48 protein-coding genes and 1 pseudogene are annotated in these 47,563 nt (G+C 33.0%); 35 read left to right on the top strand and 14 right to left on the bottom strand.

What is annotated here, in order from left to right; translation table 11 throughout:
* The 26 genes from Q0800_RS13245 to Q0800_RS13120 all read left to right on the top strand — a co-directional run.
* Positions 1 to 1,119: nucleotide sugar dehydrogenase (locus Q0800_RS13245; protein ID WP_299130614.1), on the top strand; the 1,119-nt coding region annotated here is incomplete at its 5' end.
* 27 nt (positions 1,120 to 1,146) lie between these two features.
* Positions 1,147 to 2,124, top strand: a complete 978-nt coding sequence (locus Q0800_RS13240) for an SDR family oxidoreductase (RefSeq protein ID WP_299130612.1) — start codon at positions 1,147 to 1,149, stop codon at positions 2,122 to 2,124.
* A 284-nt stretch (positions 2,125 to 2,408) separates the two neighbouring features.
* Entirely contained in the window at positions 2,409 to 3,281 is an 873-nt protein-coding gene (locus Q0800_RS13235; protein WP_299130610.1) for an ABC transporter permease, read from the top strand.
* Positions 3,281 to 4,609, top strand: a complete 1,329-nt coding sequence (locus Q0800_RS13230; RefSeq protein WP_299130608.1) for an ABC transporter ATP-binding protein — start codon at positions 3,281 to 3,283, stop codon at positions 4,607 to 4,609. The genes Q0800_RS13235 and Q0800_RS13230 overlap by 1 nt, the downstream gene beginning before the upstream one ends.
* A complete protein-coding gene (locus tag Q0800_RS13225; RefSeq protein ID WP_299130606.1) occupies positions 4,602 to 5,306 on the top strand; it encodes a class I SAM-dependent methyltransferase in 705 nt (234 codons plus the stop codon). Before Q0800_RS13230 ends, Q0800_RS13225 begins: the two co-directional genes overlap by 8 nt.
* 2 nt (positions 5,307 to 5,308) lie before the next feature.
* Positions 5,309 to 6,280: a glycosyltransferase family 2 protein gene (locus Q0800_RS13220; RefSeq protein WP_299130603.1), complete on the top strand. Its 972-nt coding sequence runs from the start codon at positions 5,309 to 5,311 to the stop codon at positions 6,278 to 6,280.
* Complete coding sequence (locus Q0800_RS13215) at positions 6,273 to 7,502, top strand: glycosyltransferase (protein WP_299130601.1); 1,230 nt, start codon at positions 6,273 to 6,275, stop codon at positions 7,500 to 7,502. The genes Q0800_RS13220 and Q0800_RS13215 overlap by 8 nt, the downstream gene beginning before the upstream one ends.
* A complete protein-coding gene (locus tag Q0800_RS13210; RefSeq protein ID WP_299130598.1) occupies positions 7,503 to 8,525 on the top strand; it encodes a glycosyltransferase family 2 protein in 1,023 nt (340 codons plus the stop codon).
* A gap of 13 nt (positions 8,526 to 8,538) precedes the next feature.
* Complete coding sequence (locus Q0800_RS13205; RefSeq protein ID WP_299130595.1) at positions 8,539 to 9,330, top strand: hypothetical protein; 792 nt, start codon at positions 8,539 to 8,541, stop codon at positions 9,328 to 9,330.
* A 43-nt stretch (positions 9,331 to 9,373) separates the two neighbouring features.
* A complete protein-coding gene (locus tag Q0800_RS13200) occupies positions 9,374 to 10,780 on the top strand; it encodes a radical SAM protein (protein WP_299130592.1) in 1,407 nt (468 codons plus the stop codon).
* Positions 10,781 to 10,792: 12 nt separating this feature from the next.
* On the top strand, positions 10,793 to 11,545 hold the full coding sequence (locus Q0800_RS13195; protein ID WP_299130589.1) for a polysaccharide pyruvyl transferase family protein: 753 nt from the start codon (positions 10,793 to 10,795) through the stop codon (positions 11,543 to 11,545).
* 8 nt (positions 11,546 to 11,553) lie between these two features.
* Positions 11,554 to 12,822, top strand: a complete 1,269-nt coding sequence (locus Q0800_RS13190; protein WP_299130586.1) for a glycosyltransferase — start codon at positions 11,554 to 11,556, stop codon at positions 12,820 to 12,822.
* A gap of 13 nt (positions 12,823 to 12,835) precedes the next feature.
* A complete protein-coding gene (locus Q0800_RS13185; protein WP_299130585.1) occupies positions 12,836 to 13,675 on the top strand; it encodes a glycosyltransferase family 2 protein in 840 nt (279 codons plus the stop codon).
* Positions 13,672 to 14,850 carry a glycosyltransferase gene (locus Q0800_RS13180; RefSeq protein WP_299130582.1) on the top strand — a complete coding sequence of 393 codons (1,179 nt, stop codon included), beginning with the start codon at positions 13,672 to 13,674 and terminating at the stop codon, positions 14,848 to 14,850. The genes Q0800_RS13185 and Q0800_RS13180 overlap by 4 nt, the downstream gene beginning before the upstream one ends.
* Positions 14,851 to 14,882: 32 nt before the next feature.
* Positions 14,883 to 16,016: a glycosyltransferase family 4 protein gene (locus tag Q0800_RS13175; RefSeq protein ID WP_299130579.1), complete on the top strand. Its 1,134-nt coding sequence runs from the start codon at positions 14,883 to 14,885 to the stop codon at positions 16,014 to 16,016.
* A gap of 8 nt (positions 16,017 to 16,024) precedes the next feature.
* Positions 16,025 to 17,008 carry a glycosyltransferase family 2 protein gene (locus tag Q0800_RS13170; protein ID WP_299130576.1) on the top strand — a complete coding sequence of 328 codons (984 nt, stop codon included), beginning with the start codon at positions 16,025 to 16,027 and terminating at the stop codon, positions 17,006 to 17,008.
* Complete coding sequence (locus Q0800_RS13165; protein ID WP_299130573.1) at positions 17,008 to 17,679, top strand: acylneuraminate cytidylyltransferase family protein; 672 nt, start codon at positions 17,008 to 17,010, stop codon at positions 17,677 to 17,679. The genes Q0800_RS13170 and Q0800_RS13165 overlap by 1 nt, the downstream gene beginning before the upstream one ends.
* Entirely contained in the window at positions 17,669 to 18,715 is a 1,047-nt protein-coding gene (locus Q0800_RS13160; protein WP_299130570.1) for an N-acetylneuraminate synthase family protein, read from the top strand. The genes Q0800_RS13165 and Q0800_RS13160 overlap by 11 nt, the downstream gene beginning before the upstream one ends.
* Before the next feature lie 16 nt (positions 18,716 to 18,731).
* Entirely contained in the window at positions 18,732 to 19,853 is a 1,122-nt protein-coding gene (neuC, locus tag Q0800_RS13155; RefSeq protein ID WP_299130567.1) for a UDP-N-acetylglucosamine 2-epimerase, read from the top strand.
* Positions 19,843 to 21,231, top strand: a complete 1,389-nt coding sequence (locus Q0800_RS13150; RefSeq protein WP_299130564.1) for a hypothetical protein — start codon at positions 19,843 to 19,845, stop codon at positions 21,229 to 21,231. The genes neuC and Q0800_RS13150 overlap by 11 nt, the downstream gene beginning before the upstream one ends.
* The gene (locus Q0800_RS13145) at positions 21,231 to 22,382 is read left to right on the top strand and encodes a glycosyltransferase family 4 protein (protein WP_299130561.1); all 1,152 of its coding nucleotides are present in this window, start codon (positions 21,231 to 21,233) and stop codon (positions 22,380 to 22,382) included. The genes Q0800_RS13150 and Q0800_RS13145 overlap by 1 nt, the downstream gene beginning before the upstream one ends.
* A 7-nt stretch (positions 22,383 to 22,389) precedes the next feature.
* Entirely contained in the window at positions 22,390 to 23,532 is a 1,143-nt protein-coding gene (locus tag Q0800_RS13140; RefSeq protein WP_299130558.1) for a glycosyltransferase family 4 protein, read from the top strand.
* Positions 23,529 to 24,608, top strand: a complete 1,080-nt coding sequence (locus tag Q0800_RS13135) for a glycosyltransferase family 4 protein (RefSeq protein ID WP_299130555.1) — start codon at positions 23,529 to 23,531, stop codon at positions 24,606 to 24,608. The genes Q0800_RS13140 and Q0800_RS13135 overlap by 4 nt, the downstream gene beginning before the upstream one ends.
* A 10-nt stretch (positions 24,609 to 24,618) precedes the next feature.
* Positions 24,619 to 25,968: an O-antigen ligase family protein gene (locus tag Q0800_RS13130; protein ID WP_299130552.1), complete on the top strand. Its 1,350-nt coding sequence runs from the start codon at positions 24,619 to 24,621 to the stop codon at positions 25,966 to 25,968.
* The gene (locus Q0800_RS13125) at positions 25,928 to 26,932 is read left to right on the top strand and encodes a glycosyltransferase family 4 protein (RefSeq protein WP_299130549.1); all 1,005 of its coding nucleotides are present in this window, start codon (positions 25,928 to 25,930) and stop codon (positions 26,930 to 26,932) included. The genes Q0800_RS13130 and Q0800_RS13125 overlap by 41 nt, the downstream gene beginning before the upstream one ends.
* Before the next feature lie 56 nt (positions 26,933 to 26,988).
* Positions 26,989 to 28,383, top strand: coding sequence for a sugar transferase (locus tag Q0800_RS13120; RefSeq protein WP_299130546.1), 1,395 nt, complete (start codon positions 26,989 to 26,991; stop codon positions 28,381 to 28,383).
* 2 nt (positions 28,384 to 28,385) lie between these two features.
* Here the strand turns inward: Q0800_RS13120 and Q0800_RS13115 are convergent, their stop codons facing one another.
* Together Q0800_RS13115 and Q0800_RS13110 are read right to left on the bottom strand one after the other, a co-directional pair.
* The gene (locus Q0800_RS13115) at positions 28,386 to 29,561 is read right to left on the bottom strand and encodes a DUF4105 domain-containing protein (RefSeq protein ID WP_299130543.1); all 1,176 of its coding nucleotides are present in this window, start codon (positions 29,559 to 29,561) and stop codon (positions 28,386 to 28,388) included.
* A gap of 17 nt (positions 29,562 to 29,578) precedes the next feature.
* Positions 29,579 to 30,613 carry a PorV/PorQ family protein gene (locus Q0800_RS13110; RefSeq protein WP_299130619.1) on the bottom strand — a complete coding sequence of 345 codons (1,035 nt, stop codon included), beginning with the start codon at positions 30,611 to 30,613 and terminating at the stop codon, positions 29,579 to 29,581.
* A gap of 187 nt (positions 30,614 to 30,800) precedes the next feature.
* Between Q0800_RS13110 and Q0800_RS13105 the strand changes: the two genes are divergently transcribed.
* The 3 genes from Q0800_RS13105 to Q0800_RS13095 are packed head-to-tail and all read left to right on the top strand — an operon-like array spanning position 30,801 to position 32,689.
* On the top strand, positions 30,801 to 31,565 hold the full coding sequence (locus tag Q0800_RS13105; RefSeq protein WP_299130541.1) for a CDP-alcohol phosphatidyltransferase family protein: 765 nt from the start codon (positions 30,801 to 30,803) through the stop codon (positions 31,563 to 31,565).
* A 3-nt stretch (positions 31,566 to 31,568) separates the two neighbouring features.
* Positions 31,569 to 32,387: a tellurium resistance protein TerC gene (locus Q0800_RS13100; protein WP_299130539.1), complete on the top strand. Its 819-nt coding sequence runs from the start codon at positions 31,569 to 31,571 to the stop codon at positions 32,385 to 32,387.
* 5 nt (positions 32,388 to 32,392) lie between these two features.
* A complete protein-coding gene (locus Q0800_RS13095) occupies positions 32,393 to 32,689 on the top strand; it encodes a hypothetical protein (RefSeq protein ID WP_299130537.1) in 297 nt (98 codons plus the stop codon).
* 7 nt (positions 32,690 to 32,696) lie between these two features.
* Here Q0800_RS13095 and lptB read toward each other — a convergent pair whose 3' ends face one another.
* Positions 32,697 to 33,437 (bottom strand): LPS export ABC transporter ATP-binding protein, encoded by a 741-nt coding sequence (lptB, locus tag Q0800_RS13090; RefSeq protein WP_299130536.1) that lies wholly within the window; start codon positions 33,435 to 33,437, stop codon positions 32,697 to 32,699.
* A gap of 41 nt (positions 33,438 to 33,478) precedes the next feature.
* Entirely contained in the window at positions 33,479 to 33,844 is a 366-nt protein-coding gene (locus Q0800_RS13085) for a helix-turn-helix transcriptional regulator (protein ID WP_299130535.1), read from the bottom strand.
* A 129-nt stretch (positions 33,845 to 33,973) separates the two neighbouring features.
* Between Q0800_RS13085 and Q0800_RS13080 the strand changes: the two genes are divergently transcribed.
* On the top strand, positions 33,974 to 35,647 hold the full coding sequence (locus Q0800_RS13080; protein WP_299130534.1) for a hypothetical protein: 1,674 nt from the start codon (positions 33,974 to 33,976) through the stop codon (positions 35,645 to 35,647).
* Entirely contained in the window at positions 35,601 to 36,329 is a 729-nt protein-coding gene (locus Q0800_RS13075; RefSeq protein ID WP_299130533.1) for a hypothetical protein, read from the top strand. The genes Q0800_RS13080 and Q0800_RS13075 overlap by 47 nt, the downstream gene beginning before the upstream one ends.
* Positions 36,330 to 36,546: 217 nt before the next feature.
* Here the strand turns inward: Q0800_RS13075 and Q0800_RS13070 are convergent, their stop codons facing one another.
* From Q0800_RS13070 to Q0800_RS13060, 3 genes are read right to left on the bottom strand one after another with little or no spacing between them, the layout of a single operon-like run.
* Positions 36,547 to 36,903, bottom strand: coding sequence for a carboxymuconolactone decarboxylase family protein (locus Q0800_RS13070; RefSeq protein ID WP_299130532.1), 357 nt, complete (start codon positions 36,901 to 36,903; stop codon positions 36,547 to 36,549).
* Position 36,904: 1 nt separating this feature from the next.
* Positions 36,905 to 37,735 carry a twin-arginine translocase subunit TatC gene (gene tatC, locus Q0800_RS13065; RefSeq protein ID WP_299130531.1) on the bottom strand — a complete coding sequence of 277 codons (831 nt, stop codon included), beginning with the start codon at positions 37,733 to 37,735 and terminating at the stop codon, positions 36,905 to 36,907.
* Positions 37,735 to 38,700: a KpsF/GutQ family sugar-phosphate isomerase gene (locus tag Q0800_RS13060; protein WP_299130530.1), complete on the bottom strand. Its 966-nt coding sequence runs from the start codon at positions 38,698 to 38,700 to the stop codon at positions 37,735 to 37,737. The genes tatC and Q0800_RS13060 overlap by 1 nt, the downstream gene beginning before the upstream one ends.
* Positions 38,701 to 38,787: 87 nt before the next feature.
* Between Q0800_RS13060 and recQ the strand changes: the two genes are divergently transcribed.
* Together recQ and Q0800_RS13050 are read left to right on the top strand one after the other, a co-directional pair.
* The gene (gene recQ, locus Q0800_RS13055) at positions 38,788 to 40,989 is read left to right on the top strand and encodes a DNA helicase RecQ (protein WP_299130529.1); all 2,202 of its coding nucleotides are present in this window, start codon (positions 38,788 to 38,790) and stop codon (positions 40,987 to 40,989) included.
* Positions 40,990 to 41,038: 49 nt separating this feature from the next.
* Complete coding sequence (locus Q0800_RS13050) at positions 41,039 to 41,458, top strand: hypothetical protein (protein ID WP_299130528.1); 420 nt, start codon at positions 41,039 to 41,041, stop codon at positions 41,456 to 41,458.
* Between the two features lie 81 nt (positions 41,459 to 41,539).
* Here Q0800_RS13050 and Q0800_RS13045 read toward each other — a convergent pair whose 3' ends face one another.
* The gene (locus tag Q0800_RS13045) at positions 41,540 to 41,962 is read right to left on the bottom strand and encodes a hypothetical protein (RefSeq protein WP_299130527.1); all 423 of its coding nucleotides are present in this window, start codon (positions 41,960 to 41,962) and stop codon (positions 41,540 to 41,542) included.
* Between the two features lie 107 nt (positions 41,963 to 42,069).
* Between Q0800_RS13045 and Q0800_RS13040 the strand changes: the two genes are divergently transcribed.
* Positions 42,070 to 43,002 (top strand): peptidylprolyl isomerase, encoded by a 933-nt coding sequence (locus Q0800_RS13040; protein WP_299130526.1) that lies wholly within the window; start codon positions 42,070 to 42,072, stop codon positions 43,000 to 43,002.
* Positions 43,003 to 43,312: 310 nt separating this feature from the next.
* Complete coding sequence (locus tag Q0800_RS13035) at positions 43,313 to 43,732, top strand: hypothetical protein (RefSeq protein WP_299130525.1); 420 nt, start codon at positions 43,313 to 43,315, stop codon at positions 43,730 to 43,732.
* A 75-nt stretch (positions 43,733 to 43,807) separates the two neighbouring features.
* Here the strand turns inward: Q0800_RS13035 and Q0800_RS13030 are convergent, their stop codons facing one another.
* The 6 genes and pseudogenes from Q0800_RS13030 to Q0800_RS13005 all read right to left on the bottom strand — a co-directional run.
* Positions 43,808 to 44,338 (bottom strand): sigma-70 family RNA polymerase sigma factor, encoded by a 531-nt coding sequence (locus Q0800_RS13030; RefSeq protein ID WP_299130524.1) that lies wholly within the window; start codon positions 44,336 to 44,338, stop codon positions 43,808 to 43,810.
* Between the two features lie 106 nt (positions 44,339 to 44,444).
* On the bottom strand, positions 44,445 to 45,239 hold the full coding sequence (locus Q0800_RS13025; RefSeq protein WP_299130523.1) for an anti-sigma factor: 795 nt from the start codon (positions 45,237 to 45,239) through the stop codon (positions 44,445 to 44,447).
* Between the two features lies 1 nt (position 45,240).
* Positions 45,241 to 45,768, bottom strand: coding sequence for a sigma-70 family RNA polymerase sigma factor (locus tag Q0800_RS13020; protein ID WP_299130617.1), 528 nt, complete (start codon positions 45,766 to 45,768; stop codon positions 45,241 to 45,243).
* Positions 45,769 to 45,861: 93 nt separating this feature from the next.
* Positions 45,862 to 46,440, bottom strand: a complete 579-nt coding sequence (locus Q0800_RS13015) for a superoxide dismutase family protein (protein WP_299130522.1) — start codon at positions 46,438 to 46,440, stop codon at positions 45,862 to 45,864.
* A gap of 61 nt (positions 46,441 to 46,501) precedes the next feature.
* A complete protein-coding gene (locus Q0800_RS13010) occupies positions 46,502 to 46,990 on the bottom strand; it encodes a YdeI/OmpD-associated family protein (protein WP_299130521.1) in 489 nt (162 codons plus the stop codon).
* 17 nt (positions 46,991 to 47,007) lie between these two features.
* Positions 47,008 to 47,563: pseudogene (locus tag Q0800_RS13005) on the bottom strand (hypothetical protein); the annotation flags it as partial.

Genomic DNA, 47,563 nt, shown 5'->3' with positions numbered 1-47,563 from the left:
TCAGTTTTAACGTCTGATTTAAATGCCGATACAGGACTGTATATTACAGATAATGTAGATGCATTAGCTGTAACAAACGTATATATAGTAACTGTACCAACACCAACTGACGAGCTTAAACGCCCTGTTTTTACGCCGCTTATTAAGGCAAGTGAAACCGTAGGGAAAGTTCTAAAAAATGACGATATTGTTATTTATGAGTCTACGGTATATCCAGGAGCTACAGAAGATATTTGTATCCCAGTTTTAGAGAAGGTATCAGGATTAACGTTTAATAAAGACTTTTACGCTGGGTATTCGCCAGAACGAATTAATCCGGGAGATAAAAAACATACAGTTACTAAAATATTAAAAGTAACTTCTGGTTCAACACCAGAGATTGCTGAAAGAATAGATCAGCTTTACAAAAAGGTAATTACAGCTGGTACGCATTTGGCGCCTTCAATCAAGGTGGCTGAGGCAGCTAAGGTTATTGAAAATTCGCAACGCGATATTAATATTGCGTTTGTTAATGAGCTGTCCAAAATCTTTAGGCTACTTGGTATAGATACCAAAGCGGTTTTAGAAGCGGCTGGTACCAAGTGGAACTTCTTAAAATTTTCACCTGGGTTAGTTGGCGGTCATTGTATTGGTGTAGATCCATATTACTTAGCTCAAAAAGCTATAGAGTCTGGTTATAATCCAGAAATTATATTGGCTGGTCGTAAGATGAATGACAGTATGGGAAGCTACGTCGCAACCGAGACAGTAAAGATGATGATTAATAAAGGCGCAACAATTAAAGGATCTAATGCCTTAGTCTTAGGGATTACCTTTAAAGAAAACTGCCCAGATATTAGAAACTCTAGAGTTATAGATATTATTGAAGAACTTAAGTCTTACCATGTTAATGTAGATGTTTACGATCCATGGGCTTCTAAAGATGAAGTAAAGCATGAATACGACTTAGATTTAAAATCGGATAAAGCAGAATTAAAATCGGATTATGATGCCATTATTTTAGCAGTATCTCATAACGAGTTTTTAGAGGTGTCAATAGAAAAATTTAAATCCGATAATTGTGTAATTTTTGATGTTAAATCCTTATTACCATTAGATGCTGTAGACGCTCGTTTATAAGTGTTAATAACCCAAATCAAACATATTATGTATAATAATAAATACCATACAGAGGATTTATCGCAATTAGCGTTTTTAATAACAGGAGGAGCTGGTTTTATAGGTTCTAATATTGTTGAATATTTACTAAAATATGGCGCTAAAAAAGTTAGAGTTTTAGATGACTTTTCTAATGGTTATCGCGAAAATCTTACTGAATTTATGGATCATCCTTCTTTTGAATTAATGGAAGGAGATATACGAGATTTAGACACTTGTAAAAGAGCAATGGAAGGCATAGACTATGTCTCTCACCAAGCGGCTTTAGGCTCAGTACCACGTTCAATAAATGACCCAGCAACTTCAAATGAAGTTAATATTTCTGGATTTTTAAATATGCTAATTGCTGTTAAGGATAGTCCATCGGTAAAACGAATGACGTATGCAGCATCAAGTTCTACTTATGGTGATAGTAAATCCTTACCAAAAGTTGAAGATACAATAGGTAAGCCTTTGTCTCCATACGCAGTAACTAAATACGTCAACGAATTGTATGCTGACGTTTTTGGTAAAACCTACGGAACTGATGTTATTGGGTTACGTTATTTTAATGTATTTGGGCCAAAACAAAGTCCAAATGGTGCTTATGCGGCCGTGATTCCACTTTTTATGCAAGCCTTAAAAGATAATAAGCCTTCAAAGATAAATGGTGATGGTGAGCAAACTAGAGATTTTACTTTTGTCGATAATGCAGTACAGGCTAATGTAAAAGGCTTTTTTGCGTCAAAAGATGCTGCTAATGAAGTTTTTAACGTGGCTTGTGGAGAACGTATCTCTGTAAATTACCTTTGGGATTCCTTAAGAATTGCCGCAGACTCAGATCTAAAAGCCGTTTACGGACCACCTAGGCAAGGAGATGTTAGAGATTCTTTAGCAGACATTTCAAAAGCAGAAAGGCTATTGGGTTATAAACCACAGTATACCGTTAGAGAAGGGCTTAAACTAACTTGGGATTATTTTAATTAAATAAATGTCTCACATCCTTAATAAATAAGAGAGGCTTTCTGAAAAGTATTATTAGTTGTCATTTAGAGTGCAGACAAGAAATTTAAAATTTTGATTTTCGAAGCATTTCGACTACGCTCAATGTGACAGATTTTAGTTTTACTGACTTTTTATACAGCCTCTTTTCTTTTTTAACCCTGATAATTGCGTATTAAAAATTGTTAAAATCAATTGAATAAAAAGCATAGATTTTAACATTATTACCTATATTTCATTTGTTATATTAGCCTAATAAATTAAAAAGGTTGAAAACAGCTGAAGATAAGTGGCTTTATGTTATTTCTGCAAAAAAGAAATTAATAGATTTTAATTTTTCTGAGATTTGGAGGTATCGAGATCTTTTGTTCTTGTTTGTAAAAAGAGATATCATCACGCTTTACAAGCAAACCATATTAGGCCCTTTGTGGTATATTATACAGCCCTTATTTACATCATTAATTTTTACACTTATATTTAATAATTTGGCTAATATTCCTGTGACGGATGGGGTGCCTAATTTTTTATTTAATCTTGCAGGTATAACCTCGTGGAACTATTTTAAAGAATGTTTAGTTGGTACTAGCGATACCTTTAAAAAGAATGAGAATATTTTTGGTAAGGTATATTTTCCGCGTGTTATTATGCCTATGTCTGTGGTAGTGTCTAATCTTTTAAAGTTTGGGATACAGGTATTAATATTTGTTGCCTTTTACTTGTATTTTGTTTGGTTTGCAAATCCTAGTTATAATATAAATCCCCAAGCTAATCTGTTATTATTGCCGTCTCTAGTTATTATGATGGCCTTATTAGGATTAGGTTTCGGTATGATTATTTCTTCAATGACCACCAAATATAGAGACCTTACATTTTTAATTCAGTTTGGTGTACAACTTTTAATGTACGGTTCGGCTGTAATGTATCCAATGTCATTTTTTAAAAAAGAACTACCAAATTATTATTGGCTTATAGAATACAATCCAATTGCCATAATCATAGAATCATTTAGAACAATGGTTTTTGGTGTAGGTCAATTAGACTTAACTAAGATAGGATATGCCCTAATTTTTAGCTTATTCATTTTTTTAATAGGTTTGGTTGTGTTTAATAAAACTGAGAAAAACTTTATAGATACCATCTAATGAGTGCTGAGATTATTTTACAATTAAATAAGGTTGGTAAGCAGTATCGCTTAGGACTAGTGGGTACAGGTACATTAAGTCATGATCTCAATAGATGGTGGAGTAAAATAAGAGGTAAAGGTGATCCCTATTTAAAGGTTGGAGAAGAAAATGATAGAAAAGGCAAAGCCGCTTCTCAATACGTTTGGGCTTTGCAGGATATATCGTTTAATGTTAAAAAAGGTGAAGTTCTCGGTATTATAGGCAAAAATGGAGCAGGTAAATCCACATTATTAAAAATACTTTCTAGAGTAACATCACCAAGTATTGGTGAGATCAAAACCAAAGGACGTATAGCATCTTTATTAGAAGTAGGTACAGGATTTCATCCTGAGATGACAGGACGAGAAAACATTTATCTCAACGGCGCAATTCTAGGAATGACCAAAGCCGAAATTGGTAGTAAAATCGAGGAAATCATAGATTTTTCGGGTTGTTTACGATATATAGACACACCAGTTAAGCGCTACAGTTCGGGTATGAAAGTACGCTTGGCCTTTGCCGTTGCTGCACATTTAGAACCAGATATCCTCATTGTCGATGAAGTTTTAGCCGTGGGAGATGCCGAATTTCAAAAGAAAGCTATTGGTAAAATGAAAGATATTTCTAATAGCGATGGTAGAACCGTTTTATTTGTTAGTCATGACATGAATGCTATTGAAAAATTAACGGACAGAACCATTGTACTAATAAACGGTAAAGTCGCATACAATGGCGAAACTTCTGATGCTATTAGTTTTTATTTACAAAACTTCGAAAAAAGAGAACCTTTAGTCACTTGGAATAATATAGAAACTGCACCCGGAAACCAATATGCTAGGTTAAAATCCGTAGCACTAAAGGATCAAAGTGGTAAATTGCGAAATAGGTTTAATATTACTGAGAATATTTATTTAACGATAGAATATTTTGATAGTAATGATACCAATAATAATACTGCGATTTTTCATATTCTAAACGATAGGAAGCAAACCTTATTTGCATCTAATGAATTTGTTGCAGACGATTGGATTGAAAAACATAAAAAAACAAATGCTATATTTTCTTCAACTTGTAAAATTCCGGGAAATTTACTAGCCGAAGGATCCTTTAGTATATTAATTGCCGTTGGTAATTACAACCCTGAGCTCATTCATCTTATAGAGCAAGATTTAATAACATTTGAAATTTATGATTCAACCAAAGGTGAAGGTGTAAGAGGACCTTATATAGGAAAATGGCCAGGTCTAATGCGACCAATGCTAGATTGGAATATAAAAATTATGGATAAAAAATTTACAGATGAATAGAGTAGAATTGATTCAATCAATAATCAATAAAAAAAAAATTACTAGATACTTAGAGATTGGTACTTATAAGGGGCAATCCTTTTTTCCAATTAAATGTAAGCGAAAAGTCGCTGTAGATCCACAATTTAATATTCCATTGAAACGAAAACTAAAATGGATTTACAAGGATTTTAATAACCTATTTAATACCTATGCAGAGCTTACTAGCGATGATTTTTTTGAAAAAAAAGCATCGCTAGTACAACGCTTTAAACCGCAATTGGTTTTTGTAGATGGCTTGCATACATTTAAAGCAAGTTTGTTAGATGTTCTTAATTCATTAAAGTATTTGTCTAATGATGGTGTTATAATAATGCACGATTGTTTACCACCCAACAAAGCGGCATCAATATTTGCTAATTCCTTTAAGGAAGCTATAGCTATGAAATTAGAAGGCTGGACGGGAGAATGGACAGGAGATGTCTGGAAAACTATAGTCTATCTCAAAGAAAAATATGGCAATGCCCTCAAAGTATGTGTTTTTGATTCGGATTATGGTTTAGGTTATATCCGTGTTGTTGGTAACGTGGATGATTTTAGTATTGATGAAGCTATATTTAATAAAGTTGATGCCATGTCTTACGACACGCTTATGGCAGATACGAGTCTAATAAACCTAAAACCAGTAGATCAGATTTATAATACAATAGAATCTTAGAGATGCAATCGCCTGAGCCAAACAAATCTTATAAAGATAACGTGTTTACTGTAATCGTTTCATATAACGGCTTACAATGGCTTAAGGACTGTTTAGATTCTGTGTATAGCGCAACAACTGTTGTCGTTGTAGATAATTGCTCATCTGACGATACGGTTAATTTTATAGCAAAAAATTATAAGGATGTTATTTTATTACCACAGCAGGAAAACTTAGGTTTTGGAAAAGGTAATAACCTAGGCATTAGTTATGCGCTAAACCATGGGGCAGCTCATGTTCTGTTATTAAATCAGGATGCTAAAATGGCGAAAGGGTCTATACCACAACTCTTAGATTTTTTATCTAATCATACGGATTATGGTATTGTTAGCCCTGTGCACTGTGATTGGTCTGGTGCGTATTTAGAAGCGTCATTTTCAAATTATATGAGCTATGATAGCAATAAATCATTCTATTCAGACGCTGTATTGGGTAAAACGCTTCGCGCAGTCTACAATGTACCATTTATTGCTGCGGCATGTTGGTTTATACCTAGAAAAACCTTTGAAGTCGTTGGTGGTTTTGATCCTATATTTTTTCACCTAGGAGAAGATGTTAATTATGCTCAGCGTGTACGATATCACGGTTATAAAATCGGTGTTTTACCAAAAGCTTATGTGTGCCATGACACTAAATACCGTGTCTACGAGCCTGTAGAGCGATATTCTAAAGATTATTTCTATAAATTTAATTATCGTAATAAAATTAAATACGCAGATGTAAATCTGTCTAATTGGGAAGTAAAACTAAAATATAATAAACGTCAAGTTTTAAAGACTGTACTTGTAGCACTAATTACACTGAAATTTAAAGCTGTTTTTGGTGCCTTAAAGGAATATAGGACTTATGATGAATTGTATACCTCATCTCAATTGAGTAGACTAAAAAATCAAGAAAAAGGGAGTCATTATTTAACATCAGAAATGGATGTATAATACTATTGTCCATGTGTTAGACGTATTTCCGTCTCGATCCGAAACGTTTATCATTAATCATATCATTGAATGTGAGCGCAAAGGTTTAAAGTCAATTATTTTGGTAAATACCTTACATACTATAGATAAAGCTTCTCAAAAAAATCTTATAAATTCTTATGGTTTATATGACGTTGCACATTGCTTTAATCCTAAAATGCCAAAGCATAAAGTTTTAAGAGTATTAAAAGCGTTAGGTTTATTACTGAATAATCTTAGTAATTATAAAGTTTTTTTAAACACTTTAAATCAACAAAAATATGGGCTCAAAGCCAAAACTTTAAAGCTTTGGTTTCAGGCTTCCGTATTTCTAAAATATCAAAAACATGAAATCTTTCATGGGCATTTTGGTGTTAGTGGAAAGGTATTAGCAGATATGAAAGACATAGGAGCTATAAAGGGAGATATTATAACCTCATTCTATGGTTATGATACGTTTTCAGTTGAAGAGAATAGGAAAGAATTACAAACCTATTTTAAAGATGTTTTTAAACGCTCAAAGCTCATAGTGACGAGCTCAAACTATTTATATGCTAATTTATTAAAATTGAATGCGCCAGAGCATAAACTATTAGTTAACGCCGTTGGTGTAGACGTTAGCAAATTTCCATATCGTAAACGAGAATATAATTCAGAATTACATATTGTAACCGTTGGCAGATTAATAGAGTTAAAAGGGCAAGCTTATGGTATAGACGCCGTAATTTTATTACTACAAAAAGGGTACAATATCAAATATACGATTATAGGGCATGGTGATGATTTTGAAGATATTAAAACTAAAATTCACCACTCGGGTTACCAAAACCATATTCATTTAAAAGGGAGTGGTACGCAAGCAGAAATTGCCGAGGTTTTATTACAGAGTCATGTCTTTTTAATGACATCTATAACAGATACATTAGGCAGAGCAGAGGGGCAAGGGTTGGTAATAGCAGAAGCGCAAGCTACAGGCTTGCCTGTAGTAGCATTTAATTCTGGAGGGATCGGAGATTCCATAACACATAACAAAACAGGATATTTAGTAGAGGAAAAGAATGTTAAAGACATGGCCAATTCTATTGAAAAATTTATAGATAATTTAGAGTTGATTAATGACATGGGTTATGCGGCTAAGTGTTTTGTAGAAGACAGATTTAATAGCCAAAAACAAAGTGATAAAATGATAAAACAGTATAAATAGATGGAACAAGGCTTGGTATCCATTATTATCCCAACTTTTAATAGAGCGCATGTGATCTATGAAACCTTAAATAGTATCATTAGTCAATCCTATACCAATTGGGAGTGTATTGTTGTAGATGATGGTAGTTTAGACGGTACAGTATCATTGCTTAGCGATTTTATAGCAAAGGATAGCAGGATTCAGTTTTATAAAAGGCCAGCCGATTTGCCAAAAGGAGCAAATACTTGTCGTAACTACGGTTATAAGATTGCTAAGGGTGAGTTTGTAAATTGGTTTGATAGTGATGATGTGATGTGTCCCAATTTTTTGGAGCAACACGTTACACAATTAAATGAAGATAGTACCCTAGATTTTAGTAGTTGTCTCTATTTTCAATTTACTGATGAAACGCCTTCTATGGATAGCAATTACAAACCGGTTAAACCTTTAATATTTCAATCTAAGAATTATATTGAAGATTATATATTACACGGTCTCTACTTTATAACCAATTCTATACTTTGGAGAAAAAACTTTTTAGATAATAAAGACCTGTTTGATGCGCAGATGCATAGAGCGCAAGAGTGGGATTTTCATTTAAGAATGCTCTGCTATAACCCGCAGTATAAATATATTAAAACAGGCTTATTTTATAGACGAAAAGATGGGAGCAGTATTACTAATAATTATAAAGCGTCTTTAAAGGCAAACCATTCTATCTTTCGATTTTTTGATAAAGCGTATTACATAATACAGCAAAATCAACCACCTAACACACCAAAATTAATGCAGTATATTCTATACAGGCAAGCCGTTAATTATTATAATTTAAGTACATTGGTAAAAGGTTTTAGTGGACGATTAATTATAATGCGCCAGTATGCAGACCAATTACTTGGTTATGCTACAAATTCTAAAGTAGGTCTTAAAACCACTCTAAAATTATGTTTGGGTGTTATTGGTTTATTATTTTTTAATAAAGGGTATAAATTATTTTATTACCCACAATACGATCACAGATCTTACACCAAGCCTGTTTAATTAAAATATTAAAATGACCTACCTCAAAAGACTAAAAAAAAAGATAAACGCAATACTTGGTAGAGATATTCTCTTTCCACAAAATAAAGTGTTAGAACATTTATTTAGTTCGTATTCTACAGGTTATATTTTGGGTTCTGCTCCCTCTATTAATCAATTAGATTTAACCAAATTAGATAAAAAGAGTTTGGTAATTTCAATGGGAAATTTTCATGAGCATAAGGACATTAAAATTATTAATCCTCAAATACATGTGTTTGCAGCATCGCACTCGCCTATAACGGAAGAGGTGTTTAGGAATTGGTTTAAACGTGCAGAACTAAAATTGCCTAAACAAACAATAATTATGGTAGAGATTAAGGATTTTGAGTTAGCAAAGCAGATTTTTAAAGCAAGAGACGTTTATCCTTATGCCTATGGTGGTGAGTTACCCATTGATTTTACAAAACGAATTATATCACCAACCACAATACCTATGATTGCTATTCAATTAGGCTATTACATTGGCTTAGAGGAATTAAATTTATTAGGTATAGATCATAATTGGCAAAACACAGAAGGCTATTTACATTTTTATAGCCATGATGAGCCATCATTAGAATATTACCTTAAAGAATCAGGAGTTATTAGAGATACATTGGCCTTTAAAGGTAGACAATCTAAAGAACGGTTATATAGTTTTTATAAAACCTATAAGCTTTTTGAATCCTTTAAAAATTTAAATAATAATCGTAATTTCAAAATTTTTAATGCAGATCCAAATTCTTATTTCGATGCTTTTGATAAGAAAGAAATAGATTTATAACATAGACTATTTTTCGTTAGTTTCATAATACCTTTGCCCTTATATGAAAGCCTTAATTTACGCAAACTTAAAGAAGATTAGATCGGTATATCGTTTAGGTAGGGAGCTCTATGGACTAAAAAAAACTATAGGTATAAATCCTAATGCTAAGCCAAGCGTACTAAATCTAAATATAATAGATAGCTGTAATTCTAAATGCACTATGTGTAATATTTGGAAGCAAAAAGAAACTCTAGAGATTACGCCAAATCAACTCGTAGAAATTTTATCAGATCCATTGTTTTCTGAGTTAAAATATGTCGGTGTTACTGGTGGTGAGCCAACGCTAAGAGAGGATTTACCCCAGGTTTATGAGAGTATTATAAAAGCAGTACCAACACTTAGAGGGTTAAGTATTATAACTAATGCCATTGAAGAAAATGATGTTATACAAAGAATAAAAGTAATAAAGGAAATTTGCGATCAATATCATATTCCGTTTTCGGCCATGATCTCAATCGATGGAGTGGGTAAAGTGCATAACCAGGTTAGAGGTGTAAAAGGTAATTTTGAAACTGCTATAAATGTGTTTAAATACTTAAAAGATGAATTAAAAATACCAACGGCATTTGGTTGTACCATTTCTAAAATAAATGCTTGGGATGCAGATGAGTTATTGTATTATGCTAAAAAACATAATATGTACGGTAGGTTTAGGGTGGCAGAATCTATAAATAGACTTTATAATCAAGACAGAGGTAAAGTCATAAGAAATTTTAGTGAAGACGAAAGTTATAACCTTTTATTATTTTTTGAAAAATTAAAGCTAACCTATGAGCCTAACGCTACTTTTAAACGTACGTATTCTAGCATACAGAATGTACTTAATGGCGGTCAACGCTTAATAGGTTGTCCTTACCATAATGATGGAGTGGTTTTAGGATCTAAAGGTCAGGTTAGCTATTGTGCGCCAAAGTCTAAAATAATAGGGAATGCTGCAGAGGTTTCTGCACAAGAGATTTACACGTCTAACTTTAAAGAAAAAGAGCGTATTCTTAAAGAGAATTGTAAGGATTGCATACACGATTACCATGCGCCAATTACTTACCAAGAGCGTAAAAAAGAACTTTTGGAAGTGTTTAATTCTAAAATACTGAATATACATAGTGCTGGCAAGGCGTTAAGCTTATCTAGAGTCCTAAAGAAAGGCAAAGTAAATACCAAAAAGTATACAGTATTTATAGTAGGTTGGTATGGTACTGAAACTGTAGGAGATAAAGCGATACTGGGCGGAATAATTGATTATTACAAAGCGAAATATACTAATGGGCTCGATATTGTTATCGGTAGTCTGTATCCTTTTATTTCAGAAAGGACCATTAAAGAACTTGATATCGATGCAAAAATAGTTTCTACAAAAACGCTAGACTTTTTGCGCTATGCTAAAAGTGTAGATGAAATCGTTATGTGAGGAGGGCCTTTAATGGATATAGAAGAACTTTATGTGCCCTATATCGGTTTTAAGGTAGCGAAGTCTCACGGTGTTAAAACCACAGTTTTTGGTTGTGGTATTGGCCCTTTAAAACAAGATAAGTATCAAAACTGCGTAAAAGACATCTTTACCTTGGCAGATGAGGTAAAGTTAAGAGATAATAACAGTATTGCATCTTACAATCAGTATGGTTTAAAAGTTAAAGCAGAGCTTTTTGGTGACCCTGCAAAAGGTTTAGTGTTGCAACGAAGCCAAACGATTAATCCAAAAAAAGACAATGTTATATCTTGTTTCTTAAGAGAATGGACTTTCCATTACTTTAATGGCACACAAGATGAATTTAAAATTCAAAAGAAGAAATTAGAAGCTGGTATAGCACAATTAATTAAAACAGAAGCCCAACGACGTAATGCTAACAGAATAGAACTACATCACATGCATAATTTTGTAGTTGGTAATGACGATAGAGACTTTTCGAGATACTTTATGGAGACCTTTTTTAAGGATGATCCAAGAGTTATAATGGATAAAAAACTATCTACTGTAGATACGGTTATTGCCGCAATGAAAAAATCTAAGCTCAATATCTGTATGCGCTTTCATTCCGTATTATTTGCGCATACGCTAGAAACAGATTTCTTAGCCATAGATTACACCATGAAAGGCAAGATACATGCATTTTTAAAAGATAATAACGCCTTTCATAAAAAAATAACAGTAGAACATTTAATGTCTTCTAAATAACGATAAAAATGAAGGTGTTACTAGTAAATACGTACGATAAAGGTGGAGCTGCAAAAGCCTGTTTACGCTTGCATAATGGTCTATTAGATTTGGGAATAGATTCTAAAGTAGTATTGCGAGATAACTCTACAACGATACCAAATACATATCAGTTTAGTGAAGTTAAAACCAATACCTTTAAAAGTTTAAAACAAAAATTTAGTAATGGTTTACGTAAAGTAGGAATATTGCCAACTAAAGCTAAAACAGAACGTCAAAAATTTTTAGAAGAACGTTACACTAAAGGTCTTGAGTTTTTTAGTTTCCCAGATTCTCATTTAGATATTACCAAATCTCAACTTTATAAAGAAGCAGATATTATTAACCTTCATTGGGTCGCTAATTTTATGGACTACGCATCCTTCTTTAAAAAAAACACAAAACCTGTAGTTTGGACCTTACACGATATGAATCCCTTTACAGGCGGAGAGCATTATAAAGAAACGATCCAAGGTATGGATGCCTTAGGGTTTCCAATACAGCGTACCTTGTCTAAGACATATCATGGTATCACCGAAGATGTACTAAGGACAAAGCAATTAGCACTTCAAAATAGTAATAATCTCCATATTGTAACGCTTTGTAATTGGATGACCAATGAGGTTAAAGCCAATTCAATATTTAAACAATATCCACTATATACTATACCTAATGGAATAGATAGTAATATATTTAAACTAAGAGATAAAATAGAGTTGCGTAACTATTTTAATATTCCAAAGGATAAAACAGTGTTACTTTTTATAGCAGATTCAATTAGCAATCGCAGAAAAGGCTATGCGTTTTTACAACATGCACTCCATAGTTTAGCTCGTACAGATGTTGTACTTTGTGCTGTAGGTAAAACTAACGGTCAACCCTTAACTAACCAATCCACAGTGGAGCTTGGAGAGATTAAGGATGAAGTAACTATGAGTAAAGCTTATGCAATGGCAGATGTTTTTGTTATTCCTTCACTGATGGATAATTTGCCAAATACTGTCATAGAATCCTTGCTTTGCGGCACACCTGTAATTGGTTTTCCTGTTGGAGGTATTACCGATATGATTACAGATGGTAAAAACGGATTTTTAACCAAATCCATTAGCAGCACTGCTTTAAAAGCATCTATAATGGATTTTTTAGCGCAAAAAGAGCAATTTAATAGAAAGGAAATAAGCCAAAACGCTAAAAATAAATATGATATTACGTTACAATCTAAAGCCTACGCTGCTTTATTTCATTCTATATTGAATTAAATCTTTATAATACATGCGTCTTTCAATAATAACAATCAACTATAACGATGCCAAGGGTTTGCAAACTACTTTAGAGAGTGTAAAAAACCAAGTTTGGCAAGATTTTGAGCATGTTGTTATTGATGGTAATTCCTCAGACGGAAGTAAAACAATTATTGAGTCTTATAATTATAAAGATTTAGTTTGGGTCAGTGAGCCAGATACTGGTATTTATAATGCCATGAATAAAGGGATTGCCATGGCACAAGGCAAGTATTTGTTGTTTTTAAATAGTGGTGATTACTTACACAATGACCAAGTTTTAAAAAATGTAAACACTTATTTTGATTCCGATATTTCGTTTTTATGCGGTACTATGTATTATGAAAATAATAATAAACGCACCAAAAGAGAACATCCCGAAGTACTATCATTCAGCTATTTAGTTTCAAAAACAATTTCCCACCCTTCAACCTTTATTATAAAGTCAATGTTTACCAAGTATGGTACCTATAATGAGTCGCTAAAAATAGCTTCAGATTGGGAATTTTTTCTAAAATGTTTGGGCTTAAATGGTGAATCCTATAAAAAATTAGACGAAGCTATTACCGTTTTTAATATGGACGGAATATCGTCTAATGAAGACAATTTTAAGTTGGTGGAAGATGAAAAACGGAAAATTTTAAAATCCTATTTACCAACGGTTTACAGTAATTATAATGACACCTATATTTTTAATCATTTTAAGCAAACCTCTAAGCGATTTAAATACTTAAAAGTGATAGACAATAGTCCGTTTTTCAGAAAATTAGCGACGCTGATGTTAATGATAAATCATCGGTTTTTAAAGATCGTAAAACGGTTAGGCTTATGAGCCAAGAGTATTTTGGGAACATATTAATCATAGGGCCTTTTGGAGATTTTGGCGGACGAGAACTTGAGACTAGTTTTATAGCACAAGCCGTTGAGGATAACGCTAAGGTTTGTATTTTATCAACGAGTTATTGCACAGAAGATTCTCAATTATTTGATTTTATAAATTCGGTCAGTGTAGAAAGTGTCGATAACCTACTTTACAAACGTAGCTTTCTTTTTAGAGTATTTTCTTTATTGATTGCATTTAAAAATGGAAATAAGAAAAAATCAATTGAATATTTGCATAATAAGCTCAATAAGAAGTTTGGACTTAAAAGAGCATCAAAAAAAATTCTAGAAAACTATATAGATAAGAATGACATTATCGTCTTGTGTGCTCAGATTTCGAGCAATTTTATGAAAGAAATTGTTATATATTCCAAATTAAAACATAAGCAGATTGTATTTAGAACTACAAATCTTAATACCTATAGTACTGAGCACCGTGTAAAGTGGCTGGAGTCGGTGGATCTATTTTTACACCATTCTGAAACTAATGCAAACCGATTGAATTTTTTAGAAAATCACAATTACCAGCTCATTGACCAGTGTGCATTTAGTGAGGAGGAATACCTTAAAATACCATACAAGAATAGAATAAATACCTTTTTAGCGATATCCAGAATAGAAAGCGAGAAAAATATAGACGTCTTGATCGATGTTTTTAAATTAGAAGAAAACAGACATTTACATTTAAATATAGTAGGAAAAGGTAGTGCACTAGAGCAATTAAAAAGAAGAGCCGCTTCTTATGAAAATATCAATTTTATAGGTTTTGTACCTAATCATCAACTGGTAGATTGTTTTAAAGCTAACGATAGTTTTATAGTGTCATATTACGAAGGTGAAGCAGGGCCACTCACAGGTATGGAAGCTATGGCTTGCGGCATGGTCATAGTTTCTGCAAAAACGGGTGCTATGCCAGAGCGACTTCCAAATAGCGATTTCTTTTTTGATAATAAAATCGAAGACTTAAATAAAACCATTCAAAAGCTTAAGCTTTTAAGCACTGAAGCCATTAAAACGGTTTCAAAAAACAATAGAAATAGGTATCTAAAAAACTATCAGATCAATCACTTAAAAAACCAATATAAAAGTGCTATTTTTAGCTTTTATAAAGATAGAATTGTCTAAGCCCCAAATTAGAAAATTTCCATTCTAGTTTAATGAACGTAGAAGTCATTTTAATATCACATTTGTCGCTTCCATTTCCTAAAATTGCGAGCTGGACTAATATGTATCAATATTTACTAAAAGGAAAAGCACATCCATTTGACCATATTATCTGTCCAGAGGTTAATCATGGATTTAAAAGTGTTTCATATCAGTTTTTAAGGAAAGTCTCAGTTGTAGATAAAGTAAAAGGCAAGCTACCTTCAAAAAGTAAATATGCCAATTATCAAGGAGCCTTAGATCAAATAATAAAGCCCAATAAAAAGTACGTTATTCAAATTGTAGACAATAGTGGAATTATTGTCCCAATACATAATTTTTTAAGCGAGAAACACGATCGAAAAAATTTCTTCATTCAATATTATTTCCAAGGGTTTGCACCAATTATAAGTAAAAAGAAAAGTAAACCATTTTTATATGCCATAGACGAACTGTTTTTTCTTTCGCATCTGGCATATAAGGAATATCTTAACTTTTATGATGATTGTCCTTTTAAGGTTCGCATTATGTACAACGCAATTGATGTTCATAAATTCAATACTATTTCTATTGAAGAAAAGCACAACTTTAGAAGGGAAATCGGTTTAGAAAAAGATCATTTTGTATTTATGTGGTGCTCACAAGACCGACCAAAAAAGGGCTTACATATTGTATTAGATGCCTTTGCTAAAGTTTATAAAGAAAATAAATCAGCCCGACTGATTATTGTTGGTATTAACAGAGAAATTAATCAAGAAGGTGTGTTGGTTGTAGGTCGTGTAGAGAATCATTTATTACCAAAGTATTATCAACAATCAGACGTTTATCTATTTCCATCCTTATGGAAAGAAGGGTTCGGAATTGTTTTGGCAGAGGCCTTACATTGTGGATGCTACGTAATAGCCTCTAACCAAGGCAGTATAAAGGAAGTACTTGGTAACGGGGATTACGGTAGAGTTGTAGAATATCCAAATATAGTAGCGTATTGGGTAGATGAAATGCAATTAGCCATATCTCAACTTAAAACTAAGGAAAATCCATATTACAGCAAGTTACCAAGAGACTTGTACAGTTTAGACGTTTGGAGCTCTAAGATTAATAACGCCATTGACGACGCAAAGCATTGGCTAATGCGAGATGAGCTATGAGAGTAGGTATGAATCCACAAAAACAATCAAAAAAAATTGAGCTAGAGTTTCAGCATCGATTGATAATTGTTGTTTTTATTCCGTCATTAGAAGGGTATTACAAAGATGTTTTAGAAGTGTTTAAACTATGTTTAAATTCTGCAATAATAACTACAAATACTAATTGTGCCATAACTGTAGTTAACAATGCGTCTTGTGAAGCCGTATCAGAATTTTTAGACCAAAAACTGAGTGCTAACGACATTGATACGGTAATTCACCATAAAAAAAACATAGGTAAAATTGATGCTTTAATTGGCGCTGCCAGAGGAAGTAGAGAGCCTATAATTACGCTTTCTGATGTAGATATCCTCTTTAAGCAAGGTTGGCAAGAGGAAACTGAAAAGCTATTTGTAAATATAAAAGGTGTGGCATCCGTGTCTCCTATACCTTGTCGTAATTTTAAAAATTACGAAACAGCCTCAACCTTAAGCAGAATTCTTAAAAAACAGGTGAAATTTAAATACCAATCTATCCCAGAAAATTTTGAGGATCATAACAGATATTTAGATAGTTTTCATTGGCAATTAGATACGGATAAAAATAAAAAATGGCCAGTGATAGCGTTTAACGGAATCAAAGCCATTGTAGGAAGCGGGCATCAAATTTTAAGCATGAGGCGTGAGTTGTTTTTTTCAACCGTACCAAAGGAATCCTCATTGATACTAGTAGGTAATAATTCAGAATTTTTATATTGTGATGAGCCGATTAACCGTTCTGGCGGAATGCGTTTGGCTACCTATAATAATTTTGCATATCACATGGGCAATACGGTAGAGGATTGGATGCGAAAAGTTCAGGGAGCAAATAGTGAAATGTCAGCATTAGATACTTCGGTAAAAGCAAGATTAGATCTGCCAAATTTTTCAGCAAAAAAACCAAGTAAATCTTGGTTTAGATTAAAGAAACGGATCGTCCATAGACTATTTAATCTATTATATCCTAAAAAATAATGGGTAAGACAATAGCCATAATACCAGCTAGAGGAGGATCAAAACGTTTGCCAGGTAAGAATATAAAGTCGCTAAATGGCAAGCCATTGATTTCGTATTCTATAGAATATGCCCTAGCAAATTCTGCTATAATTGATGAGGTATATGTTTCTACAGATGATCTTGTAATAAAAGAAACAGCGGAACAATTAGGTGCAAAGGTTATAAACAGACCAGCTGAGCTAAGTGGTGATTTAGAACATACAGTTACAGGGATGAAACACGTTTTATCGGTTTTAGAGAACACTATCGAAACTGTAATTCTTCTACAACCAACCAATCCGTTACGACCAAAACTATTATTAGATGAAGCTTTTAAAGCATATTTAGATAACAAGGTAGATAGCCTTTTTACAGTTACTCGGGATCATAAAAAATTAGGAAAGATTGAAGGGAACACGTTTCAGCCTTTTAATTACGCCATTGGTCAACGCAGTCAGGATTTAGAACCCTTGTATTTTGAAAACGGACTACTTTATATTACAAAAGCATCGTTGATAAAAAAAGAAATAATATTTAATGAAGCCTCATTGACATTTATAGTAAATCATAAATTTGCTTCGGTAGATATTGACACAATTGAAGATTTTGAGTACGCAGAATATATTTTAAAAACACACCATGAAGGCTAACCCATATATAGAAATTTCAGGTAGAAAGATCGGGCAAGATTTTCCACCTTTGGTCATTGCAGAAATAGGTATAAATCATGAAGGTTCCTTGGCCGTAGCAAAGGAAATGGTAGATGCGGCACATAGAGCAGGAGCCGAAATGGTAAAACACCAAACCCATATTGTTGAAGACGAAATGAGTAAAGCTGCAAAAAGCGTCATTCCTGGCAATGCAGATGTGTCTATTTACGATATTATGGAACGCTGTGCCCTTAATGAAGCAGATGAGCTAGAATTAAAGAATTATGTGGAAAGTAAAGGCATGATTTTTATTTCTACACCATTTTCTAGAGCTGCTGCAGAACGATTAAAATCCTTTGATGTGCCTGCGTATAAAATAGGCTCTGGCGAATGTAATAATTATCCGTTATTAGATCATATAGCACAATTTGGCAAACCTGTGATTATGAGTACAGGTATGAATACTATTGAAAGCGTTCGTAAGGCGGTAAACGTTTTTAAATCCCATAATACACCATTAGCTTTATTGCACACCACCAATCTTTACCCAACACCATCACATTTGGTACGTTTTGGAGCCATGATGGAGTTGCACGAGGCATTTCCAGATCATGTCTTTGGTTTAAGCGATCACACCCTAAATAACAATGCATGCCTTGGTGCTGTAGCTTTGGGAGCTTCCATTTTAGAACGTCATTTTACGGATCACATGGGTCGTAAAGGGCCAGATATTGTGTGTAGTATGGATAAGAAGGCGTGCAAGGATTTAGTAAACAGTAGCCAAGAGGTATGGTCTATGCGTGGTGGTACAAAAGCACCAGCAAAAGAAGAAAAAGTAACTATAGACTTTGCCTTTGCAACGGTTTGCAGTATTAAAAATATAAAAGCAGGAGACGAATTAACCATGGATAATATTTGGGTAAAACGACCAGGTACCGGTAAAATATTAGCCGAATATTTTAATGATGTCCTCGGAAAAGTAGCCCTTAAGGATATTGAAGAAGGTGAACAGTTAGATTATAGTGATTTTAAATAATAGCTAAACTTAAAGTATGCGTAAAATTGTTTTTCTCACAGGGACAAGAGCAGATTTTGGAAAAATCAAAGCACTTGTACAACGTGTTGAAAGTCATCAAAGTTTTGAACCCTATTTGTTTGTTACAGGCATGCATCTTATGGAGGAATATGGCTATACATTAATTGAGGTTGAGCGTTGTGGTTTTAAAAATTTGGAAACCTTTCATAACCATACAGACGAAGCTACCATGGATCTCACTTTGGCTAAAACCATCAACGGATTTTCAAAGTATGTAAAAGATATTAAACCAGATCTAATTGTTGTACATGGAGATAGAGTAGAGGCACTTGCAGGTGCCATAGTTGGGAGTTTAAATAATATACTTGTAGCGCATATTGAAGGTGGAGAACTCTCTGGGACTATTGATGAATTAATAAGGCATTCGGTTTCAAAATTAAGTCATGTACATTATACCTCTAATGACGAGGCTAAAAGACGTTTAGTACAAATGGGAGAGTTAGATGATACTATTTTTACCATAGGATCACCAGATGTAGATATTATGTTTTCTAACAATCTACCAAGCTTAGAAGAGGTTAAGTCTTATTACCAAATAGATTTTGAAGCTTATGGTTTAGCCATGTACCATCCTGTAACCACAGAAATAGATACTATTGCGGAGATGGCGAATGCCTTTGTAGACGGATTAATTGCCAGCAAAAAGAATTATGTAGTTATTTATCCTAATAACGATTTAGGCAGTAAATACATCCTAGAAGCTTATAAGAAGTTTGAGAATAATCCAAGGTTTAAAGTGTTTCCATCCGTAAGGTTTGAGTATTTTTTAACATTACTCAAAAATGCCGAATTTATGATTGGCAATAGTAGTGCAGGTGTAAGAGAAGCACCTTACTACGGTGTGCCAACTATAAATGTTGGTAACCGCCAAAACAATAGAGCGAATGCGCTACAAATTATAAATATAGAAAGTAAAGTTGATGCAATTGTAAAAGCTGTTGAAAGTGCCATAAATACAGAGTTTACTAAAACCAATAGTTTTGGTAAGGGGAATAGTGCAGCCTTATTTATTGAGAGTTTAGAATCCTCAACACTTTGGGCTATAAATCATCAGAAACAGTTTAAAGATGCCTTCTAAAAAGCACGTGTTGTTTGTAGTACCAGATGGTGTGGGAATAAAGAATTATCTCTATTCTAACCTCATTAAATACCTAAAAGAAGACTGTGATATTAGTATATGGTCGCCTTTACCAGAAGACGCCTTTGGTGACGTTAAAACACTTCATAATATAAATTTTAGGTACAAAAACATAAACTTTAAACCCGAAAATTTTAAAACACGTTTATATAGAGAAGCTACAACTTATGCAAGATTAAGACATAATGCAAAACTTCAGCAAAATGAAACGATCCTAGCCAATTGGCGGCGACCAAAGTATAGTCTTAAAATCAAAATTTTATATCGATTAGCAGAATTGTTAGGTGGTTTTATTTCGGGTAATTATCAAAAAATTTTAAAATACGAAGCAAAAAGTAGAGCAAATATTTCTCAAAACGTAATTGCTAGTGCGGTAAAAGATTTAAAAGAAGCACAACCAACCTCCATTTTTATAACGCATCAGCGTGTGGCAGGTTTAATGCCAATTTGTTTAGCTGCTCAGCAATTAAATATTAAAACAGCTACCGCTATATTTTCGTGGGATAACTTACCAAAAGCCAGACTTTCTGTTAAAACAGATCTGTACTTAGTTTGGTCGCAGTGGATGGAAGAAGAAATGAAAATCTATTATCCTGAAATTCCTAATGAGGCTATTAAAAAAGTTGGCACACCGCAATTTGAGTTTTATTTAGACGAAAAACGTATGGTATCCAGAGCAATTTTTGCAGATAAATATGGATTAGATCCTGCAAAAAAATGGATATGTTTTAGTGGTGATGACCTAATAACGTCACCTTATGATGCCTTGTTTTTTAAAGATGTTGTTGAGGCTTTAGCTGATAAACGGCATAACATTCAAATTATCTTTAGACGCTGTCCTGTAGATTTTTCGGATCGCTATGATGCCGTTTTAGCAAAACATGAAGGTTTTGTAATTAAAATTGATCCTAATTGGAATATTGAAACCAACACAGGTTGGTCTGGTTACTTTCCGTTATATAGCGACATAGACCTTCAGGTTAATTTGGTAAAACATTGTGAATTGGTGATTAATTTAGGAAGTACCATGGCACACGATTTTACGACGCATAATAAACCCTGTTTATACCTCAATTATAATCCTTCTGTAGACCCAGATTGGAGTACAGAAATGATTTATAAATTTCAACATTTTAGAAGTATGAATGGCCTCGATGCCGTTGGATGGATTAATGATAAATCTGAAATAAAAACCGTTGTTAATGCCGCTTTAAATAATCCTAACGAAATAGCAGAAGATAAGTTAGAATGGATGAAAAAAGTAGTGCAGTACCCTTTAGATGAGAGCGCTGCTAACATTGCAAAAACTATAGTATAATGCATATATGTTTTATTACAAACGAATATCCTAAAGCAGGTTATCCTCATGGAGGTGTAGGGACGTTTGTAAAAACTTTTGCAACCGATTTGGTTAATGCAGGTCATAAAGTCACTGTTTTAGGCATAAATAATTATACCAATGGTGAGGACGTTGAGAATGATAAAGGCATCGTTGTTTTTAGACTAAGGCCTAAGCGCATAAAAGGACTAACTTGGTATTTTAATTCTAAGGCTATAAGCGCTAAATTAAGACAGATACATGCTAAAACTGCAATTGATATTATTGAAACTACGGAGCTTGGTTTAGCATTTATTTCAAAAATAAAAGCAGTAAAATATGTTATAAGATTGCATGGTGGGCATCACTTTTTCGCAGAATCTGAGCAAAGAGGCATTAATAAATGGAAAGGATTTCAAGAAAAGCGATCATTTAAAAAAACAGATGCATTTATAGCGGTTTCTAAATATGTTAAATCGCATACATCTAAATATCTAAGCTATCATAATAAACCAATTGCGGTAATTAAAAACGCCATAAATCTAGCGGTTTTTAAACCCAAAAATGAGATTAAAATTATACCCAATAGTTTACTTTTTGCTGGTACAATATGCGAAAAGAAAGGTGTAGAACAGCTGGTGAGAGCAATGGAAAACGTTTTAGAGCAGAAACCAGAGGTCAATTTATATCTTTTTGGAAGAGATTGGGTTCATAATAACGGAAAATCATATATTGACTATATTAAAAATGAGGTCATTCCACAATTACAAGTAGACCATACTAAAATTCATTTTATGGGTTCGGTTCCTTTAGAAAAACTTGCAAAACACTATGCTTCAGCTGAGGTATGTGTATTTCCTTCATTAATGGAAACACAGGGTTTAGTTGCACCAGAGGCCATGGCCATGGGTAAGCTGGTTGTTTTTTCGGAGTTAGGACCAGGACCCGAAACCATTTCACATCAAAAAACAGGTTTGCTCTGTAACCCTTATGAAATTGATGATATTGCAGAGAAAATTATTTGGGCTCTAGAGCATAAGGACCAAAGTGCATTGATTGCTGCGGCAGGTCAACACTACGTATTAGATCATTTTGATTCTAATAAATTAATGAATGCTAATGTGTCTTTTTATAAGCGCTTGTTAAACTAAGTAATCATTGGGAAACACTAAAAAAACATTAGCCATATTTACACTTGTTCAGCATAAAAAAAGTACAGAGGCCTACTATGGATATGGACCTTATGTTAGAGAAATGAATATTTGGACACAACATTTTGCTAAGGTCATTATTGTAGCACCTTTTAGATCTAAAGCACAACCAGAAGCCATTGACACTAAGTATAATCATAAACACATAACCTTAGTTGAAGTGCCTAGTTTTAATATAAAATCCTTAGCTAGTATCTTAAAGCTTATACTAGTGATGCCAGCACTTTTATTAAAGATAGCTAAGGTGATGAAACAAGCAGATCATTTACATTTTAGATGCCCAAGTAATGTTGCTGCATTGGCAGGACTAATGCAAATCTTTTTTCCTAAAAAACCTAAAACTGTTAAATATGCAGGTAATTGGGATCCAAAAAGTCAGCAGCCTTTGGGCTATCGATTTCAAAAATGGCTCTTTAGTACTACAATTTTAACTAAGAATTGTAAAATTTTAGTCTATGGTAAATGGTTCAATCAGTCTAAAAACGTTATGCCTTTTAGCACGGCAACCTTTAGTAATTCTGAAAAGGTAGCTTATAAACCAAAAGTTTATACGGCCACCTTAAAATTTATCTTTTTAGGTAGTTTAGTTAAGGGAAAACGACCACTGCTTGCACTTCAAATTATAGAGGCTTTAAAGAAACACGATAAAGCTGTTGAGTTACATTTTTTCGGTGATGGTATCCTGTTTAATGACCTTAAAAATTACACTACACAAAATGCGTTATCTAAAGCAACTAAGTTGCACGGTAATGTTGCAATTACTGAGATTAAAGACCATTTAAAAAGTGCTCATTTTGTAATTTTGCCGTCCGTGAGCGAGGGTTGGCCAAAAGCCTTAGCCGAAGGTATGTTTTTTGGGGCAATACCAATTGCAACACCTGTGTCTTGTGTACCTTGGATGTTAGGAGAAGGCGAAAGAGGTATTTTTATTGAGCCACAAGTTGAGAGTGCCACAAGTACTATTTTAAGTGAAGTGTCTAAAGGAGATTTATATTTAAATGCTATGGCAAAAAACGCTCAAAATTGGTCACAACACTACACACTCGAGCGTTTTGAGGCTGATATTAATCTACTTTTAGAGGCCAAATGATAAAAGTTATTCAAATAATAGATGCCTTAGAGGCAGGTGGTGCCGAACGACTGGCTGTAAATTATGCTAATGGATTGGCTAAATTAGGCATTGCATCTCATCTATGTACAACAAGAGCAGAAGGCTCGTTAGTCAATACTATTGATAAAGACGTGGGTTATCTTTTTCTTAAAAAGACGGCTAAATTAGATGGTGTTGCTATTTTAAAATTGCGTAGGTATATTAAGCAGCATCAAATAGATATTATACATGCACATTCCTCATCTTTTTTTATAAGTACCATAGTTAAAATTGTAGTACCATCAGTTAAAATTATTTGGCACGATCATTACGGTAAAAGTGAAACCGTAGCTAAAAGACCAAAGCGCGTGCTAAGATTTTGCTCTAGGTTTTTCTCTTATATTTTTAGTGTAAATACAACCTTAAAGCTATGGTCTAAAGATAATTTACATTGCAATAATGTTGAGTTTATTAGAAACTTTCCGGTCTTGGTAACTAATAAATCAGAGGTAACAAAACTAAAAGGTTATAAGGGAAAACGGATATTATGCCTCGCAAACCTGAGGTCTCAAAAGGATCATCTTTTGCTGTTAGAGGCTTTTAAGTTGGTGCATCAAAAATTTCCTGAGTGGTCTTTACATTGCGTTGGTAAAGATTTTAAAGATGCGTATTCTCATCGGTATTTTCAGAAGATTGACGACTTAGGACTTTCTAAACATGTTTATTTTTATGACAGCCGTAACGATATTCTAAATATTATGCAGCAATGTCAAATAGGTGTTTTATCTTCAAAATCTGAAGGGTTACCATTAGCGTTGTTAGAATATGGTTTTGCCAAGCTACCAGTAATAGTTACTAACGTTGGGAGTTGTGGAGATGTCATAAATAATGAAAATTTAGGACAATTAATAGCATCTGGTGATGTGGAAAATTTTGCAAAAGCTATACTACGATACATTAAGGATGATGATTATAGATTATCTTGTGCAAAACATTTTAATAAAAGAGTAGAGGACGTTTATTCTGAAACATCAATATTAAATGATGTTGTAGAAATCTATCAAAAACTACTATAAACACAGCGTTTTGAATTTTAATTATCCTACAAAAATAGTAGCACACATTCTCTTAGGAATAGTAGTTCATTCTGTTCCGTTTGTACCGCGTATATTTTTCTTTGGAGTTATTGGCTATTTTCTATTTCAAATTATTTCAGTTCCGCCAAAAAAAAAGACTATAGCTGTATTAAAAGGCTGTGCTTATGTGGTTGGTGCCGAGATTTTATTTAGAATGACACACGCTGGTTTATTTTATGAATCTGCTAAATATTTTGTTATTTTATTTATGCTTATTGGTATGTATTACCGAGGGCTTTCTAATGGCTCTTACCCTTACGTGATATTTTTATTTTTATTAATTCCGTCTATTGTTATAGCATCTTCTACCATTGGTTTTGATTCTAATTTAAGAACCAATGTTGCTTTTGTATTAAGTGGGCCTATATGTTTAGGAATATCAGCGCTCTATTGTTATGATAAAAAAATAAGTTTTAAGCAACTCTTGGATATCTTACTTTATTTAGGACTTCCTATTGTAAGTCTTACCGCTTATGTCTTTTTATACACAGTTAGTTTAGAGGATATATTTAGAGGAACAGCATCTAATTTTGCAGCGTCTGGGGGGTTTGGGCCAAATCAAGTCGCTACTATTCTGGGTCTTGGTATGTTTATATTTAGTATTTTTTTCTTTATAAACTCCAAGAATACTACGTGTAGAATTATTAATCTTGTACTATTTGCACTTATGAGCTACAGAGGTATTATAACGTTTAGTAGAGGTGGAGTTCTTACGGCTATTTTAATGATTTTTGCGTTTTTAGGAGTGTTTTACTTTAGAGCTAGTGTTAAGAATAAGCGGATAGTAAGTATATCATTTATTGCTGTTTTGGTAGCATCGGGCTTAACATGGGTTATAAGTTCTACCCAAACAAGTGGGTTAATAGATAAGCGTTATGCCAACCAAGATGCTAGTGGTAAACTAAAAGAAGATGTTTCGGCAGGACGCGTAGATTTATTCTTAGGTGAGTTAGAGGGGTTTATTAATGAACCTTTTTTTGGAGTAGGAGCAAGTGGTATGAAAGAATTAAGAAAAGTTACTGAAGGAAGAGTAATAGCAACTCACAACGAATTAAGCCGAATGTTATCTGAGCATGGAACTTTAGGAATTATTATGCTTTTAATTTTAATAGGTGTGCCATTAGTATATCGCATTAATAATAGAAGAAACTACTTTTTTTATGCGTTTTTAGTATTTTGGTTTGCTACCATCAATCATTCGGCAATGCGAATAGCTGCACCTGGTTTTATATATGCCTTGGCACTTTTAAATGTAATTTATGAAAAACGTCCTATACATAGGAAACGCGCTATCGCATAAAGGTAGAACAATAACTACAATAGAGACTTTAGGTAAAAAACTGAAGGAGATATGCTCAGTTAAAGTAGCTTCTAACAAATCTAACAAGGTACTTAGACTATTAGATATGATATTTTTAGTGTTAAGAAATCCCTTTAAAACAGATTTTGTTTTAATAGATACTTATAGTACCACTAATTTTTATTATGCGCTAATTATCAGCCAAATATGTAGATTTTTTAAACTCAATTATATTCCCATACTACATGGAGGAAACCTAGAGCACAGATTGCAGAACAATCCTAAGTTAAGTCGTTTGATTTTTAACAATGCTTATAAGCTTGTGGCTCCTTCTAACTTTCTAAAAACAGTTTTCGAAAAGTATAACTATGAGGTTATATATATACCAAATTTTATAGAATTAAAAGACTACCCTTTTACAGATAGACCTATTGAGATTATAAAACTACTTTGGGTACGTTCATTTTCGTCCATTTACAATCCTAATCTCGCCATAAGTGTGTTAAAAGATTTGTTAGCCAAAAATTATGAAGCTTCTCTTACTATGATTGGTCCAGAGGTAGATGGATCATTATCTCTTGCCAAAGATTATGCAAAACAACATAACCTAGATGTTAATTTTACAGGAAAATTATCTAAAAAAGAATGGATACAATTATCGGGTCGTAGTAATATCTTTATTAACACCACAAACTTAGATAATACACCTGTTAGCTTAATTGAAGCTATGGCTCTTGGGTTACCTATAGTTTCAACCAATGTGGGAGGAATTCCTTATTTAATATCGGACAAAGTAGACGGTTTATTGGTGCCTAAAGCGCATTTAAAAGCTATGGTAGATCAAATTATTTACTTGGTAGAGAATGATACTATGAGAATAAAAACCATTCAAAATGCTAGAAGAAAGGCGGAACACTTTGATTGGGATAACGTAAAGATACGCTGGCTATCGGTTTTACAGTGAAAATTGTAAATAAATCCTAGAGACTTACTATATTTACGCAAAGCTTTTTCCTTATAATGAAGCATAAAAAAGGTATACACTTTGAAGTTTCAGAACGCAAGATTCTTCTTAGGGTCGTGGACTTATTTATGGTATTTCTTAGTCTCTACTGTTTAAACCTTTTTTTAGATTTCGATTACGTACAGGTTAACTCACAGAATTTAACAGCCTTGTTGCTACTTGGGATTTACGTTACAGTTTTTGGAACCATTTTTGAACTCTACGATCTCCAAAAAGCAAGTAAACTAGATACATCCTTTAAAAATGTTGTATTAATGGCCTCTATTGTAGTGCTTTTCTATCTGCTTACACCATTTCTATCACCGTATTTGCCAGAAGAACGAATTCAAATTCTCTATTTTTATCTTACAATTATAATTTCAGTATTTCTATGGAGGGTACTCTATATTACCCTTATTGAATCGCCTCGTTTCTACAAACGTATTTTATTGGTGGCAGAGATCTCTAATATTGAAAGTCTAATTGAAGCCTTGGATAGCTCAGATCCAAATTATAAAATAGTTGGTTTTATTAATAGTGAAGAAATAAATGACTTATCAGTAAAATATAAGGGTCTTAAAGAATTTAAACCCGATGATTTTTTAGAAATCATTATTAAAGAACGTATTTCTGAGGTTATTGTAGCCAATTTTAATATGGATGCCATGGTTTCTGAGGTGTATCATGATCTTATGCTGTTAATGGAGCGTGGATTTAAAATCCGAGATTACTCACAAGTTTATGAAGAACTTTTGCATAGAGTGCCTGTTCAGTTTGTAGGTAAAGATTTTTATAAATACTTTCCGTTTAGTAGAAGTAATGAGAATAAACTTTACATCTTTTTTCAAAGAGCTTTTGATATTGTTTTTGCCATTTTTGGACTTATTGCGTGTGTGCTAATTATACCATTTGTTTTAATAGGAAACATTTTTGGCAACAGAGGGCCATTATTTTATTCTCAGGAGCGTGTAGGAAAAAACAGCAAATCCTTTAGAATCTTAAAGCTAAGAACCATGATTGTAGATGCAGAGATTGATGGTGTAAAATGGGCTAAAAAAAATGACAATCGTGTTACGGCATTCGGTAGGTTTTTAAGACGTTCTCGGTTAGACGAAATTCCTCAATTTTATAATGTTTTAAAAGGCGACATGAGTGTTATTGGTCCAAGGCCAGAACGTCCTTTTTTTGTAAACGAGCTATCTCGGATCATTCCTTTTTATGAAACTAGACACATTATTAAACCAGGTTTAACAGGCTGGGCACAAGTAAATACCAGATATGGATCTTCTATAGACGATAGCTTAACAAAGCTTCAGTATGATTTGTATTATATAAAGCATAGAAGTATTTTTTTAGACTTTAGCATTTCTATAAAAACCTTAAGCACTATTCTATACTACAGAGGGCAATAAGGCTATTTTGTTGTTATATGCTGTAGAATAAAAAGATACCTTACAATAAGTGCAATTAGTATTGGTATTAAACCTACTGCAAATACCTGAACTCCAATAATCCAATGCAAGGTCATTAAGCAAAGTGAAATCATTAAAAACTTTAAGAAGGCTCTCACCCAATTTTTAACCTTTACCATTAATAATGGTCTAATTAAAATTAGATTTAGAGGAAATGCCCATAGTAAATTATAATTATAATTCGTAGCGGTGTGGTCGGTAGCAAACCATAGTAAAAGTAACAAAACACCAATACTGCCAGTACAAAACAAAAGTAAGGTGTCTAGCCATTTCGTTCTTTTATTAGAGGTATAATCCTTATAAGTTAAATAGAGTATTAAAAAACCTAAAACACCTAGGATAACAAGTGGGCTAAGAAAGCCATTTGACGATTTTTTAGTTTCCTTTTCTTTGTACAATATAGTTTTTTGCTGTGCTAATTTTTTACCGTTGCCCATAGTAGCATCAGCAAAAAAACGACTAATATATTTAGGTAAAAACATATACTCTCTAGCCGAAACCTCTCTGTCTATTAGAGATCCTAAAGCGATATCAATACCTAAACTTCCCCAAGAATTTTTAGGAACATGTTCGTAGATTAAATCTCTAAAACTGCTGTTTTTTAATTTGTTAGGTGCGGTAAAATTTATAGTGCTTGCCGTATTAGATTGTGTAACATCTCTAATCCGTGTAGCACAATTATCATAGAAAAAATCATAGAGATAGCGTCTGTTTTCAGGCTTGTAATTGTTTTCTAAGGCGCTAAATAGTTTTTGTTTTTCTAAAAATGATAAATTTAATATTTGCTCACTAATACTTCTGTCGTAGCTAGAATAATGATAGTAGACATCAGAATAATTATGTCTACTAATAAGATAATTGAGTTTGCCACGCGCAAATTTTAGATAGAAATTAGGAGCATCAAAATCATATTCGCCATAACCGTATACCAGATCTAAACCTTTAGTAGGGTCATTAATCCTAAAGGCACTATGCCCAAAGGCATCATTAAGCGAATGACCAGGCCCAAATGTTAGCACAGAGATTCTAGCGTTTTCAGACAGTTTAAACCCTTGTCCGAAGCTAAAAAACGAGATAAATAAAATAAGATAAAATGATAAGCGTAACTTTATCTGCATAAGATTTTGAGTATTGATTACCTAAATATACTAAAGTCTATCTTTAGTGAAAACACATTAGAATAAAGTGCAGCACTTTGGTCGCCAATATCTGTAAACGCATAATCTATTTGAATGCCCTTGTATTTAAAACCAACTCCAAAATTAGGCTGAAAGGTTAAGTCTTCAGAATTGTCTATCTGTAATTCGTTCTGAAAATTACCAACACCACCTCTTAAGAATACTAAATCTGTATAACCAAACTCAAATCCAATTGCTGGACTAATACTGGCAAAGGACGTGGAGATAATGTCGTTGTTTTCTTCAAATCGCACATTCAAATTAGCCGCAGTTTCTAAAGAATAGTCGTAATGAAAAATCCACTTTTTAGAAAATCCCAATTGAAGTTTAGGTATGGTTATTTCTGTAGTTTCTGGTAACTCCTGGTTTTGGCCATCAACAGCACCACTAATTTGTTCAAACTTTTCTTCGTTAATGGACCACGCATTGTATGTAGTTGTAATATCTCTAGCCATAAGTCCAAATTTCCAGCCAGACTGATTTTCAAATTGTATGCCAGCGTCTAATCCAAATCCCCAAGAAGATGCAAAATCTCCTATAATTCGTCTTATAACCTTAGCATTAACGCCAAAGTTTAAACCATCTAAAGGCAATTTCCTAGCATAAGAAAATGTGAGACCATAGTCTGCTGTAGAAAATGTATTTATTCTATCATAGTTAATATTACCTTCGTCATCTATTAATTGAGTGGTGTCTAAAATATCGTCTACACCAAATCTAATAAGTGAGATGCCAACGGCACTTCTATCATCTAAAGGCATGCCATAGCCTATATAATTGTAGTTGGCAATATTGGCAAAATAACTAGAGTGCATTAATGCAATTTGATTGTCTTCTAGGTGCACTAAACCGGCAGGATTCCAGTAACCAGAATTAACATCACTGGTTTGTGATACCACAGCATTGCTCATGCCTAGTGCTGCAGCATCAACACCAATATTCATAAATTCATTAGAATATTTTCTGGTAGATTGACCCGAAACAAATAGCATAGCTAGCGTTAAGAGAATTACAAGGTAATTTTTCAACAACAATTTTTTTACAAAGATGCACAATATTTTCTATCTAAATAACTTCAAAAAGCACATCTTATTGTTTTCTTTTTTGGTGGATTTGTTAAATAAATTAACATTAGCTCAAATACTTTATTATTTTTACAACTTCTAATTAACGCCAAATATGAAGCGACATATTCCAAATGTTGTAACACTACTTAATTTATTGTGTGGGTGTATTGCAGTAATTTTTGCTGTAAATAACCATTTTATAGCGGCTTCTATATTTGTGTGCTTAGGTATATTCTTTGATTTTTTTGATGGTTTACTGGCCCGAAAGTTAAACGTGCAGAGTCCTCTAGGTATTCAGTTAGATTCGCTTGCGGATCTTATAACAAGTGGTGTTGTTCCTGGTATAATAATGTTAAAACTGATAGCATTATCTATTGGTGTTAACGATTTTGTAGTATTTGAGGATAGTTGGAGTGAGTCTATGACATGGAGCAAATTTAAAATTTCGTACTTACCGCTATTTGGCTTATTAATTACCTTGGCTTCCGCTTATCGTTTGGCAAAATTTAATATTGATGAAGATCAACAAGCGTATTTTAAAGGACTTCCGGTTCCGGCAAATACATTAGTTATATTGGCCTTACCGCTTATCCTAGCCTATCAAAATACTAATTTTATAAGTTCAATAATTTTAAATAAGTGGTTTTTAGTGGGCTTAACACTATTAAGTTGTTATTTACTCAACTCAAATATTAAATTATTTGCTCTAAAATTTAAAAGTTGGAATTTTAAGGATAATACCATCCGTTACGTATTTCTAATCCTAAGTATTATACTATTAATTACTTTAAAATTTATTGCTATACCATTAGTAATAGTAACATATATTGTCTTGTCTCTAATGGATACAACCAATAGACTTAAAAAAGAAAATTAAACCATGGCAGAAGCTATTTTTACACTTTTAATGCTTGTGATGTTACAAGCTGTTTTGGGTTTTGATAATTTACTTTATATATCATTAGAATCTAAAAAGGCACCCTTAGAAGATCAAAAAAGAGTTAGAAAAGTTGGCATTCTTATAGCTATTGCTTTACGAATTGTTTTGCTATTTGTATTGGTTTCAGTTATAGAATATTTTCAAGAGCCCTTTTCCTTTTTAACAGGTAAAATAGATGATGTTTTAGATTTTTCGTTTAATGGTCATAGTATTATAGTTTTAATTGGTGGTGGTTTTATAATCTACACAGCCATTAAAGAAATTTGGCATATGATCTCAACTTCAGATTTAACGCAGATTGTAGATGGTGTAGATAATCCCAAACGTGGTAAATCGGCCAATGCAGCTATTGTGAGTATTGTTATTATGAATTTGGTTTTTTCTTTTGACTCTATTTTAGCCGCTATAGGTCTTACGAGTGATATTGAAAATTCTACAACAGCTTTTATTGTTATGGCAATAGCTATAGTATTTAGTGGTTTATTAATGCTATTACTTGCAGATAAGATTTCATCATTTTTAGCAAAAAACAGAATGTATGAAGTCTTAGGGCTTTTCATTCTATTTATAGTTGGTATTATGTTGGTGACTGAGGGTGGTCATTTAGCTCATCTCAAGATTTTTGGAAATGAAATTGTACCCATGAGTAAAACCACATTTTATTTTGTGATTGTTGTATTGGTAATTGTAGATATTGTCCAAGGGCGTTATCAGAAAAAAATAATTAAAGAAGAGTTAACTAACAGCTCAAAAAAATAGAAACCATGAAAATAATTAAAAGAAAGCGAAAACCTTTTTTTAGAATATTCTTTATGCTACTAGCAATACAATTAGTTATTGTTTTGGTTGATGCATTTTTTGCAAAAGGAGATAATCTTTTAGCGTCTATCACAGAACCAATAATTACTGTTATAAGCTTACCAATAGGTATAATAAGCCCTAATTTGCCATTTTATTCTGGTGAAGGTATACTTGTTTCTTTACTCTTTTGGGTGCTCAATACAGCTATACAAGCGGCTGCTTTGTATGTAGTATATAGAATGTTTAAAAGATTAAAATAAGGTAGTTTTAAAATTCTAACTTCTTTTTACGAAGCTCAAAATTTTGACCGAGATATACTTTACGGACCATTTCATCACTGGCTAATTCTTCTGGAACACCTGCTTTTAGGATGCCACCTTCAAACATTAAATACGTTCTATCGGTAATAGCTAATGTCTCTTGTACGTTATGATCTGTTATTAGGATGCCAATATTCTTTTTGGTGAGTTTGGCTATAATACGCTGAATATCTTCTACCGCCACCGGATCTACACCAGCAAAAGGCTCATCTAAAAGAATAAAATTTGGATCTGTAGCTAAGGCTCGTGCAATTTCTGTACGTCGTCGCTCACCACCAGATAATAAGTCGCCACGGTTAGTGCGTATGTGTCCTAAACCAAATTCTTCAATCAACGACTCCATTTTTTCGTGCTGTTGTTTTTTACTTAATTTAGTGAGTTGCAGTACACTTAAAATATTATCTTCTATACTCAATTTTCTAAACACTGAAGCTTCTTGTGCTAAATAACCAATACCATTTTGTGCACGCTTGTACATAGGGAATTTGGTAATGTTAGTATTCTCTAGATAGATATTACCACCATTTGGTTTTATAATACCTACAATCATATAAAAGGATGTTGTTTTACCAGCTCCGTTAGGGCCTAATAAACCTACGATTTCTCCCTGATTAACTTCTAGAGAAACATCTTTTACTACTTTTCGTCCACTATAGGACTTCATTAAATTTTCTGCACGTAGTTTCATATCGCTCTCTTAGATGGCTAAAATAGATATTTTTAAACGTGTTACTTTAGTTTTAACTGTTCTTTTAACAATTTAATTAAATCGTCTTTTTCTTTGATACGAACTTCATATTGTTCGATAAGTTTTTCTGAAAGGCCATTTACAGTTTTTATTTTTCCAATGTTTTGAAAGGTCATACCGCCTTTCTGTCCTTCATTAATAAAATGATTTGTCTCGCTAGATAAAAAATCTGTTATGTTTTTATCTAATACTTTACTCATTTTATCAATCATTTTTATATCAGGTACAGTTTTGTCGGATTCAAAATTAGATACTGTAGTTTGTGCAATATCTAAAAGTTCTGCTAATTCTAACTGCGATATACCTTTATCTTGTCTAAAGTGTCTTATTTTTGTGCCTAAGGTCATAATTATTAATATTTTGCTTAAAAACAGCAATATTCTGCTTAATTCTATATGACGATTTGGTTAGTTTTATACATCCCTTAAGAATTGATTTATAATTATAGCAATGTAACTATTAAATCAATATAAATTATGAACAACAAATTTTTAAGTGTTATAGTTTGTATAGCATTAATGGTTATTTCATTCTCTTGTGAAAGAGATGAAGAAGTAGCCCCAGAACAAGACTCAATTTTAAAAGGCTATTATACCAAATTAAAGCGGATAAAGCACTCTAAAAAAATACAAAAGGTTTCTTCGCTGTTTTCTGCAGAGAAAAACAATACGGATAATGGCTACAATTTTACCATTGATACTAACTTTGTACAAACCATTGAAGCAGAAGATTATGTAAGCTATACTTTTATTGCCGAAAAAGATAGTATTGATACCAATGCACTTCACAACTATGTTGTAACGTTTTATAACGATGACAGAGTGCACCAAATGTTAGTGAGATATCCTTTACTTGGCCTCAATTCTTATCAATATAATATGGATGCTATTACCGCAGAAGCAGTGTCAGGCGATTTATCCATTTTACAGAAAACAGGATGCCCAGATGGTTATCCAGTAACGCATTGGGATCCAAATCAAAATTGTATCGATTATTATTGCGGTGTTGGTGGTGGTGATGGATCACATGGTCCAGGTCAGTCTTGTGACAATGGAGATCAGGTCGCTTATCGAGAATGTTCTGGGGCTTGGGTGACAACTTGTATGCCTGATGAAAGCATCACTCCTGGTGAGCCTGGTAATGCCGGAGGTGGAGGTGGTGGATCTAATGACAGTGATGACATTGGTGTTGTCCCAGTAGATAGATGCATACAAATGCAAATGATAGATCCGAATTATGATTGTAATAGTGATTTAGAAGAAATTGAATGTCAAATCGATACTTCTTTGGCCTCACGAATAAATGATTTAGAAGATTCCAATCTTATTAATCAAATTAATACTTATCTTAGTATAAATGATAACTCTTGTCAGGCTAATAACTTTGTAAGTATTGCCTTGGATGCTATTGAAAACGGTGATGAGGTAGATTTTGAATTACAAAACATAAATAAATTAACCAATCCTTGTGCTAGGCAAATTTTTAATGAATTAGAAGAAGGAATTTATGAAGATGATGTCCTGAGTCCAGAAGTAAGTTTACCTCCAACAGATCCAGTTGGCGCAAATATTATACTTAATTTTTCAGAGACTATACTTTTATTATTTAATAACAGTGACTCGGTTCAGTACACAATACAAAATCAAGATTATGATGGTGGGAGTGCTTATACTGTAATTACAACAACGACCCTCAATAATTCTTATTTAGCAGAAGCTACTAAACTATCAATAGCAAGGACAATGATTCATGAATTAATACATGCTTATTTGAACAGTGTTTATTATAATTATTCTGGATTTGAAAATAACTCACTTAGAGATAAATTAAGACAATTTGCTATCGATAACGGCTTTACCGATTTAAATACATTTCATCATGAGTTTATGGGACAGTATGTAAATGCCATTGCATACGCTTTATATGAATGGGATAGAGATTATGGAACAGGTGGTGCTTTAGGATGGGATTATTATTACTCTATGGGATGGGGTGGATTATTTCAAACAAATCAAGAAGGTGTAATAATGGCTGAAACCGATACATTTGTAGAAAATGTTCCAAGTTCTTCTGACAGGCAAAATATAGCACTTATTGTATTTAATGAAACAAAAGGTAATAACGATGCGCAAGGTACAAACTGTAATTAATATTGTTTTTATAGTCCAATTTTTACTTCATCATAGTCTCTATGGTCAAGACGTATTCAATGGCAAATATATTTATACAGACGGAACACAGTCTTTTTTTAAGACTTACGAGTTTGATGAATTAGGAATATTCAAATTTAAATCTGGTAATGATACTGGGATATCATCCTACGGAAAAGGACACTATTTTATAAATAAAGACTCTTTGACTTTAAATTATGATTTGACTGAACTGAAGCATGAGAGTTATCATAAAGAGAAAAAGTATTTTAACACCAATGACTCACTACAAATAACTTTAAAAGTTTATGATTTTGAAAAAGAACCGATTTCAAATACAAGTATTTATTCATTTCCCCAGTACAAATCAATAAATACAGATAATAATGGTGAGGCTACCTTAAGATTTAGCAAAAGTGATATTAAGGAAAGTTTTAAGTTACATATTGAAGCACCTTTCTTTGCAAAGCATACTATTTTGTTAGATACTAATGCAAATTATGATATAGTTGTATTTATGAATGCATCTGAAGTCATTGGTTTTTCACATCCAAGAGCAATAAAAGATGAAACTGTAAGATATAAGATTGAAAAAATTGATAAGACTGAAATTACTTTATCAAATGAAAAGTTAGGTTCATTTAAATTAATTAAATCTAAACAAGAAAAAACTCAAAATTAATAAGCATAGAGATAGTAATTTGAAACTAAATAACGAATAAAAACTTAACTTTATGATAATTTCACTAAGATTAAGAGAGTAGTTAAGTTTAAATAATAAATTACTTTAGAATCCTATTTGAAACTTCAAATGGGATTCTTTTTTGCTATTGAAGTTTTAAAAAAAACTTTATTCATCATTCATTCATAATATATACAATATATAATGAGTTGAAAATTCAACCTTGATTATGATGCTCTTCAAGAGCTTCCCAATACTCATGAGCACGCCTTAAATGCGGAATTACAATAGTACCTCCAATTAACGTTGCAATACCTAAGGCTTCACTTATTTCTGCTTTAGATAAGCCTTCATTATAAGACGCTTCTAAATGGTATTTTACACAATCGTCACAACGTAAAACAGCAGAAGCTACCAATCCCAGAAGTTCTTTTGTTTTTTTATTAAGAACGCCTTCAGCAAACGCATTGGTGTCCAAATTAAAAATACGTTTTACAATTTTATTGTTATCTGCTAAAATTTTATCGTTCATTTTAGAACGATACTCGTTAAATTCTTTGACGATATCAGACATATTATTTTTGTTTACTCCCGACTGATCGGGATTGATTTTTTACTACAACGGCAGAAATATATATACTTATTTGATATAATATTAGTATTGGTATAGCAACTATAACCTGGCTAGCAATGTCTGGTGGAGTAATAACAGCCGATAAAATAAGGACAATAACCAATGCATACTTTCTGTATTTTCTTAAGAATTTTGGAGTTACCATTCCTATTTTAGTTAAGAAATAGATGAGAATAGGCAGCTCAAAAACAAAGCCAGAGGCTATAGCCGAAGAACGCACAATGGCTATTATAGAGCTAATATCAAACTCATTAGATATTAATTCACTGATCTGATAATTAGCTAAAAAGTTAATAGATAAAGGCGTAATAATGTAATAGCCAAAAAGTACACCAGTAAAAAATAAAAGAGATGCTACCACTAAAAACCCTCTAGAGCTTTTACGTTCATTGTCTCTTAAGCCAGGACTAATAAAACTCCATAATTGATAAAGCACATAAGGAAACGCTACAATAAAACCAGCGTATATAGAGGTCCAAATATGAGCAGAAAACTGACCTGCAACAGTACGGTTTTGAATTTTAAATGGAAATTTGTCAGCGCAAAATGTGGTATCGTCAATGCCTAATAATTTTGAAACTTGGCATAACCCATTATACGTAGGAAAGTCCATTTTGGTTGGTCCAAAAATGATAACGTCAAAAATAAATTTGTAAAATATAGCAGCAATAGTGGCGGCCACTACAATACCTAAAGTTGCTCTAATTAAATGCCATCTTAAATCTTCAAGATGGTCTAAAAAAGACATTTCATTAATATTTTTATTTGCCATTATATAATGCCTTCTTTTATTAAATCGTGTAAATGTACCACACCGCTATAGTTGCCATTATGTTCAACTAATAGTTGCGAAATTCCAAATTCTTCCATCAATTCTTTAGCATCAACAGCCATAGCATCGGATGCTATACGCCTCGGATTATTGCTCATTATATCTTGTGCAGTTAAATTAGCAAAATCGTTACCCTTACTAAGCATACGTCTTAAATCTCCATCTGTAATAATGCCAAGGATATTACCATCCTTAACAACAGCAGTAACTCCTAGCATTTTCTCAGTAATTTCAACAATAACATCTTTAAGACTTGCATTTAACCCAACTTGTGGTTTTAAGTTTTGAGCTGATAAATCGTTAACCCTAAGGTAGAGGCGCTTTCCTAATGCACCACCAGGATGATATTTTGCAAAATCTTTGCTCGAAAACCCTCTTAATTCCAATAAACACACGGCTACAGCATCGCCCATAACCAATTGGGCCGTTGTGCTTGTTGTTGGTGCTAAATTGTTAGGACACGCTTCTTGCGCAACAAAGGTGTTAAGAATATAATCTGCGTGTTGCCCTAAAAAAGAATCTTTATTGCCAGTAATGGCAATCATTTTGTTATTTGCATTTTTAATAAGTGGTACTAACACTTTAATTTCAGGCGTATTTCCGCTTTTAGAAATACAAATTACAACATCATCTTTTAAGATTAATCCTAAATCTCCGTGTATCGCATCTGCGGCATGCATAAACACCGATGGAGTACCAGTAGAATTTAATGTTGCCACAATTTTGTTAGCAATAATGGCACTTTTACCAATCCCAGTGATTATAACACGCCCTTTAGAATTGTATATAATATCAACAGCTTTGGCAAAATCATCAGTAATTAAATCTGATAAGTTTGCTATAGCTTCACTCTCTAATTTTATAGTGCTTTTTGCTAAGGCTGTTATTGATGATTGGTTGTTCACAATTTATTTTTTAGAGTGTTTTTTATGTTTAAAGAAATTGTTATATTTAAACTTATGCAAAAGTAAATAAAATACTAATAGGGATTAATGAGTATTGCAGAAATTGACTTACACTCCGCACTAAAAAAGTACTTTGGTTTTTCGGGATTTAAAGGGCTTCAAGAAGAAGTTATAAAAAATGTTTTGGCAGGTAATAATACCTTTGTGATAATGCCCACTGGTGGCGGCAAATCGCTCTGTTATCAATTACCAGCGTTGATGAAGGAAGGAACAGCCATTGTGGTTTCGCCACTTATTGCCTTAATGAAAAATCAAGTAGATGCCATAAGAGCCGTATCTGAACACGAAGGTGTTGCGCATGTTTTAAATTCATCGTTGAACAAAACCGAAGTTAAACGCGTTAAAGACGATATTACTAACGGTACTACTAAGTTGCTATATGTGGCACCAGAATCGCTCACCAAAGAAGAATATGTTGACTTTTTAAAAACACAGCAGATTTCTTTTATGGCTGTAGATGAAGCCCATTGTATAAGTGAATGGGGACACGATTTTAGACCAGAATATAGAAATCTTAAAACCATAATTAAACGCATAGGAGACAATATTCCTATTGTTGGTCTTACGGCTACGGCAACACCAAAAGTTCAGGAAGACATTTTAAAGAGTTTGGGGATGAGTGATGCTGTAACTTTTAAAGCATCATTTAATAGGCCAAATCTTTATTACGAAGTACGTCCAAAGACTAAGAATGTAGATGCAGATATTATCCGTTTTGTTAAGCAAAATGAAGGTAAGTCTGGCATTATATATTGTTTAAGTAGAAAGCGCGTAGAAGAATTAGCACAGGTATTACAAGTTAATGGTATTAAGGCAGTGCCTTATCATGCCGGATTAGATGCCAAAACAAGAGCGAAGCACCAAGATATGTTCCTAATGGAAGATACAGATGTTGTGGTTGCTACCATTGCTTTTGGTATGGGAATAGATAAGCCCGATGTACGCTTTGTAATTCATCATGATATTCCTAAAAGTATAGAAAGCTATTACCAAGAAACAGGACGTGCAGGACGAGATGGAGGAGAAGGCCACTGTTTAGCCTACTATGCTTATAAAGACATAGAAAAGTTAGAGAAATTTATGTCGGGTAAACCTGTTGCAGAACAAGAAATTGGGCATGCACTTTTGCAAGAAGTAGTAGCTTTTGCTGAAACTTCAATTTCTAGACGAAAATTTATATTACACTATTTTGGTGAGGAGTTTGATAATGCTACGGGTGAAGGTGGTGATATGGACGATAACATTCGTAACCCTAAAAAACAAGTTGAAGCAAAGCAGGAGGTAAAAGTATTGCTAGAGACCATAGCTAAAACTAACGAAAAATATAAGTCTAAAGATTTAGTGCAAGTAATAGTTGGTAAAGCCAATGCCTTAATATCATCGCATAAAACAGATACCTTACCATTTTTTGGTATAGGTAAAGCTAAGGATTCTAGATATTGGATGGCATTAATACGTCAAGTTTTAGTAGCAGGTTATTTAAAAAAGGATATTGAAACATACGGTGTTTTGCGATTAACTGAGGAGGGTAAAGAATTTATTAAAAATCCAATAGCCTTTTTAATGGCAGAAGACCATGTCTTTAATGAAGATAGTAATGATGGTATTATTACAAATGCAAAAGGAGGGGGTAGCGCAACAGATGAACAATTAATGGCCTTGCTTAAAGATTTACGTAAACGTAATGCTAAACGTCTCGGAGTACCGCCTTTTGTTATTTTTCAGGACCCGTCATTAGAAGATATGGCTTTAAAATATCCAATTACATTAGAAGAATTGTCTAATGTGCATGGTGTAGGAGAGGGTAAGGCTAAAAAATATGGTAAAGACTTTATTACACTTATAGCAGATTATGTTGAAGAACATGACGTTATGCGACCAGATGACTTGGTCGTAAAATCTACAGGAACCAATTCTGCATTAAAATTATATATCATTCAAAATGTAGATAGAAAGTTACCATTAGATGATATTGCTTCCGCAAAAGGAATGGAAATGCGAGATTTTATCAAGGAAATGGAATCCATTGTATATTCTGGTACAAAACTCAATATAAATTATTGGATTGACGAGGTTTTAGATGAAGACCAACAAGAAGAAATCCACGATTACTTTATGGAATCCGATAGTGATAAAATCTCAGATGCCATAGAAGAGTTTGATGGTGATTACGAAGATGACGAACTCCGATTATACCGCATTAAATTTATGAGTGAGGTGGCGAATTAGTCTTAAATGTTTTTGTTGCTAATCCAAACATTTTTTAAATAAAATACTATTGAATTCTAATAAAATAGTAGATGCAGATACTGTTATAATCCGCGGTTACAGTATTAAACTAAATCTTACTACGTTTTTAAGACTTATGCTTTTTATTGGTTCATTTAGCGCAGTCTGTTTTTTGTGGATTAATTCATCTAATAAAGTATTTCTTGGATTGGTTGCTTTTTTAATTGTAATGTTAGCCTTCATTTTTCATGCCTCAACAAAGATTGAGTTTTCAAAAGGCATACTGAAAGTTAAATATGGTGTATTACCTATAGTTAGAAAACGAAACCTTAGCGATTTAAGAAGAGTTCACATAGAATCCTCAAGAAGCTTCAGTGATGAAGCAGGTGGTACATTTGAATATTTGGTATTAGACTTTAACAAAGCTAAGAATATTAAAATTATAGTAGATCCTTTATCAAGAAAGTAACGAGAAGAGGTGACTTCAAAATTGAGTTATCTTAGATATAAGTTTACTGAGAACTCTGTTGATTAAAAATTGCTAGGAATTTTATTTAGTGTATCTGCTAAACAAAATCTCTTTTCCTTTTACGTTTAGTAAAATCTCTTTTAGTGTAGCTTTTTCAAGTCGTTTAATATCAGATTCTTCAACCTGAAAATCAATATTAGTCGCGTAACGGTTCTTATTACCAGTAGGGTTAGATTCAAATTCGAGAGAATCAGAGCTTAGTACCAATTCAAAATCCTTTCCTTTAAAGGTGAGCTTTGCACCATTTTTGCGCTTTACTTTAAGTGTCCCAACAATAACAGTTTGAAAAAAGAAGTAGCCACCTAAATCATTAAGACCAGCAAATAATACATTACTCTCAGAAACACCATAAGGTTTATGTTCTACGTCTTCAATAATAGATTCAATAGTATCGCTAGGTGTAGATTCTGTTTTTCCAAATAATTTTGAAAATGAAAAGCCCATAGTTTCGTTTTTGGGCAAATCTAGACTTATTAAATCAATTCTCAAATCTAAATTCGTAAATCATAAATCATTGCCTATCTTTGCAGCCTTAAATAAAAGAAAATAAAATGCAAGACGGTTTATACGCAAAATTTAATACCTCAAAAGGAGAAATAGTAGTTAATTTAGAATTTGAAAAAACACCAGGTACAGTTGGTAATTTTGTAGCCTTAGCAGAAGGGAATATGGAGAATTCAGCAAAGCCTCAAGGAACACCATATTACGATGGATTAAAATTTCATAGAGTAATACCAGATTTTATGATACAAGGTGGATGTCCTCAAGGAACAGGGACAGGAAATCCTGGTTATAAATTTGATGATGAGATCCATGCAGATTTAAAACACGATGCTCCTGGTAAATTATCAATGGCTAATGCTGGTCCAGGTACCAATGGTAGTCAATTTTTTATAACACATGTTGAGACCCCTTGGTTAGACGGAAAGCATACTGTTTTTGGTAATGTTATAGAAGGACAAGATATTGTAGATGCGGTTGCACAAGGCGATACTATAGATAGTTTAGAAATAGTTAGAGTAGGTGACGTAGCAGAACAATTTAATGCCATAGAAGCCTTTAGAACGTTTGAGGGAGCGCGCGAAAAACGTGTGGCTGCAGAGCGCGACGCAGCAAGAGCTGAGTTAGATAAATTGGCAGCTGGTTTTGATGAAACTGAAACAGGATTACGTTATAAGGTCATTCAACAAGGAGAGGGTAAAAAAGCAGAAAAAGGCAATACGGTTTCTGTTCATTATAAGGGTCAATTAGCAGACGGAACAGTGTTTGATTCGTCTTATAAGCGCAATGCACCATTAGATTTCCAAGTCGGAGTAGGGCAAGTTATTCCTGGTTGGGATGAAGGTATTTGTCTTTTAAATGTAGGTGATAAGGCACGATTAGTTATACCAAGTGATTTGGGCTATGGTTCGGCTGGTGCAGGAGGTGTAATTCCGCCAAATGCTACACTAGTTTTTGATGTAGAACTGATGGATGTTAAATAATTATACTTGCTTTTATAAAAGCTTATTGTTTAAAATTAAGAATAGTCCTTATGCCTTACTAATTAGGATATTTCATCAATTTTCTGCAAAAAAAATTAAAAAGTCTTACTGTTAATAGTGAGACTTTTTTTGGTACAATAATGGTTAATTATGATTATCTAGCAAAAGGAACAAGTGTTGTATATATACCTAGAAATCGTAGTTTCTAATACTGACATAGTAAACGCACTTAAATAATGAAGTTTAAGTTTAATTTTTTTTTCAATAACTGTTTTTAGGAATTAATTAGTAGCTTAGAACCAACTTATTTATGCAAAGTATAAGGCATACAAACTATTCTGATAAAATTATTAGAACGTTTAATTACGATTTTGCAGACGTTTTTTTGTTTGATAGATATATTGTTTCAGAAGTAAAAACAGGAATCACATTCTCTTGGGATAACCATGCAAAAGTAATTGTTGAAGATATTACCAAATATACCGAATCTAACGGAGAAGATTTAATATACCTCTCTCACAGAATATATTCTTATTCTGTTCAGCCAATGGACTGGCTAAAGTTTTATCGTAACAGGTTTAACCTAAAAGGTTATGGCGTTATTGGCTACAACAGCAATAGTTTTATGAACACTGTTATCGAGAATCTGTTTTTCACCAACAATAGCGTTAGATTTAGAGATTTAGATACCGCAAATCAATGGGCTACAAATAAAATTCTTACAGGATGAGATGAATAAATACGATTTTAAAACAAGCGTTTGTAGTTTAGTAAGCCAAACTTAGCATACTCATAATTATTGTAATTATAAAAGCATAACTCTTAACTGGCGTATAGAGTTTCTGTTTCTGGTCTTTACAGTACCAATTGGTATTTTTAAATATTCGGATGCTTGTTTATGGGTATAGCCTTTAAAATAAATTAAGTCTATTACCTTGAGATCGTTGGCACTTAACCCAGACATAAAATCTTTTAAGCCTATAGTGTTGGTTAAACTATCTAAATTTTTAGAACACTCAATGCAATGTGAGTAATCCTCTGCATTAAGATTCATTAAGTTATTCTTATAATCTTTTGATCTAATTTTATCTAAGGCACTATTCCTAGCAATATTTAATAACCAAGTAAAAAATCGACCTTTTTTTGCTGAATACGATGCTGATTTTCTCCATGCTTTCATAAAAGTATCTTGCATTAATTCTTCGGCTATGGAGCTATCTTTTACAATATTGAATATTATACCGTATATACTACTATTATAGAGATCATAAAGCTCTTTAAAAGCATTGTGATCTTTATTTTGAAAATCGCATACTAAAGCGTCTAGATTAGACATGAAAATTTTATAATTTCTGCTAAACTATGGACAGTTTATACTTAAAAAGGACTTAATCCAATAAGCTTTTAACTCCTTTCAAACGGCTTTAAAGAAAAGGTTGTTTTTAGGGTACACTGTTTACAACACCAAGCGTATAAAGTTGTTCCATTGTTGGACTTTCGCTACCACCTTTTGGCTCTAAAGTAATACCAAATGCTTGACTTTCATTAGCATTTGCAATGGTAAAGATTTTGTTTTCATCAGTATTAAAATTGTCAATAGTGCCCAAACTAGTTGGTGTTAATGGGTTTAAAGTTAAGGACCACACTTGCCATACTTTACCTTCTGGTGCATTTGGTAAGCCTTCACCATCTAAATAAATGGTATTATCTTCTTTGTTCCAATACACTTTAGCATAAGTAGATGCATAGTCACCTTGACCACCTAGAGGAATGGTTAAGATATCTTTACCTCTTATAGAATTGAGTAAGTTTTTATTATCCTGAGAATCTTTCTTTGTATCCTCGATCTTGATTTCTAGAAATTGATTCTCTGTTTCTACGGTCTTAAGTTCCTTTTTTAACTCCTTATTATTATTTAGCGTCCATAATAAGCCTCCAGCCAACAAAATTGAAGCAGCCCAACCTGTATAAGATATCCAACCAGGTTTATTTGGTTTAAGGTCTACTACTCTTGTATCTGTATGTCCTAATTTGCCTTTAAAGGAGTCAAAATTTATGGAGTGCGGAGATACAGCAGCTGTTAGTTTTACCACAGCAGCTTCAATCTCTAAAACCTCTTGTAATATTTCAGGATGTTGTTGCATCAACTCATAGACTTCCTGATTTTCTTTATCAGATAGTTGGCCAGCTACGTATAACTCTAATATGCCTGTTTCTATGTATGCTTTTATATCCATATTATAATATTGTATCTCTTAATTGTTGAATACAATTTTTATTTCTTGTTTTAATTGTACCAATAGGCATTTGTAGTTCTTCTGAAGCTTCTTTTTGTGTAAATCCTTTAAAATAAAGTAACTCAATAACTTCTTTACATTTTTGCCCAAGGTTGGTTACAAACTTTTTAATTCCGATAGCATCCGTGCTTCTATCTAAATTTTCATTGCTTGTTATTATATCTACGAAAAAATCAGCATTAAGGTTTTGCTTTGATTGTTTAAAAGCCTTAGAACGTGTTTTATCTATAGCTGTATTACGTGCTATGTTTAATATCCAAGTAAAAAACCGTCCTTTTTTTGAAGTATATGTATCGGCTTTATTCCATGCTTTTATAAAGACATCTTGCATCAATTCATCAGCAATATCTTTATCTTTTACTATATTATATACAACACCATGTATACTATCACCATACATGTTGTAAAGTTTTTCAAAAGCAACTTGATCTTTGTTTTGAAATTCCTTTACTAAAGTTTCTAAATCTATCATATGCAGTTTATTTAGACTCTCGCAGATATGAGGAAGAAAGTAACTGCAATATTCTAGCTATTAATATTTAATATGTTAAGTAATAATAATCTACTCAATAATGCCTGCGCATCCTACACGAGCACCAGCAGCACCAGAGGGTTGTGATTTTAAATCATCAACTCCTAAATGTACAATGACGGCTTTGCCTATTATGTCCTTGGTGCTATCACCACAACCAATGCACCATTCGTCTGTAGTTTTTGTGATTGTAGCTCTACCATCTGAGTTGGTCATAAAATTGCCTATATCACCTTTATGGTAACCAGTATCATCACCCCAAGCACCATGTGGTTGACCTGTAGGATTCCAATGACCGCCAGAAGATTTTCCATCAGGAGATGAGCAATCTGCTTTTTCGTGTAAGTGAATAGCGTGTTTACCTTCTTCTAAACCTGTAATGGTACCAACCATAATTACTTTACCATCTTTTTCGGTAAAATTTATGGTACCCGATACATTACTTTCGCTTTTAGGTGACAAGGTTACCGACAATCTTTTTTCTTGAGATGCTTCTTCAACGATTTCTTCAACGATTTTTTCAACTTCTTCAGTTTCTTTTTTAGATTCTTTACAGGCTGTTGCAAATACAACAGAAATTATCAGTACAAAAAGCTTTAAGTTTTTCATTTTTAGACTATTTTAATTGTAGTAAAGTTAAGTAGATAAATGTACACGACCAAAAAAGATATTAATTCGTCTTTAACCAAAGTTTTGGATCTCTAATACCACGTTTTAAATTTGATACTATTAGTAAAGCTTTGTCAACACACATCTGAGCTGATTTATATCTTGAAACTGTATAAATAATGCTACGCTGTCGTCCTGGTGTAAGATTTTCAAAAATAGTGTAAGCCTCATCATCACTTAATAAAACAGCTTCGAGTTCTTCCGACATCTCAACACCGTATTTTGAGAGGTCTTCAAATACCTGAAGTTGAAAATAATCGTTCGTAAAGAGGCCTAACTCCTTTTGTTTTGCTTTACTGAAGTATATGCGGTACAATCCTGTTTTATCTTTTTTTAGTGCTGCATAAAATTCAATTTTTTTAGCTTCAAACGACGCCAAAACTCTAATACGTTTGTGATCCCATTTAATAAAATCTTTAATAGGTTCTTTTGGCAGAATAATACTTTGTTTATCTGCAAGTGTTACTTCAAAAGATTGACTTTTAAGCATCACAGTTTATTTAATTTTTAATCTACACCAAAAGTTTTCGTTTCTTTAAATGGATTGGTTTGCAGAGTTTTCATTTCATTTGCATAGGTTTTCCATTCCGTATTGAAAAATTTATTAGTTTCACTTAATAACTCCTTTACCGCACTTTTGGCATTATTAACCAAAGTAGTTTCGGTTGACGTAATTCCAGTTTGGCTGCCGCTTATATAACTTCTAGCAGTGCCAAGACGTTGTAATGTTGTTACTTCGGGATTTCGAGTAATACCTTGACGCTTATCTTCTTTTCCAAAGTATTTATCTAGCAGTTTATCAATGGATTTTACGATAGAATCTGAAGCTTTAATCTGCTCTTTATATTTTTCTTTGTCCAGCTTTTTTAAATCCGATTGGTATTTTGAAGCAATATTTTTACTCTCAACGAGCTGCTTTGAAGCATCGGCTAAAGTCTGTGACAATTTTTCTAATTCTTTAGAAGCCGCATAAACTTCATCAATGTTCTTTTGCGAAATATTTAACCTTGGATCTGAAGCTACTTTAATGGTCGTTTCAGACATTTGATCCCCATAATGTAAA

The organism is uncultured Winogradskyella sp. (assembly GCF_937958655.1).
In the GTDB taxonomy this organism is placed as follows: Bacteria; Bacteroidota; Bacteroidia; order Flavobacteriales; family Flavobacteriaceae; genus Winogradskyella.
Note: the sequence above shows the minus strand (reverse complement) of the source record. Positions and strands in the feature narration are given on the sequence as shown.

Bases quoted from the DNA above. Each gene is read 5' to 3' on its own strand.
- Q0800_RS13240 (WP_299130612.1), top strand. From the start codon at position 1,147: ATGTATAATAATAAATACCATACAGAGGATTTATCGCAATTAGCGTTT.
- Q0800_RS13230 (WP_299130608.1), top strand. From the start codon at position 3,281: ATGAGTGCTGAGATTATTTTACAATTAAATAAGGTTGGTAAGCAGTAT.
- Q0800_RS13225 (WP_299130606.1), top strand. From the start codon at position 4,602: ATGAATAGAGTAGAATTGATTCAATCAATAATCAATAAAAAAAAAATT.
- Q0800_RS13220 (WP_299130603.1), top strand. From the start codon at position 5,309: ATGCAATCGCCTGAGCCAAACAAATCTTATAAAGATAACGTGTTTACT.
- Q0800_RS13215 (WP_299130601.1), top strand. From the start codon at position 6,273: ATGTATAATACTATTGTCCATGTGTTAGACGTATTTCCGTCTCGATCC.
- Q0800_RS13210 (WP_299130598.1), top strand. From the start codon at position 7,503: ATGGAACAAGGCTTGGTATCCATTATTATCCCAACTTTTAATAGAGCG.
- Q0800_RS13205 (WP_299130595.1), top strand. From the start codon at position 8,539: ATGACCTACCTCAAAAGACTAAAAAAAAAGATAAACGCAATACTTGGT.
- Q0800_RS13200 (WP_299130592.1), top strand. From the start codon at position 9,374: ATGAAAGCCTTAATTTACGCAAACTTAAAGAAGATTAGATCGGTATAT.
- Q0800_RS13195 (WP_299130589.1), top strand. From the start codon at position 10,793: ATGGATATAGAAGAACTTTATGTGCCCTATATCGGTTTTAAGGTAGCG.
- Q0800_RS13190 (WP_299130586.1), top strand. From the start codon at position 11,554: ATGAAGGTGTTACTAGTAAATACGTACGATAAAGGTGGAGCTGCAAAA.
- Q0800_RS13185 (WP_299130585.1), top strand. From the start codon at position 12,836: ATGCGTCTTTCAATAATAACAATCAACTATAACGATGCCAAGGGTTTG.
- Q0800_RS13180 (WP_299130582.1), top strand. From the start codon at position 13,672: ATGAGCCAAGAGTATTTTGGGAACATATTAATCATAGGGCCTTTTGGA.
- Q0800_RS13175 (WP_299130579.1), top strand. From the start codon at position 14,883: ATGAACGTAGAAGTCATTTTAATATCACATTTGTCGCTTCCATTTCCT.
- Q0800_RS13170 (WP_299130576.1), top strand. From the start codon at position 16,025: ATGAATCCACAAAAACAATCAAAAAAAATTGAGCTAGAGTTTCAGCAT.
- Q0800_RS13165 (WP_299130573.1), top strand. From the start codon at position 17,008: ATGGGTAAGACAATAGCCATAATACCAGCTAGAGGAGGATCAAAACGT.
- Q0800_RS13160 (WP_299130570.1), top strand. From the start codon at position 17,669: ATGAAGGCTAACCCATATATAGAAATTTCAGGTAGAAAGATCGGGCAA.
- neuC (WP_299130567.1), top strand. From the start codon at position 18,732: ATGCGTAAAATTGTTTTTCTCACAGGGACAAGAGCAGATTTTGGAAAA.
- Q0800_RS13150 (WP_299130564.1), top strand. From the start codon at position 19,843: ATGCCTTCTAAAAAGCACGTGTTGTTTGTAGTACCAGATGGTGTGGGA.
- Q0800_RS13145 (WP_299130561.1), top strand. From the start codon at position 21,231: ATGCATATATGTTTTATTACAAACGAATATCCTAAAGCAGGTTATCCT.
- Q0800_RS13135 (WP_299130555.1), top strand. From the start codon at position 23,529: ATGATAAAAGTTATTCAAATAATAGATGCCTTAGAGGCAGGTGGTGCC.
- Q0800_RS13125 (WP_299130549.1), top strand. From the start codon at position 25,928: ATGAAAAACGTCCTATACATAGGAAACGCGCTATCGCATAAAGGTAGA.
- Q0800_RS13120 (WP_299130546.1), top strand. From the start codon at position 26,989: ATGAAGCATAAAAAAGGTATACACTTTGAAGTTTCAGAACGCAAGATT.
- Q0800_RS13115 (WP_299130543.1), bottom strand. From the start codon at position 29,561: ATGCAGATAAAGTTACGCTTATCATTTTATCTTATTTTATTTATCTCG.
- Q0800_RS13110 (WP_299130619.1), bottom strand. From the start codon at position 30,613: ATGCTATTTGTTTCGGGTCAATCTACCAGAAAATATTCTAATGAATTT.
- Q0800_RS13105 (WP_299130541.1), top strand. From the start codon at position 30,801: ATGAAGCGACATATTCCAAATGTTGTAACACTACTTAATTTATTGTGT.
- Q0800_RS13100 (WP_299130539.1), top strand. From the start codon at position 31,569: ATGGCAGAAGCTATTTTTACACTTTTAATGCTTGTGATGTTACAAGCT.
- Q0800_RS13095 (WP_299130537.1), top strand. From the start codon at position 32,393: ATGAAAATAATTAAAAGAAAGCGAAAACCTTTTTTTAGAATATTCTTT.
- lptB (WP_299130536.1), bottom strand. From the start codon at position 33,437: ATGAAACTACGTGCAGAAAATTTAATGAAGTCCTATAGTGGACGAAAA.
- Q0800_RS13085 (WP_299130535.1), bottom strand. From the start codon at position 33,844: ATGACCTTAGGCACAAAAATAAGACACTTTAGACAAGATAAAGGTATA.
- Q0800_RS13080 (WP_299130534.1), top strand. From the start codon at position 33,974: ATGAACAACAAATTTTTAAGTGTTATAGTTTGTATAGCATTAATGGTT.
- Q0800_RS13075 (WP_299130533.1), top strand. From the start codon at position 35,601: ATGAAACAAAAGGTAATAACGATGCGCAAGGTACAAACTGTAATTAAT.
- Q0800_RS13070 (WP_299130532.1), bottom strand. From the start codon at position 36,903: ATGTCTGATATCGTCAAAGAATTTAACGAGTATCGTTCTAAAATGAAC.
- tatC (WP_299130531.1), bottom strand. From the start codon at position 37,735: ATGGCAAATAAAAATATTAATGAAATGTCTTTTTTAGACCATCTTGAA.
- recQ (WP_299130529.1), top strand. From the start codon at position 38,788: ATGAGTATTGCAGAAATTGACTTACACTCCGCACTAAAAAAGTACTTT.
- Q0800_RS13045 (WP_299130527.1), bottom strand. From the start codon at position 41,962: ATGGGCTTTTCATTTTCAAAATTATTTGGAAAAACAGAATCTACACCT.
- Q0800_RS13040 (WP_299130526.1), top strand. From the start codon at position 42,070: ATGCAAGACGGTTTATACGCAAAATTTAATACCTCAAAAGGAGAAATA.
- Q0800_RS13035 (WP_299130525.1), top strand. From the start codon at position 43,313: ATGCAAAGTATAAGGCATACAAACTATTCTGATAAAATTATTAGAACG.
- Q0800_RS13030 (WP_299130524.1), bottom strand. From the start codon at position 44,338: ATGTCTAATCTAGACGCTTTAGTATGCGATTTTCAAAATAAAGATCAC.
- Q0800_RS13025 (WP_299130523.1), bottom strand. From the start codon at position 45,239: ATGGATATAAAAGCATACATAGAAACAGGCATATTAGAGTTATACGTA.
- Q0800_RS13015 (WP_299130522.1), bottom strand. From the start codon at position 46,440: ATGAAAAACTTAAAGCTTTTTGTACTGATAATTTCTGTTGTATTTGCA.
- Q0800_RS13010 (WP_299130521.1), bottom strand. From the start codon at position 46,990: ATGCTTAAAAGTCAATCTTTTGAAGTAACACTTGCAGATAAACAAAGT.